This is a genomic window from Vagococcus fluvialis bH819 (assembly GCF_900163795.1).
Taxonomy (GTDB): domain Bacteria; phylum Bacillota; class Bacilli; order Lactobacillales; family Vagococcaceae; genus Vagococcus; species Vagococcus fluvialis_A.
This window is the reverse complement of the sequence record NZ_FWFD01000003.1, coordinates 288,358-346,028: the sequence shown is the minus strand read 5'-3', so window position 1 is coordinate 346,028 and position 57,671 is coordinate 288,358. Positions and strand designations below refer to the sequence as shown.

At 31.9% G+C, this 57,671-nt stretch carries 42 protein-coding genes, 1 CRISPR repeat array and 1 other annotated feature (1 of these 44 running past the window's edge); of the genes, 29 read left to right on the top strand and 13 right to left on the bottom strand.

The window, feature by feature from the left end; translation table 11 throughout:
• The 6 genes from cas9 to FM121_RS14560 all read left to right on the top strand — a co-directional run.
• A protein-coding gene (gene cas9, locus FM121_RS01940; protein WP_086950450.1) for a type II CRISPR RNA-guided endonuclease Cas9 crosses the window boundary here: on the top strand, window positions 1–1,842 show its final stretch. The gene continues 2,178 nt to the left of window position 1, outside the view; only the last 1,842 of its 4,020 coding nucleotides appear in the window; its start codon lies off the left edge, out of view; its stop codon occupies window positions 1,840–1,842.
• A gap of 2 nt (window positions 1,843–1,844) precedes the next feature.
• Window positions 1,845–2,714 (top strand): type II CRISPR-associated endonuclease Cas1, encoded by an 870-nt coding sequence (gene cas1, locus FM121_RS01935; protein ID WP_179203774.1) that lies wholly within the window; start codon window positions 1,845–1,847, stop codon window positions 2,712–2,714.
• The gene (cas2, locus tag FM121_RS01930; protein WP_086950448.1) at window positions 2,711–3,052 is read left to right on the top strand and encodes a CRISPR-associated endonuclease Cas2; all 342 of its coding nucleotides are present in this window, start codon (window positions 2,711–2,713) and stop codon (window positions 3,050–3,052) included. The genes cas1 and cas2 overlap by 4 nt, the downstream gene beginning before the upstream one ends.
• Window positions 3,042–3,698 carry a type II-A CRISPR-associated protein Csn2 gene (gene csn2, locus FM121_RS01925; protein WP_086950473.1) on the top strand — a complete coding sequence of 219 codons (657 nt, stop codon included), beginning with the start codon at window positions 3,042–3,044 and terminating at the stop codon, window positions 3,696–3,698. Before cas2 ends, csn2 begins: the two co-directional genes overlap by 11 nt.
• A gap of 118 nt (window positions 3,699–3,816) precedes the next feature.
• Window positions 3,817–6,952: direct repeats of the CRISPR family, unit length 36 nt; unit sequence GTTTTAGAGCTATGCTGTTTTGAATGCTTCCAAAAC.
• Window positions 6,953–7,009: 57 nt separating this feature from the next.
• Window positions 7,010–7,207 carry a hypothetical protein gene (locus tag FM121_RS14565; protein WP_218778610.1) on the top strand — a complete coding sequence of 66 codons (198 nt, stop codon included), beginning with the start codon at window positions 7,010–7,012 and terminating at the stop codon, window positions 7,205–7,207.
• 15 nt (window positions 7,208–7,222) lie between these two features.
• Window positions 7,223–7,603 (top strand): DUF2441 domain-containing protein, encoded by a 381-nt coding sequence (locus FM121_RS14560; RefSeq protein ID WP_218778609.1) that lies wholly within the window; start codon window positions 7,223–7,225, stop codon window positions 7,601–7,603.
• A gap of 226 nt (window positions 7,604–7,829) precedes the next feature.
• Here the strand turns inward: FM121_RS14560 and FM121_RS01915 are convergent, their stop codons facing one another.
• Both FM121_RS01915 and FM121_RS01910 read right to left on the bottom strand, forming a co-directional pair.
• Complete coding sequence (locus tag FM121_RS01915; protein WP_086950447.1) at window positions 7,830–8,252, bottom strand: Rrf2 family transcriptional regulator; 423 nt, start codon at window positions 8,250–8,252, stop codon at window positions 7,830–7,832.
• 31 nt (window positions 8,253–8,283) lie between these two features.
• Window positions 8,284–8,913 (bottom strand): NAD(P)-dependent oxidoreductase, encoded by a 630-nt coding sequence (locus tag FM121_RS01910; RefSeq protein ID WP_086950446.1) that lies wholly within the window; start codon window positions 8,911–8,913, stop codon window positions 8,284–8,286.
• Window positions 8,914–9,071: 158 nt separating this feature from the next.
• On the opposite strand from FM121_RS01910, the gene FM121_RS01905 reads away from it, so the two are divergent.
• The 5 genes from FM121_RS01905 (at window position 9,072) to FM121_RS01885 (ending at window position 12,907) form a co-directional block, all read left to right on the top strand.
• Window positions 9,072–9,755 carry a metal-dependent hydrolase gene (locus FM121_RS01905; RefSeq protein ID WP_086950445.1) on the top strand — a complete coding sequence of 228 codons (684 nt, stop codon included), beginning with the start codon at window positions 9,072–9,074 and terminating at the stop codon, window positions 9,753–9,755.
• Window positions 9,756–9,802: 47 nt separating this feature from the next.
• Complete coding sequence (locus tag FM121_RS01900; protein WP_256958392.1) at window positions 9,803–10,504, top strand: HAD family hydrolase; 702 nt, start codon at window positions 9,803–9,805, stop codon at window positions 10,502–10,504.
• A 102-nt stretch (window positions 10,505–10,606) separates the two neighbouring features.
• Complete coding sequence (locus tag FM121_RS01895; RefSeq protein WP_086950444.1) at window positions 10,607–11,233, top strand: hypothetical protein; 627 nt, start codon at window positions 10,607–10,609, stop codon at window positions 11,231–11,233.
• A 30-nt stretch (window positions 11,234–11,263) separates the two neighbouring features.
• A complete protein-coding gene (locus tag FM121_RS01890; RefSeq protein ID WP_086950443.1) occupies window positions 11,264–12,040 on the top strand; it encodes a sulfite exporter TauE/SafE family protein in 777 nt (258 codons plus the stop codon).
• A 24-nt stretch (window positions 12,041–12,064) separates the two neighbouring features.
• The gene (locus FM121_RS01885; RefSeq protein ID WP_086950442.1) at window positions 12,065–12,907 is read left to right on the top strand and encodes a Cof-type HAD-IIB family hydrolase; all 843 of its coding nucleotides are present in this window, start codon (window positions 12,065–12,067) and stop codon (window positions 12,905–12,907) included.
• An 80-nt stretch (window positions 12,908–12,987) separates the two neighbouring features.
• Here the strand turns inward: FM121_RS01885 and FM121_RS01880 are convergent, their stop codons facing one another.
• From FM121_RS01880 to FM121_RS01855, 6 genes are all read right to left on the bottom strand, one after another.
• Complete coding sequence (locus tag FM121_RS01880; protein ID WP_086950441.1) at window positions 12,988–13,260, bottom strand: hypothetical protein; 273 nt, start codon at window positions 13,258–13,260, stop codon at window positions 12,988–12,990.
• A 75-nt stretch (window positions 13,261–13,335) separates the two neighbouring features.
• The gene (locus tag FM121_RS01875; RefSeq protein ID WP_086950440.1) at window positions 13,336–14,187 is read right to left on the bottom strand and encodes an ABC transporter substrate-binding protein; all 852 of its coding nucleotides are present in this window, start codon (window positions 14,185–14,187) and stop codon (window positions 13,336–13,338) included.
• Entirely contained in the window at window positions 14,188–15,123 is a 936-nt protein-coding gene (locus tag FM121_RS01870) for a prenyltransferase (protein ID WP_086950439.1), read from the bottom strand.
• The gene (locus FM121_RS01865) at window positions 15,123–15,947 is read right to left on the bottom strand and encodes a carbohydrate ABC transporter permease (RefSeq protein ID WP_256958391.1); all 825 of its coding nucleotides are present in this window, start codon (window positions 15,945–15,947) and stop codon (window positions 15,123–15,125) included. Before FM121_RS01865 ends, FM121_RS01870 begins: the two co-directional genes overlap by 1 nt.
• Window positions 15,944–16,810 (bottom strand): carbohydrate ABC transporter permease, encoded by an 867-nt coding sequence (locus tag FM121_RS01860; protein WP_086950438.1) that lies wholly within the window; start codon window positions 16,808–16,810, stop codon window positions 15,944–15,946. The genes FM121_RS01865 and FM121_RS01860 overlap by 4 nt, the downstream gene beginning before the upstream one ends.
• Entirely contained in the window at window positions 16,803–18,077 is a 1,275-nt protein-coding gene (locus FM121_RS01855; RefSeq protein WP_086950437.1) for an ABC transporter substrate-binding protein, read from the bottom strand. Before FM121_RS01855 ends, FM121_RS01860 begins: the two co-directional genes overlap by 8 nt.
• A gap of 170 nt (window positions 18,078–18,247) precedes the next feature.
• Between FM121_RS01855 and FM121_RS01850 the strand changes: the two genes are divergently transcribed.
• Window positions 18,248–19,192, top strand: a complete 945-nt coding sequence (locus FM121_RS01850) for an RluA family pseudouridine synthase (RefSeq protein ID WP_086950436.1) — start codon at window positions 18,248–18,250, stop codon at window positions 19,190–19,192.
• A 193-nt stretch (window positions 19,193–19,385) separates the two neighbouring features.
• Here FM121_RS01850 and FM121_RS01845 read toward each other — a convergent pair whose 3' ends face one another.
• Window positions 19,386–20,783, bottom strand: a complete 1,398-nt coding sequence (locus FM121_RS01845; RefSeq protein WP_086950435.1) for a C69 family dipeptidase — start codon at window positions 20,781–20,783, stop codon at window positions 19,386–19,388.
• Between the two features lie 148 nt (window positions 20,784–20,931).
• Here FM121_RS01845 and FM121_RS01840 point away from each other — a divergent pair, with 148 nt between their 5' ends.
• From FM121_RS01840 to FM121_RS01735, 4 genes are all read left to right on the top strand, one after another.
• Complete coding sequence (locus FM121_RS01840; protein ID WP_086950434.1) at window positions 20,932–21,537, top strand: ECF transporter S component; 606 nt, start codon at window positions 20,932–20,934, stop codon at window positions 21,535–21,537.
• Between the two features lie 104 nt (window positions 21,538–21,641).
• Window positions 21,642–22,019, top strand: a complete 378-nt coding sequence (locus tag FM121_RS01835; protein WP_086950433.1) for a RidA family protein — start codon at window positions 21,642–21,644, stop codon at window positions 22,017–22,019.
• Between the two features lie 473 nt (window positions 22,020–22,492).
• Window positions 22,493–35,857, top strand: a complete 13,365-nt coding sequence (locus FM121_RS14335) for a Cna B-type domain-containing protein (protein WP_143597049.1) — start codon at window positions 22,493–22,495, stop codon at window positions 35,855–35,857.
• A gap of 220 nt (window positions 35,858–36,077) precedes the next feature.
• Window positions 36,078–36,527, top strand: coding sequence for an NUDIX hydrolase (locus FM121_RS01735; RefSeq protein ID WP_086950432.1), 450 nt, complete (start codon window positions 36,078–36,080; stop codon window positions 36,525–36,527).
• A 53-nt stretch (window positions 36,528–36,580) separates the two neighbouring features.
• Here the strand turns inward: FM121_RS01735 and FM121_RS01730 are convergent, their stop codons facing one another.
• Complete coding sequence (locus FM121_RS01730; RefSeq protein WP_086950431.1) at window positions 36,581–37,837, bottom strand: MFS transporter; 1,257 nt, start codon at window positions 37,835–37,837, stop codon at window positions 36,581–36,583.
• A 97-nt stretch (window positions 37,838–37,934) separates the two neighbouring features.
• On the opposite strand from FM121_RS01730, the gene FM121_RS01725 reads away from it, so the two are divergent.
• The 6 genes from FM121_RS01725 (at window position 37,935) to FM121_RS01700 (ending at window position 43,941) form a co-directional block, all read left to right on the top strand.
• Window positions 37,935–38,912: a helix-turn-helix domain-containing protein gene (locus FM121_RS01725; RefSeq protein WP_086950430.1), complete on the top strand. Its 978-nt coding sequence runs from the start codon at window positions 37,935–37,937 to the stop codon at window positions 38,910–38,912.
• A 123-nt stretch (window positions 38,913–39,035) separates the two neighbouring features.
• Window positions 39,036–40,514: a DEAD/DEAH box helicase gene (locus tag FM121_RS01720; protein WP_086950429.1), complete on the top strand. Its 1,479-nt coding sequence runs from the start codon at window positions 39,036–39,038 to the stop codon at window positions 40,512–40,514.
• Window positions 40,515–40,616: 102 nt separating this feature from the next.
• Entirely contained in the window at window positions 40,617–41,015 is a 399-nt protein-coding gene (gene ndk / locus FM121_RS01715; RefSeq protein WP_086950428.1) for a nucleoside-diphosphate kinase, read from the top strand.
• 187 nt (window positions 41,016–41,202) lie between these two features.
• Window positions 41,203–41,901: a response regulator transcription factor gene (locus FM121_RS01710; protein ID WP_086950427.1), complete on the top strand. Its 699-nt coding sequence runs from the start codon at window positions 41,203–41,205 to the stop codon at window positions 41,899–41,901.
• Complete coding sequence (locus FM121_RS01705; RefSeq protein WP_179203770.1) at window positions 41,894–43,225, top strand: sensor histidine kinase; 1,332 nt, start codon at window positions 41,894–41,896, stop codon at window positions 43,223–43,225. Before FM121_RS01710 ends, FM121_RS01705 begins: the two co-directional genes overlap by 8 nt.
• A gap of 113 nt (window positions 43,226–43,338) precedes the next feature.
• Window positions 43,339–43,941: a PepSY domain-containing protein gene (locus FM121_RS01700; RefSeq protein ID WP_086950425.1), complete on the top strand. Its 603-nt coding sequence runs from the start codon at window positions 43,339–43,341 to the stop codon at window positions 43,939–43,941.
• Between the two features lie 229 nt (window positions 43,942–44,170).
• Here FM121_RS01700 and FM121_RS01695 read toward each other — a convergent pair whose 3' ends face one another.
• Together FM121_RS01695 and trpS are read right to left on the bottom strand one after the other, a co-directional pair.
• On the bottom strand, window positions 44,171–46,084 hold the full coding sequence (locus tag FM121_RS01695) for a M13 family metallopeptidase (protein ID WP_086950424.1): 1,914 nt from the start codon (window positions 46,082–46,084) through the stop codon (window positions 44,171–44,173).
• Window positions 46,085–46,159: 75 nt separating this feature from the next.
• Window positions 46,160–47,170, bottom strand: coding sequence for a tryptophan--tRNA ligase (gene trpS / locus FM121_RS01690; protein WP_086950423.1), 1,011 nt, complete (start codon window positions 47,168–47,170; stop codon window positions 46,160–46,162).
• A gap of 52 nt (window positions 47,171–47,222) precedes the next feature.
• Window positions 47,223–47,437 (bottom strand) — a binding site (T-box leader).
• A 165-nt stretch (window positions 47,438–47,602) separates the two neighbouring features.
• On the opposite strand from trpS, the gene FM121_RS01685 reads away from it, so the two are divergent.
• The 4 genes from FM121_RS01685 to FM121_RS01670 are packed head-to-tail and all read left to right on the top strand — an operon-like array spanning window position 47,603 to window position 51,219.
• Window positions 47,603–48,469, top strand: a complete 867-nt coding sequence (locus FM121_RS01685; RefSeq protein ID WP_086950422.1) for a helix-turn-helix domain-containing protein — start codon at window positions 47,603–47,605, stop codon at window positions 48,467–48,469.
• Window position 48,470: 1 nt separating this feature from the next.
• A complete protein-coding gene (locus FM121_RS01680) occupies window positions 48,471–49,388 on the top strand; it encodes an FAD:protein FMN transferase (protein ID WP_256958390.1) in 918 nt (305 codons plus the stop codon).
• An 18-nt stretch (window positions 49,389–49,406) separates the two neighbouring features.
• Window positions 49,407–50,015 carry an NADPH-dependent FMN reductase gene (locus FM121_RS01675; RefSeq protein WP_086950421.1) on the top strand — a complete coding sequence of 203 codons (609 nt, stop codon included), beginning with the start codon at window positions 49,407–49,409 and terminating at the stop codon, window positions 50,013–50,015.
• 19 nt (window positions 50,016–50,034) lie between these two features.
• On the top strand, window positions 50,035–51,219 hold the full coding sequence (locus FM121_RS01670) for an NAD(P)H-dependent oxidoreductase (protein ID WP_086950420.1): 1,185 nt from the start codon (window positions 50,035–50,037) through the stop codon (window positions 51,217–51,219).
• A 91-nt stretch (window positions 51,220–51,310) separates the two neighbouring features.
• Here FM121_RS01670 and FM121_RS01665 read toward each other — a convergent pair whose 3' ends face one another.
• Window positions 51,311–53,374 carry a hypothetical protein gene (locus tag FM121_RS01665; RefSeq protein WP_086950419.1) on the bottom strand — a complete coding sequence of 688 codons (2,064 nt, stop codon included), beginning with the start codon at window positions 53,372–53,374 and terminating at the stop codon, window positions 51,311–51,313.
• Window positions 53,375–53,550: 176 nt separating this feature from the next.
• Here FM121_RS01665 and FM121_RS01660 point away from each other — a divergent pair, with 176 nt between their 5' ends.
• Genes FM121_RS01660 through FM121_RS01650 form a run of 3 tightly spaced genes read left to right on the top strand, consistent with a single transcriptional unit; the run spans window position 53,551 to window position 57,604 of the window.
• Window positions 53,551–54,489, top strand: a complete 939-nt coding sequence (locus FM121_RS01660) for an AAA family ATPase (RefSeq protein ID WP_086950418.1) — start codon at window positions 53,551–53,553, stop codon at window positions 54,487–54,489.
• 5 nt (window positions 54,490–54,494) lie between these two features.
• Entirely contained in the window at window positions 54,495–55,490 is a 996-nt protein-coding gene (locus FM121_RS01655; protein ID WP_086950417.1) for a DUF58 domain-containing protein, read from the top strand.
• The gene (locus FM121_RS01650) at window positions 55,487–57,604 is read left to right on the top strand and encodes a transglutaminase-like domain-containing protein (RefSeq protein ID WP_086950416.1); all 2,118 of its coding nucleotides are present in this window, start codon (window positions 55,487–55,489) and stop codon (window positions 57,602–57,604) included. Before FM121_RS01655 ends, FM121_RS01650 begins: the two co-directional genes overlap by 4 nt.
• Window positions 57,605–57,671: the final 67 nt, after the last annotated feature.

The following is a 57,671-nucleotide window of genomic DNA, read 5'->3' as shown; positions in this document are numbered from 1 at the left end:
GGGACAGAGGATATAGACAGCGTTGTAAAAAATTTAATAGGTAGCCCTGCCATAAAAAAAGGTATTTCTCAAAGTTTAAAAATTGTAGAAGAACTCGTTTCTATTATGGGATATCAACCAACTTCTATTGTAGTAGAAATGGCTAGAGAAAATCAAACAACCTCAAAAGGGAAACGCCAATCTATTCAAAGGTATAAGCGATTAGAAGCAGCAATTAATGAATTAGGTAGTGATTTGTTAAAAGTTTGTCCCACAGATAATCATGCGTTGAAGGATGATCGATTGTACTTATATTACCTTCAAAACGGTAGAGATATGTATACAGGATTAGAATTAGATATTCATAATTTATCCCAATATGATATAGATCATATTGTACCTAGAAGTTTTATTACAGATAATTCGATTGATAATCGTGTGTTAGTTAGTTCCAAAAAAAATAGAGGGAAGTTAGATAATGTACCAAGTAAGGAGATAGTCCAAAAAAACAAACTTTTATGGATGAATCTAAAAAAATCAAAATTAATGAGTGAAAAGAAATATGCAAATTTAATAAAAGGAGAAACAGGAGGATTAACTGAGGACGATAAAGCAAAATTTTTAAATCGACAGTTAGTTGAGACTAGACAGATTACCAAAAATGTCGCTCAGATACTAGACCAGCGATTTAATACGCAAAAAGATGAAAAAGGAAATATTATTAGAGAGGTCAAAGTGATTACCTTAAAATCAGCTTTAGTAAGTCAATTTCGTCAGAATTTTGAGTTTTATAAGGTTAGAGAGGTTAATGATTTTCATCATGCTCATGATGCGTATTTAAATGCAGTTGTAGCCAATACATTACTTAAAGTTTATCCTAAACTCACTCCAGATTTTGTTTATGGTGAGTATCGTAAAGGGAATCCGTTTAAAAATACAAAAGCGACTGCAAAAAAACATTATTATAGTAATATTATGGAAAATTTGTGCCATGAAACTACTATTATAGATGATGAAACTGGAGAAATTTTATGGGATAAGAAGTGTATTGGAACAATAAAACAAGTTCTAAATTATCATCAAGTTAATGTAGTAAAAAAAGTAGAAACTCAAACGGGAAGATTCTCTGAAGAAACATTAGTCCCAAGAGGAAGTACAAAAAATCCAATTGCGTTAAAATCTCATTTAGACCCACAAAAATATGGTGGTTTTAAAAGTCCGACTATTGCTTATACTATTGTTATAGAATATAAAAAAGGTAAAAAAGATATTTTGATCAAGGAATTATTAGGTATCTCTATTATGAATAGAGGAGCGTTTGAAAAAAACAATAAAGAATATCTAGAAAAATTAAATTATAAGGAACCTAGAGTGCTTATGGTATTGCCCAAATATTCTCTTTTTGAATTAGAAAATGGCAGAAGACGGTTACTAGCTAGTGATAAAGAATCACAAAAAGGAAACCAAATGGCTGTTCCTAGTTATTTAAATAATTTGCTATACCATACTAATAAAAGTCTTAGTAAGAATGCTAAAAGTTTGGAATATGTTAATGAGCATAGACAACAATTTGAAGAATTATTAGAAGAAATAATTGATTTTGCAAATCAATTTACTTTAGCGGAAAAAAATACGTTATTAATTGCTGATTTATATGAATCAAATAAGGAAGCTGATATTGAATTATTAGCGTCATCTTTTATTAACCTATTAAGATTTAATCAAATGGGAGCACCAGCAGAATTTAGTTTCTTTGAAAAACCAATACCACGTAAACGTTATTCAAGTACTTTTGAATTATTAAAGGGAAAAGTAATTCATCAGTCGATAACTGGACTTTATGAAACACATCAAAAGGTCTAGTTATTATGGGATGGAGAACGTTGGTTATTAATAAGCATTCCAAAATATCTTACAAAAATAATCATTTAATATTTAAATCTATAGATCAATCTGAAATGATACATCTTTCTGAAATTGATATGTTGATTTTAGAAACAACAGATATTTCAATCACAACTATGTTGATTAAACGGTTGATAGATGAAAATATTTTAATATTATTTTGTGATGATAAAAGACTACCAATCGGAAAACTTTTACCATTTTATGCAAGGCATGACAGCAGTCTTCAATTAACTAAGCAAGTCAATTGGTCGGTTGATAGAAAAGCAATTGTATGGACAGAAATAATTAATCAAAAAATTAAAAACCAAAGTATTTATTTGGCAGCTTGTGATTTTAATGAAAAATCACAAGCCATTGCTAAATTGAAAAGTGAGCTGCAATTATTTGACCCAACTAATCGAGAAGGTCATGCGGCACGTATCTATTTTAATACTTTATTTGGAAATGATTTTACAAGGGAAGCTAACAATGATATTAATGCTGGATTAAATTATGGCTATACTTTATTACTTAGTATTTTTTCTAGAGAATTAGTTTTAACAGGTTGTATGACACAATTTGGTTTAAAACATGCTAATCAGTTTAATGACTTTAATTTAGCGAGTGATATTATGGAACCTTTCAGACCTATTGTGGATAATATAATTTACACTTATCGAGATACACCCTTTAGAACAATGAAAAAAAGGTTATTTGATATATTTTCAGATACTTATTCTTACAATGAGAAAGAAATGTACTTAACTAATATTGCAAGTGACTATACAAAAAAAGTGATAAAGGTTCTTAATGAAGAAACGGAAGGAGTTCCTGAGTTTAGGATATGAGTTATCGATATATGAGAATGTTAGTAATGTTTGATTTACCAACTGAATTGGCTGATGAAAGAAAAGCTTATCGTAAATTCAGAAAATTTTTATTGAATGAAGGCTTTATAATGCATCAATATTCGGTATATAGTAAAATTTTATTAAATGGAACGGCGAGCAAGGCAATGTTAGCTAGATTACAAAAAAATAATCCTCAAAAAGGATTAGTAACGATCTTAAATGTAACTGAGAAACAATTTTCCAAAATGGTTTATTTACATGGTGAAAAAGACTTAGCTATTGCTAATACAGATAATAGAGTTATTTTTTTGGGAGATGATTATTCTGAAGATTAATTTTTCATTGTTGGAAGAGTCCCTAACTATTGATAAGGCAACATTTTTAGTATTGGAAGAACCTCAAGCGTTTTCTAATTGTGTCAAACAAGTCTATCAATATTCAGAGGAAGGGATGTTTAAAATATTCAGTTCTACTTGTCAATCATTAAAGGAATCAGAGATAATGATAGTAACTGATATAATGGGGTTTGATGTTAATATTGCCAGTGTACTGAAGTTAATTTATGCAGATCTTGAAGATCAGTTAAATGAAAAACCAGAAATTAAGTCTAAGATAAACCAATTAACTTCAGAAATAAATGATATAATGAATTATGAGTTATTAGATCATGAGATTGATTTAGAAGAAGACGAAGAAATAACTTTTCAAGAATTATTTAAAGTTTTAGGCATAAGAATAGAGACTAAAAGTGATTCAATATTTGAAAGAGTAATTGAAATTGTTCAAATGTTTAAATATTTATCGAAAAAAAAGTTATTAATTTTAGTTAATGCTTCCTCTTACTTTACAGATAGAGAATTAGAAGAACTAATTGAGTATATATCTTTATTGCAAATTGATGTTTTATTTATTGAACCTAGAAAGAGAAAAGTAGTTTCTCAGTATGTGATCGATGAGGATTTTTTTGTTCAATTTGAATAAAGCAAGGGCCCTTTGATAATTTAATAAGTAATAATTAAAAGAAGTATTCAAACAAGATTCTTGCTATGGATGAGTAGTGCGATTACGAAATTTCGAGAGGGAAAAATTTTTCTACGAGGTTTTAGAGCTATGCTGTTTTGAATGCTTCCAAAACTGATTCTCAAATGCTAAAAGGAATACTTTAGTTTTAGAGCTATGCTGTTTTGAATGCTTCCAAAACTATAGATAAAAAGATTAAAAAGAAACAATAGTTTTAGAGCTATGCTGTTTTGAATGCTTCCAAAACGAGTAAAACTGAATTAACTCGGCAAACATAGTTTTAGAGCTATGCTGTTTTGAATGCTTCCAAAACAACGTCATATAAAATTATAGCTAGTTGAGAGTTTTAGAGCTATGCTGTTTTGAATGCTTCCAAAACTATGGAAAAAGCAGAAGGAACGACTAGTTAGTTTTAGAGCTATGCTGTTTTGAATGCTTCCAAAACGGTGGACCTTTTGTTGACGCGTTACGAAGTGTTTTAGAGCTATGCTGTTTTGAATGCTTCCAAAACATTGACGTATCAACTAAACAAGCACGTGCTGTTTTAGAGCTATGCTGTTTTGAATGCTTCCAAAACCTTATCAAATTACTTTGTCAGTTCGCTGCAGTTTTAGAGCTATGCTGTTTTGAATGCTTCCAAAACATACAAAACTAGTAATGCTACTAGTCAAGAGTTTTAGAGCTATGCTGTTTTGAATGCTTCCAAAACTGCGAATATTTTGAATGTTCAGTTTATGAGGTTTTAGAGCTATGCTGTTTTGAATGCTTCCAAAACGACGTAGTAAAAGAGTTAGCTCGAGGTATTGTTTTAGAGCTATGCTGTTTTGAATGCTTCCAAAACTCGAACGCTACCAAAATCTAGCGAGCCAATGTTTTAGAGCTATGCTGTTTTGAATGCTTCCAAAACAATGGTTGCTTTTGATGAACTTACCTCTTTGTTTTAGAGCTATGCTGTTTTGAATGCTTCCAAAACGTTTACAGTGGTATGATGATCTTTGTTTCCGTTTTAGAGCTATGCTGTTTTGAATGCTTCCAAAACTACTCTGTTTCTTTCGCATCCAATTCTTGTGTTTTAGAGCTATGCTGTTTTGAATGCTTCCAAAACAGAAGTTTCCTTCGGACTTTGCGGAATATAGTTTTAGAGCTATGCTGTTTTGAATGCTTCCAAAACCGGTAGTCTTGGTCTTTCCACCAATCAAGCGTTTTAGAGCTATGCTGTTTTGAATGCTTCCAAAACAGCAGAACAGACGACACGCTTACCGCTTGAGTTTTAGAGCTATGCTGTTTTGAATGCTTCCAAAACAGTCCTTTTCTAATACGTGCGTAAATAAACGTTTTAGAGCTATGCTGTTTTGAATGCTTCCAAAACTCAGATGAACTAATATTGTAATGTCTACCTGTTTTAGAGCTATGCTGTTTTGAATGCTTCCAAAACTCGTTACGTTGTAAAACTGCGTTTAATATTGTTTTAGAGCTATGCTGTTTTGAATGCTTCCAAAACCGACGTAGACGAACCATTGAACACTTTTATGTTTTAGAGCTATGCTGTTTTGAATGCTTCCAAAACTCGCTTCGGGAACGGTAAAAACTCGGTTAAGTTTTAGAGCTATGCTGTTTTGAATGCTTCCAAAACTTTTTCGGCGATACAACCGTCAAGCGGTAAGTTTTAGAGCTATGCTGTTTTGAATGCTTCCAAAACCGTCATAGCTGCGGCGGAAACGATAGACATGTTTTAGAGCTATGCTGTTTTGAATGCTTCCAAAACTTGATTTAAAAGCTAATGTGGAAGATACTAGTTTTAGAGCTATGCTGTTTTGAATGCTTCCAAAACTCGTTACGTTGTAAAACTGCATTTAATATTGTTTTAGAGCTATGCTGTTTTGAATGCTTCCAAAACACGTCCCATTTTTAAGTCAAAGTTTTCTCTGTTTTAGAGCTATGCTGTTTTGAATGCTTCCAAAACACCCAAATTGTTGTAACATGTCCACAAGCCGTTTTAGAGCTATGCTGTTTTGAATGCTTCCAAAACTATGTCTGAACCAAGTAAGTTAGTTGAAGCGTTTTAGAGCTATGCTGTTTTGAATGCTTCCAAAACAAAATAAAAAACCAACCCACAAAATTAGGTGTTTTAGAGCTATGCTGTTTTGAATGCTTCCAAAACTTTTTAAGTTCTTTGTACTCTTGATCTGATGTTTTAGAGCTATGCTGTTTTGAATGCTTCCAAAACATTTTCCATATAAAGAATTTAGCATTATTTGTTTTAGAGCTATGCTGTTTTGAATGCTTCCAAAACGGCAGCTCAATCAAGAGCCATGACAACGTTGTTTTAGAGCTATGCTGTTTTGAATGCTTCCAAAACTGTTTGCCATTTGGTAATTGGTAGGCTTCTGTTTTAGAGCTATGCTGTTTTGAATGCTTCCAAAACTTTAGGAAGCAGCTCATAGCCTTTCTTAAAGTTTTAGAGCTATGCTGTTTTGAATGCTTCCAAAACACGTCCCATTTTTAAGTCAAAGTTTTCTTTGTTTTAGAGCTATGCTGTTTTGAATGCTTCCAAAACTCTTGATAAACCTTTAGATATATTTTGCATGTTTTAGAGCTATGCTGTTTTGAATGCTTCCAAAACATTTGATTTCATAATGGTGTGCTTTTCTTCGTTTTAGAGCTATGCTGTTTTGAATGCTTCCAAAACTTTTGCCTTTTGAGGATTGCGAAAGTCTTGGTTTTAGAGCTATGCTGTTTTGAATGCTTCCAAAACAGTCTCATCTCACTGTATTTTGAATTGAATGTTTTAGAGCTATGCTGTTTTGAATGCTTCCAAAACAATCAAAAGTACCTCGCAACCCCCTATTTTGTTTTAGAGCTATGCTGTTTTGAATGCTTCCAAAACAGAAATGATATCCAATATGGTAACAGTGGTGTTTTAGAGCTATGCTGTTTTGAATGCTTCCAAAACAAGTCGAATTTGGATTCAGAGAGCTTTGAAGTTTTAGAGCTATGCTGTTTTGAATGCTTCCAAAACCATTTCTTCTGTTTCATTTGGGACATCATCGTTTTAGAGCTATGCTGTTTTGAATGCTTCCAAAACAACGAAGAAAAAGTTAGTAAGAGTGATGAAGTTTTAGAGCTATGCTATTTTGAATATTTCTAAAAAAGTGATGTATTTTCGTATGGTTTCTTCAGTTTTAGGGTTATGTTGTTTTGAATGCTACCAAAATTTAACTAAATGTAAAATTGAAGTATCTTTTATTTTCAAATAAAGGAGCTCTTAAATAATGAAAGAAAAATTTACGGTTTATCATATTGTTACAAGGAAAAAGATGTATATTGGTCAAATTTTTAATTTTGATAAAAATCAAAAAAATCAATTGTATCGTTTCTTTTTTGAAAAAGAACAATCTAATTCTAAAGAACAAAATTATATTCAAATTATTAATAATAATTATGTAAACGATGAAATTAATTTGAATTAAAAAGATACTAAAATTGTGTTAGATTATGTGGATCAAACAACAAGGGCTGTTAGAGAAACGATTGTTGAGATGGTGAGATTAGAAGCGTATCCAAGCTACCCATCCCGCTTGTCTTGTTTATATGCAACGAAAAATTATGAAGAGGCACTGCAATGGAAAACTATATTTGATTCTTATAACCGACACGTGTTACAAATAGTTAAATTGAAAGTGCAAGGTTTGATTTTTGAAGGAGATGGAAATCTCTTACCAAAAGAGGATGGACGATCATTTTCTAAAAAGATAGCACAAGCCAGAATTTATTGGCAAGGAAATAAGAAAAGTGAATTACCAGAGCTATTAGTTAATGGAAGAATAGAGGTAGTTGAGATGCTAGAAGAGTATCGTTATGAATGATAATTATTTTTTAGATGACATAAAATGTTGTTTTAGTCTATGAGTGAGCGTATAATGAAATAAAAAGGACTGATTTGAATGACTAGCAAAACAAAATTACTTTTTAAAAAAATGTTACTGGGAGGCACTCTTTTAGTACTAGGATATATGACTGCTATTCTAATTTCAAAATTTATTTTTCCTAGATAAAAACAAAAAAATCCCTACGTAAGTAAGGATTTTTTTGTTATTCTCTCGCACTTTCAATATCCCAAATCACATCAGACAAAGGCATTGTTCTTAAGGAGTTTTCCATCTCAATCCGAGCTATCTCGAATTTACTATCTAAAACTCGTTGAATTTGACTTCCGACTAAACAATTAGGGTGGGTATTTTTATGGATATTAAAGACATCCTGATCCCCATCAACTGCCATGTAAATATCATATAGAGATATTTCACGGGCATCTTTTGCGAGTCGATTGGCTTTCTTTCCTGGCTGACTTTCAAGAAGTCCCGCTTGTTTTAACTGACTCATAATCCGTCTGATGACCACTGGATTAGTGTTCACACTTTTTGAGATGTCGGTTGAAGTTGGTGTTGAAGAAGCTTCAATTTCTAATAAGCTTAAAATATGAACCGCCACACTTAATTTAGTGGACATTGCCATCTTACTAACCTCCTTCAATAATAGTCATTTATTAGTTTCTGACACTAACTCTTTTTTGATTATACTCAGATTGACTCATTAAATCAACTACAGCAATCGCATAATCTACGTAACTAATATAGCTATCACCTTTTTCATTTGTACTAAATTTTTCTCCAGCTAAAACATATTGCCCTGTTTTTTGACCTTCTGCATCAAACATCGCAGCAGGGCTAATGTATAACCAGTTCACATCTTTAACTTGACGTAAGTTTTCTAAAGCTTTTCCCATCGCAACAGCAAGTGGTTTGTAAGCATCAGGAAACTCAGCACCATCCATCAATTGAATTTTTTTGTCCATGTCCACATATAAACTACCAGCACCACCAACTATGAACAAACGAGTAGTAGTATCTTTTAATATACCAGTTAAATGAGTCAAACTCGTACTGTGTTGAGCCACGTTATCTCCCCAAGCAGCAAACGCATCGACGACCACATCAAAAGAACTTAAATCCTCAGTGGTTAAACTAAACAAATCTTTCTCAATAAAATTAACTGTCTTGTCGCTTAATTTTTCTTTATTCCTAACAATCGCAGTCACATCAAGTCCACGTGACACACTTTCATTTAAAATAGCCATTCCTGATTTTCCTGTTGCACCAATAATTCCAATTTTCATAATAAAACCTCCACTTAATTTTTAATGTAACTTTATTTGTTACATGTAATTTAATCCTTTTTTTATGCTTTGTCAATTGTTTAGTTTTTATAATTTTTGAGATATTAATTAAAACAAGGTAAACTGAAAGTAGTAAATAAATTGGCGGAGGTATGAAAATGAAAGTAAGTTATCATGGTCATTCAGTGGTGATGATCGAAACAAATACAGGTGAAAAAATAATCATTGATCCATTTTTAACAGGGAATCCATTAACTGATTTAGTGGTTGATCAGGTTAAAGTTGATTATATTTTAGTGACTCATGGGCATAATGATCATGTGGGTGATATGGTCAAACTCGCTCAAAATAATTCAGCAACAGTTATTTCGATTCCTGAAATAGCACACTTTGGACGAAAACATGGTATAAAAAATATTCATGAAATGAACATAGGTGGCTCCCATGATTTTTCTTTTGGACGAGTGAAAATGGTATTTGCCCAACATAGTTCGGGATATGATACTGGTGCAGAGATGATCTATATGGGAGAACCAGCTGGATTTGTATTAGTGGTGGATGGTGTGACTATTTATCACGCGGGGGACACGGCCTATTTTAGTGATTTAGAACTACTGAATGAGGATTTTGATATTGATTTAGCTTTTCTACCAATTGGAGATAATTTTACAATGGGAATCAAAGACGCAGTGAAAGCTCAAAATAAAATTCAAGCAAAAAAAGTAGTTCCAATGCATTATGATACGTTTCCTGTCATTGAACAAAATCCAGAAGAATTGGTTAGTCAGCTTGCTAATGGGGTGGGATATGTGATGAAAGTTGGGGAAGTGTTGGTGTATTAAAGTGATATGTTATAATACTATTACTAAAAAGAAAAAGAGGGAAGCAATTGAAATTAGTAATTTTTGATATGGATGGGTTGATGTTTGATACAGGCCGCCTTGCTTATCGTAACTACAGCGAAACAGCAAAAAAATATAACTTTGAACTACATCCAAATGTTTATTATCATTTAACGGGACGTAATGAAGCAGGATTTCGTCAGGCTTTAAAAGAATTGTATGGAAGTGAGCAACCTACAGATACTTGGCGTGATTTTATGACAGCCAATAAACTAGAAATCATTAAGACAGATCGTAGAGTTTTTAAGAAAAAAGGATTACTTGAATTGTTACAATTTCTGAAAGAGAACGGTTATTTAATCGCGGTAGCATCTTCATCAAAACGAGAAATCATCTCATTTTATATGGAAATTGAAGAAATGCCAGATTGTTTTGATACAATCGTCGCAGGAGATGAAGTGACAAAAGGTAAACCAAATCCTGAAATCTTCCTAAAAGCATGTGAGAAATTAAATATCGCACCAGAAGATGCTTTAGTTTTAGAAGACTCTCTTGTAGGTGTTGAAGCGGCTAATAAAGCTAATATTCCATGTTTCTTAATTGAAGACGATATTACAGATTTACCACCAATTGAAGGCGAATTTCCACTTAAGATTAAACTACCTGTTAATGAAGAACGAGCATTTCATCCAACAGAACAATTTAATGATTTATTAGAAGTGAGAGATTTTATTAAGAAAAATAAATAGATGTATTAAACCACTTTCTAGTAAAAAAGATAAGTGGTTTTTTGTTTAAATTCGCCAATTTTTTATCATTAAGTTACAATTAAATAAAAGGAGGTAATTTAGATGAATAAGTTAAAAATAAACAAGGACAAAATGAGATTAATCTTAATCAGTTCAGGTTCAACACTGGTCTTAATTGCTCTTCTTATTTTTATTAACAACCAATTTTTAGATCAAAAATTATTTCAATTCAATACTTCAGCACCGAAAAATAGTATCATACGAGTTAACTCAGAATTCGATGGTATGTTATTTTCGATGGAAGAAAAATTAAATTTTAATACTTCAGGCGATAAATTAGTTATTTATATGGAACATTATAAGAAGGATAAGCTAGTTGAGAAGGATGGGATATCTGTTATTTCAAGTAATAAAAAAGAAATAAAAGGAAATCTCATTTGGGGCATAGATTATAGTGATGATGAGTCGGAGTTAAAACTAGCAGTAAAAAAAGAAGGCGTAACCACGAATTTCTCTTATCAGATGAAGAAAGACGGAGCAGGGACTTCAAGTGGCTTGACTCAGAATAAAGTACGGTTGACGAAAGATAATCCAGTTATATTAGCAGCTTTTGCTAATGGAAAAGATGCTGCTTATGGACCAAATTTGGAATCTGGAAAATTAGATAAAGAAGCACTGAAGAAAAATGAAGATAGTTATGTTCTGTGGATGAAGATCGAAAATGATTAAAAGTTATAGTGTTGATTGGAGGTTAAGTTAATGATTGGTTGGATTTATTTTTTAATTATTGTGTGTGCTAACACAATAGGAGCCATTTCAGGAATGGGTGGTGGTGTTTTGATTAAACCACTATTTGATTTGATTGATGTTCATTCGGTTGCTGCGATTTCTTTTTATTCTAGCGTAGCTGTTTTAACTATGTCGGTGGTATCAACTTATAAACAAACAAAAAATGGGATAAAAATTAATTGGTCATTTGCACTACAAATTTCAGTTGGAGCTATGGTTGGGGGATTACTAGGAAATAATGTTTTTGAAAAAATATTGGCTTTATTTCCTACTGGTAGAGAAGTTCAGTTAATTCAAATCAGTTTAACGGTCGTAACACTTTTATTTTCTTTTCTTTACAGTAAAAAAATATGGCAAAATTTTACATTTGATTCATATTTTTTGAAAATTATCTCAGGGCTGTTACTTGGTTTTTTAGCTAGTCTTTTAGGTATCGGTGGAGGACCAATTAATGTGGCTCTTTTAATGTTATTATTTAATATTCCGATTAAAGAAGCGACTGTTTATTCCATTATCAGTATCTTTTTTTCTCAGTTATCAAAAGTAACAACCATCTTTTTTACTGTTGATTTGAATCGCTATGATTTAACAATTCTTTATTATGTAATTCCTGCTGCAATTATAGGAGGTTTTTTAGGTTCATTTATAAGTGGAAAAGTGACAGATAAACGAGTTAATCAGATTTATCAAGTGGTGATCATACTGGTCTTAATCATTAACATGTACAATGGCTGGAGCGTATATTAATAATATAAGGAAGGAATTTTAAAAATGACAAAAATAGCTTTTTTTGATGTGGATGGAACCTTGTGTAATAGTAGTGGGGAAGTACTTGAATCGAGTGTAACCGCTATTCGTAAATTTAGAGAAGCTGGAAATTTAGCTTATATCTGTACGGGACGTTCTAAACCGGAAATAATAGATAGTATTCTAGAAGTGGGATTTGATGGGATTATTGGTGCTGGTGGAGGATATATTGTCATTGATGAGCAAGTTGTTAGTCATAAAAGGCTACCTAAAGAAGCAGTTTTAGAGATTATTAATTTCTTTGGAAAACATGATGTGGGGTATTACTTGGAATCTAATGATGGTTTGTTTGGTAGTGAAAATTGTGAACGCAAAATTAAAGAAGAAGTTAAAAAGATTTCCGATAAAGACGGTACATCCTTTGATGAAATGAGCGTAAAAATGCAATGGTTCTTTGATTTAACAAATAATTATGATAATGATCAAGTGGATCATGGCAATGTGAATAAGATTTCCTTTATTAACAATACGATTCCTTTTAAAGAAATTGATGCTAAATTCGGTGAGGAGTTCCATATGTATCATTCAACCGTTCATTTGTTTGGACCTGAAAGTGGTGAAATTGCGGTTAAGGGCATTGATAAACAAAACGCTGTTAACTTTGTTTTAAATTACTTGAATCTAACGAAAGACGATGCGATTGCTTTTGGAGATGGAGACAATGACTTAGCGATGTTTGAAGCAGTAGGGTATAAAATTGCTATGGCAAACGCGACAGACAATTTAAAGGCCGTAGCTGACGAAATAACAGCCGATGCAGATGAGGACGGCATTGCATTTAGTTTAGAACAAAAACGCTGGGAATAACATAGTATCAAAAACATCTCACCCAAAATTTTCGGGTGAGATGTTTTTGATGTCGACATTTTTCAAGAAAACTATCATTACTAAGAGATTATAAAATGATACAAAGATAAACCTAAAAATAAAATTGCCAATATTAAAGAGATTATAGCAGTTATTTTCCCCATATTTTTATCCCATTGACTTGGATTTTGACTATTCAAAACAAGATTGGCAAGTTCCAAATTTTTTTTAATTCCAATATCGTAAAAAGCAAACAAACAAGCAAGACCTATAATTAAGTTTATAAGATAATTTGGTAAAGGGCTGATAACAGCACCAATAATAATAAGACTGATAGGAATACTTTTTTTCATGCTAACATCTCCTGTCTAATATACTTACGCTAAGTATACTCTAATAGACAGGAGATAAAAAGATGTTTTTGATGTTCAACCAAACGTCTTAAATATTCCCTTAGTGGGAGATATTTTACCATTGATTTCTTGATTTTTAAATAACCATTCTTGTAGTAACATAAAATCTAGTTCAGAATAATTACGTTGTTCTTCGTAATTAAAGTCAGCGAAAGCTTGCGCTTTTTCTATCGGAAGATGGCAATAATTAGTCAATAGATTTATTTTTTCTTCAGAAGTTTGATGATTGAAATATGACTGTGCTTCTTCTAAAGCTAAATGGAAATTTTTAACATCTTCTGGGTTCTCTTTAACAAAATTAGCGTCAAAACACCACATCACATAACAGGCATCTAATTCATTAGAATGCCAGATAACCTCTGTATCAGGAATAGCTAAAACTTCTGAGATAAAAGGATCAATCGCAACAAGGCCATCAATTTGGTGAGCTTTCAATTTTTCCATTCTCTCGTAAGTGTTGTTGATATAAACATAACTGGTTTTAGGTAGTACGTCATACAGGTAAGTTTCTGCAAAAAATCGAAAAAGTCCTGTTCTGTTAATGCCAACTCTAAAATCAGTTAAGTATTTTGAGTTTTCATAACCTGCTAGTTGAATGGTGCGAGTTAAAGTAGAAGTAATCACAGCATCTTTTCCATCTTTTAGGTAGTAAAAGAAGAAAGTAGTATCTCCCATTTGAGCATCAACTTCTCCATTTAAAAAAGCGGCTTTACCTTGAAAAATAAAGTCATCTGCTAATTCTAATGTCACATCGACATCATGTTTTTCAAAAAATCCCAGTTCTTTTGCTAATATAACTGGTAGAACTAATGGATTAATCCGATTTTGTTGTAATCTAATGGTTGCGATAATAAACCATCCTTTCAATTAAGTTGCAATAAAAAATAAAAGAGCCATGGTAGTATGAAATGCTCGAATTAAAAGCAGCGGTCTAGGACCGAAATCTCGCCCCATCTCTGGATAAACAGTTTGAATTTTTAAGTAGTCTTTAAGCCATCTTAGATAACCTTCGATAAAGAAAATTAAAAAACCGATTAAGGCTTGCCACCAAGTTAAGTCCGTTAAACTTAAATAAAGCCATGCCGTTAATACTAAGATACTTTCAGGTATCATTATCAAAATAGAGTTTCTAAAACCAATAATATGGGGAAAAGTAACTCTGATTCCTTGATCTTTTTCATAGTCACCAGTATTATTGGTAGACATTAAAAAGACGGTTAACATCATGCAAATAAAAGCATAGATGAAAGCAGAAGTATTAAGCCAACCTGTTTGAAGCCAAAATGCGACAAGGGAGCTTAAACCACCTACTAAGAGTCCTGATACAAATTCTCCAATTGGTAAGACAATATACGGAGAGGGACCTAAAGAATAGCAGAGAGCAGCCAGTAACCCTAAACAGCCCATTAGTAAAAGTGCCACACTATTTGTTAAGTAGACAAGTAAAAGACCTGTTAGACCACCTAGCGCAATCCAAGCTAATAAGACAAGGCAAGCATCTAAAAAAGTAGCGTCTCCTCTGACAAGTCCTTCACTTCCTAAATGTCCAGTAAACGTATTTTCATCTTCTTCCTGCTTGAGATAAGCCCGAATTTCATTTGCCACATTAGCGACAATATTAAATGAAAACCCACAGATAAAGAAAAGGCCAAGATAAAGCCAGTTGAGTTTACCTGTTAAGTAAGCTGCAAAAAGACTAGAACTTAGAATAGGTAGCCCAGTAGCAAAACCTGTCCGAAGCTCCATTACGGTATAGGCTCTAAAAGGAAAGCCGAGTGCCCATTTAAATAATTTTTTAATCATTATTGTTTAATACTCCCTTGTGATAACCCTTTTTCGATTTGTTTTTGTAGAATGAGATAAATAATAAGCATGGGAATCATGCTTATCAAAATAAAAGCACAAATTAAAGGCCAGTTAGTTTGCGAAGGTCCAACGAAACGAAAGATACCTGTAGAAATCGTTGGTAAATCACTACTTGGCATGTATAAGTACGGAATATAAAAATCATTATAAATACTTAACATTTTTAACAAGGCGACAGTCGTTGTTGCAGGTGTCAATAAAGGTAAAATAACGTGCCAGTAGATTTTAAAAAATGAAGCACCATCCATCATAGCTGCCTGATCGAGTTCAAGTGGAAGTTGTTCCATGTTTTGTAAATAAATAAAGATCATCGTTACATCGGCTCCAATGTATAAAATAATAGGTGCCCAAATAGTATTGTAGAGATGTAGTGTTGTCATGATATTAAAGGTTCCGACTTGTGTGATGACCATGGGAACAGCTGAAACTAAAAAATAAGAAAGTAATAATAACTTCCGACCTTTAAAACGGAAACGGTGATAAACATAAGCAACCATTGAACCAATAAAAATACTCATCATCACACTCATAAGAATAATTAAAAAGGTAATGATAAAACTTTTAACGAGTTGACCTTCTTTTAAGGCGGTTACGTAGTTATCAAAATAAAGAAAACTATTAGGTAGTCGTAATCCTTGAGAACTTGAAAATTCTTCAAGGGACATAAAGGAGCCAAATAATAGAATGCCCAATGGAAATAAAATAATTATGGTCCAAAGAATAAGAGAGGTATATTTTAGAAAGGAAAAAGTTGTTTTCACTTTTTATGACCTCCTTTATTTTTACTGTAATGTAACAGGCTACTGAGTAGGACGATCATCAGCGTGATACAAACTGATAGTCCAGATGCTAAACCGTATTTTTTTTGTTCAAAAGCAAGTTTCATGGTTTGAACGACAATCGTTGTGGAACCGTTAGAGCCATTGGTTAAAATAAAAGGAATATCAAAAACAGAGATGACACCTATTATTAATAGTAATGAATTTAAATAAATGACTTTTATTGTTTGAGGAATAGTAATCCATCTTGTTTTTTGCCAAAGCGAGGCTCCTTCAAGTAAACAAACATCATTGTACTCACGAGGAATACTTTGAATAGCACCGTAATATAAAATAAAACTGATACCTAAATTACGCCATAGAGAAATACTAGCTAGCGTAATATTAACTTGATCAGGATTACCTAACCAAAAAGTAATCCATTGATCTAAGTGTAAAAAACTAAGCAGCTGATCAAAAGCGCCATTTGGACTAAAAAATAAACGAAAAATCATGGCAACAGCCATACTACTAATCAGTGAAGGCAAAAGAAAAAGACTTTTAAAAAAGTTCTTTCCTTTTGTTTTTTCTGATAGAATCACTGCAAAATAATATGCAATGATCATTTGTAAAATACCTGAAACAAGGTAATAGGTATTAACTCGTAAAGCTTGCCAGTACACAGGATTTTTAACAAGGGTAGTGTAGTTGTCTAGACCTACCCATTCAAAGGTTGTTCCCATACCGTTCCACGAAGTAAAACTAATGACGATAAAATTAATAATGGGAAGAATCCCGAAGATAACTAACAATAAAATAGGAAGGCTTAAAAAAATAATAATCTGTTTATTATGATTCTTAGTCATGATTTTTAGCAGCTGTGGTCCATTTTTCAGATAGTTCTTTAGTATAGTCATCATAACTTATATTTTTATCAGGATATAAACCAATATTAATCACTTGTTGTAAGACGTCAGTTAGGCGAGTGATACCAACTTCATCAGCAATTTTAGCATAAGTAGCATTAGTTTCAGGTGTTTCTTTGGCTACAGTTAAGACAACATGACTATTATCCATTAATTTTTGCTGCTCGTTCGAAACATCTGCTTTCGTATTAGAAATACCATTTAAATCTTTAGTGTAACCACTGTCATTTGAAACGAAGAAATCAACAAAAGCCTCCGCTGTTTTTTTGTTTTTTGAGTTTTTATTGACACCAATAACAGAAGGAGCACCAATAGGAAAACTCGTTTTACCTTTTGTTTCGACAGGAAAATTCATCATTTGAATGGGGTCTTTTGTCATTTTCTGAATACCAGTAACTTCTTGAGAACCATGCATCAGCATACCTATTTTTCCATCAGCTAGGTCTTTAAAAGCGGTTTGTCCATCTAAGGTCATTGGGTCTTTTTCGATTAAACCTTTTGAGGCCATTTCATAGAATAAATCCATGACTTCACGAATAGGCATTCCTTCTTGAAAGGCATCCCCTGATTTTAATGTATCAGATTTAAACTGTTCACCACCAAAGGAAGTTAGAGCACCTGCCCAAATAGCAACCGCTTGGTAGTTAGAGTAAAAAGGAGTCGCTCCGGTTTTTGCTTTAATTAATTCTAAATCTTTGATAAAAGCCTCTGTTGTAGTAGGGACTTCTGAAATACCAGCTTCTTTAAGAACTTTTTCATTATAGATAATGCCTAATGTATTAAGTGCTACAGGTAAACCGTAGACTTCTTCTTTATAGTCAGCTTCATAGACATCAAGATATTTTTTTTCTAATTCTTTTGTTGTTCCTAAAGATTCAAAATAATCAGGATAGTTACTGCGATTGCCAGCCATTGAGAAAGGAATAAATAGAGCATCTCCGTAATCTCCACCATTTAGACGTGTTGTTACTGTTTTATCGTAATCAGCAATATTTTCGAATTTAACTTTTGTTACATCAGGATATTTTTTTATAAATTCCTTTTCGACCTGTTTAAAAATGTCATCACCGTCAGTACGGTTGGTTAAAACAGTGATTTCGCCACTAACAGTGTCATTGTCTTTTTTTGCTTCATCGTTACTACTTGAACAACCAGCAAGTAAAAATGTAGCTGCGACTGTTCCGAAGATGATTTTTTTTAATTTCATTTGAACGTTCCCCTTTTTCCTATATAAATTATTCACGAAATCAATTATAACAAAAATAGCAACTTAATCAAAAAAAGCTTCAGGTAAAATTTATGGTTTCTCATGTTTTTTAGTCTAAAACATGGTAAAGTAAGGAAAAGAAAAATAAAGATGATTAGGAAGAATAAAAAATGCCTAAAAAACAAAAAACACCAAAAACACCAAGAACACCAAAAAAAGATAATCAACCTGTAAGAGCTAGTCACTATATAATTGAAGAATCGATTGAATTATTACCATTCTTAATTAAAACACTGAATAAAATGAGTCGTAATTCAGTTAAATCAATCATGACACGTGGACAAGTAACTGTAGATGGAAAAATTGTGACACAACATAATCAAGAATTAAAACCAGGTCAAAAAGTTGTGATTCAAGATAATAAAGCCGCTATAAAAGAAATTGCATTAATGGGTATCGAAATTATCCATGAAGACGATGATATCATTGTGATTGAAAAAGAAGAAGGCATGTTATCGGTAGCAACACAACAAGGATACGATGTAACAGCGTATAGCCAATTGAAACAGTATGTTAAGCAAGAAAATCCACAAAATCGGGTTTATATTGTTCACCGTTTAGACAGAGAAACATCAGGCTTAATGATTTTTGCTAAAAATGAAAAAACAAAACTAATTCTTCAAGAAAATTGGAAAGATTTAGTAAGTGAAAGATTGTATACTGCGTTAGTAGAAGGAAATGTAAAAAAAGAAAAAGAGACAATTACTTCTTGGCTAACAGAAAGTAAGGCTTTTAAAATTCATTCTTGTCCTTTTGATAATGGTGGTAAAAAAGCAGTTACTCATTATAAAAAAATAAGAGACAACCAAAATTATTCATTACTTGAAGTTCAACTTGATACAGGAAGAAAAAATCAAATTCGTGTTCATATGGCAGAAATTGGACATCCGGTTGTAGGAGATAAAAAATATGGTGCCAAAGGTAATCCAATGAAACGATTAGGACTACATGCAACAACTTTAGGCTTTACACACCCAACAACAGGCAAAAAAATGCGTTTTACAACAAAAGTTCCTAAGAAGTTTTCATTACAATTGAAAGAAAAGAAAAAATAAAAAAAATGGATGGTCAAAAGTCGTTTTACTCCAGTTACTTGGAGTCAAGCGCCCTTTTCACCACCTTTTTTTTAGTCGGGAATAAAAAATCTACTCCTACGATAACTTCAGAAATTTCAAACAATCCAAAGACAAGGATTGTTTGAGATTCCTTCCAGTTGCTTGGAGTTAAGCGCCTTTTTCACCACCTTATTTAGTCTGCTAAATTAAATTTTAGTGTCATTTTTTTTGAGCCTGTGTTAACCATATCGCCTAAAAGCTCTGTGGCTCTTTCTAAGTAGAGTTCAGCCATTTGAGCGTTAGCTGTTTCTAAGTTTTTTATAGTTATTTCGTTAGCCATTATTTTTTGATCTGTTTTAAGCTGGATAGATCGGCATTGTGCCATAATATCTTGTTCAAAATTTTCATGAAGACTACTATATAAATCAAAATTAGTATCACCTAAAAGCGCAATCGTACGGTTTAACCAATAAATAGATTGTGGTTGATAATGACTGGTTGTTTCTTTAAAAGAAGTAGGTGTATCTGTAATATTAGCGTAAAAAGGAACGATAGCATTAAAGGTATTAGGGCCAAATGCTAGCCAATGAATTCCCGCAATATTATCTGGTACGTGATTTCTAATTTGTAAAAGATGGACTTCGAGATTACGATTTAAACCAATAGAACGATATTTTTTTGAAACATCATTTTCAACATAAGGATCAAACTGAGTATTTTCATAATGAGAGCTGAGACACCATTTAATATCTTCAATTGATATTTTGCGACTTGGGCGAATAGTAAATGGTAAGTCGAATGATTCAATGTCTTGTATTATTTCTGGATTAAAATAGTTCTGAACAAACCATGCTCTCGGAGTGTTGTATTGAGTATCTTTAATGGTTCTACTGCCAAATATGTGACGCAAATTAGTTCCTTCATAGTCAGGATTAAGATGATGCGTTTTGATGAGTTCAGCTAATCCTTCTGAATAAAGTGTATCTTCTGAGTTAAAATCAAACTGGTCGATATTGAATTGATTAGGAGCAATCACGTAAGCATCGTCAGGTATTTTTATTGCTGCCCAGTGATGTCCACCAATTGTTTCCAAATACCAAATATCATTTTTATCAGAAAAGGCAATGCCATTAGATTCATAAGTCCCATAATTTTCAAGAAGCTTACCTAGTCTAAGAACGCCTTCTTTGGCTGATTGAATATAAGGTAAGACGATCGTTACGAAGTCAGCTTCGCCAAGTCCAGTTTCAACCAAAGGATCAATACCCAGAATTCTTGAATTAGTCGTACTTGTTTCAGTAGCTGTCATGGCAACATTCAAGCTATTGATACCTGCACCAGCAAAGGTTCCATAAGAGTCATCCACGTCAGGCGTACTAGTATAGGACAAACCTGTTTCAGGAAGAGGAACAGTTACTTGATTAACCTTTGAAATATAGGTTGTCGGCTGGTGTTCAGGCATTATCACAACAAATTTTTGTGGATTCGCTGAATCACTACCGTCTTCATTTCTAGCAATAATGGTTGAGCCGTCCATAGAAGCGTTTTTTCCTACTAAAATGGTTGTACAAAAGCGTGGTGTTTTTTTCATAAATAGCTGCTCCTTTACTTAATGGTTTAATTAAATTAAGTATACAGCTAAAGAAATAGCTTGTCATCTTGCGTCTCATAAATCAAACGATAGAAATTTTCAGAATAACATGCTATTATAATTAAAATTTGGAAAAGAGGTTGTTGTTTTGAAAAATAATAGTAAAGCCTATCGTTTAACAATTCGTGGTATTTTAATTGCCATTATTATGGTTCAGTCGATGGTACCATTTTTAGGATATATTCCACTCTTTGCAACGAGTTTAACCATTATTCACATTACAGTCATCGTGGCAGCTATCACATTAGGAACGAAAGATGGTATGTTGATTGGTTTGATTTGGGGACTTTTGACCATGTTTAGAGCGTGGACCATGCCAACAACTCCAATGGATACATTGATTTTTACAAATCCAGTTATCTCTGTTTTACCAAGAGTCTTAGTAGGTTTTGTAGCAGGTTTTTTATTTTCATTTCTATATAAAAAAACCAAAAAAATGTCTGTCTCTACTGTTATTTCCGCAGCTTTGGCTTCATTAACTAACACTGTTCTTGTACTGGGATTAATGGGATTTTTATACACTGGACCAGTTGCTGAGGCTTATAAAACAACTTCTTCTGGGCTTTGGACGGTTCTTTTAGTTGTTGTAGGAACAAATGGCGTTCCAGAGATGATTGCAGCAATGGTGATCACTCCCTTAATTGTGAAAGCGATATTTACAGCAACTAGTTTAATACCAGGTGAAAATAAGTAAAAGTAAGACTTTTTTAAATAAAATATAAGAGAACAGCTGTTGTTAGTTAAAAACTTCTATGTTACGATTTATTTGAGAATTAAAATGAAAGTAGGGAAAATAAAATGAAAGAACAAGTTGCAACTATTAAAGCGCCACAAGCAATTGGACCATACTCACAAGGAGTTAAAGCTTCAGGGGATATGTTGTTTGTTTCAGGTCAATTACCAATTAATGCTGTAAATGGAGAAATGCCAAATGACGTATTAGAACAAACGAAACAAAGTTTAACAAACCTTAAAGCAATTGTAGAAGAATCTGGTGCATCAATGGAGAATATTGTCAAAACAACAATTTTTCTAGCTGATATGAATGATTTTACCGTTGTTAATGAAGTCTATGGTTCATTTTTTGAAGAACCTTTTCCAAGTCGTAGTACAATTGAAGTTGCTAGATTACCTAAAGATGCAAAGGTTGAAATTGAAGCGATTGTTGTTAAATAAAAATAATGTAAATTAAACTAAAAAAGACAAAATCATCGGTTGATGGTTTTGTCTTTTTTTTATTTATTACCAATATAAAATGTTTATTTTATATTGGTAATAAATAGTTTGTTTTAATTTTATAGATATTGTCTTTTGTTAAGACAAGACTCTCTAAAAAGAATATTTATTTTTGGGTATAATATATTATATAAAGAAAAACAAATGTACAAATTGTTTTATTCTACCTTTTTATCGGTATGTGTTATACTTTAAATAACAAAAAAATCAATATAGTTTTATAATGGAGGGTTTTTTAGTAAGGGTTTAATTTTTTTAATTTTAACAAATATTAAGTTACAAATATTAAGTTTTTTTTAAGAACAGGAGTTTTAAAAAAAATAAAAATTGTTTCTTTTTTTAAAATGTGTTATTTTTTAAAATGACGTTTTTTGAACGGTGGTTATATAAATAAAAATGGGAGGAATAAAGAGATGAAATTAAAAAAATCGGTATTTATGCTTACGGTTATGTTAATGAGTATCTTGGCTCAATTTGTTTCAACAATTGGAACAATTCAGGCTTTTGCAGAAACAGTGGATAGTGAGGTTATTACTGAACAAGAACCTGGGAACTTACCAGATGTAAAAAATACGATTAATGAGGCAATTGCTAATGTGCCAATTGATGAGACTGTTTTAACATCAGATAATGAAGATGAAAAACAAACGGATGAGACGATAGAAGCAGAGACGCAATCAGAAGAAAAAAAATTAGAGGAGAGAGCAGTTGAAGGTGGTAGAGATATAACTAAAATGCCTAATGCTGATCAATTGCCAAAAGATAAATATGGTGAACCTATGATTTTAACTGATGCTGACATGACTTTAAACGGAAAACCAATCACAGCAGTTGATCCATTGAAGATTGGTGATAAATTTCAAATCAATTATCAGTTTAGAATCCCGGATGAGTTTGGAGCAACCATGGCTGATGGTGATTATTTTGAGTTTTCCTTACCAGAATCAGATATTATAACATTAACGGAAAGTCAGGATGGAGATTTAGTTGACCCTGATAACAATATAGTTTATGGAAAATATTATGCTGAAACTGATGGTAGTGTCAAGATGGTTTTCAATGCTGAAGTTTCTAAAAATAATGATGTAGATGGCAAACTGATGTTTTCCATGAAAATTGATGAGAAAACGATTATTATTCCCGGAGAGCATACCATTGAAATTCCCGGTGTGATAAATACGGATGGGCTAGTGATCTTTATTGTTGGACAATACCAATCATACATTGAAAAACAATATGTAGGTAGTGAAGGAGATACATTAAAGTGGCAAGTTTTAATTAACCCAAATTACTTAAAAATAGATGATTTAACATTATCGGATTTTACACGCATTGGAATAAAAGATGTTGCTAAAAGTATTAATATTGATGGGATGAGAAAAGTAGATGTTGATATTAAAGGAAATATTACAGAAGTAGAAAAGCTAGATGTTTCTCAAATGACTGTTAATAAGGAAGGAATTATCAATACAGGACTGAATTCGATAGATAGCCCTTATCAATTAGATATTAGTACACCTTTATTACTTGGAACAACGGGAACAGTAACTAATACAGCGTTATTATTCGGTAAGGTTGGAAATGAAGAGATTGGACAAAGTGCAACTGCAGAAGCTAATGCAGGACAAGAGTTAATTACTAAAGAAGCGGGGATTTATGATAAAAAAAATCAAACCGTAGACTGGACCATTACTTATAATCCTAAAGAACTTCATATAGATCAAAAAGATGCATTTTTTACAGATAATATAGAAAATGGAACATTGATTGAAGATAGCATGACGGTTTCACCCAATTTATCACATACAGTAAAACCGTCTGCTGATAAAAAATCTTTTGATTTTAATTTTAACCAAGATGTTAATGAGAAAGTTATTATCAAATACAAAACAAAAATTATTAATAGTAATTCAAAATTTGTTCGAAATAAGGTGATTGCTGGAGAACAAGAAATTACTGTTGAAAAAGATATCTCGGGACCTGGTGAAGGTGAGGGAGATGGAGACGGCGAAGATGGGGACGTCATTAGCACGATTAAAAAATCTACCCCTCAAATAATTGGAAACAATGGTGGTAGATGGACACTAGACATTAATCAGGAAAAAGCTAAATTAGATAGCTGGTGGGTTGAGGATCGTGTCGATACAGGCTCAATAAATAAAGGAACACTGCAAGTTTGGTATGCTGATAAAAGCATTGTACCTGCTAATGAATATACTATTGATTGGATTGAAGAAGGTAGTGTAACAAAAGGTTTTAAGTTAACTTATAAAAAACCAACTTCAGAACATTTTAGAATTTTTTATTCAACAACACTGGATAATCGAAAATCACAAACCAATCAGGCTAATTATCATTACGTTGTAAGTGGTAAGGAAAAAGAAGATGATGATTCTAAAACGTTATCTCCTCCCCCATTAGGAGAAATAGGATTAGCCAAATCGGGTCATTTTATTCCAGAAGATAACGAGATAGAATGGACAGTTGTGATTAATGATAATGGGAGAGTACCGATTCAATCAAATCATATGTTAATTGATCCAATCAAAGATGATCAAACTTATGTGAAAGATTCAGCTAAAGTATTTTATAAATATAGTTCTTACTGGGAAGAAAATCAATCATCTAATATTAGCTTTAATGAGTCTAAAAACGAATTAAAAGTAACTGGACTTATAGAAAATGACTACACACAAAAAGTTGTTTTTAGAACTAAGTTGAAAAATCCCAAAGATATTTTAAATAAAACAATCGAAAACACTGCTTATTATTCTGATGATAACACACCGGAAAAATCGGCAACCGGAACATTGGAAAAAATTAATAATAACGATTTATTTTTAAAGAAAAATGGGACAGTAAACTCGCTGGATCCAACGTTAATTGATTGGAAGATTGACGTCAACCCTTATAATCAACATTTAAAAGACCTAGAAATTTTTGATGATAGCTGGGAAAATCAGATTATTATTAGAGAGTCTATTGTCTTAAGAAATCCTTATACTAATTACACTATGTTAGAAGGAATTGATTATATTTTAGATTACACGGAGCGTGGTTTTCACATCAAGGTAAAAGATGATGTTACGACGAAGTTAATTCTAACGTATCAAGGGCGAATTATTTTTCCGAGTGGAACAGTACCTGGAACTTCTCAGCAAGTAACCAATAAAGTTAGAATGACAGCTAAAGGTGTCTATACGACTGAAAATCCGATTGAAGTTAAGGTACCTGTTAAAGTGCCAGATAGTTCTGGAATAATTCAAGGAAAAACTAGAAATTTAAACGTAAGAAAAATTTCAGAAGAAAATCCGAATGAACGCTTGAGTGGAGCAGAATTTGTATTGTATAGAGGGACGAATAAAGACCCTGGCAAAGTTGTTAATCGGATGGTTACAGATGGAAGCGGAAATGCATTGTTTGACAAGTTAACTAAGGGTGACTATTTACTCGTAGAAACTCAGGCTCCTTCTGGCTATAGTATTAGTAGTGAAATGGCATCTGGACGAGTGGTTACTATTTCTGATAGTGACACGACAACAGTTGAAGAAATAGTCAAAAATCCCAAAACAGGCGCTGAAAAAACAATAGAATTTCCAGTTGAAAAGAAATGGGAAAAAGTGCCTTCAGGAGTGGAAACACCAGAAGTAACAGTTAGATTATTCGCTAATGGTGATGAAAAAGAGTCGATGCTCTTAAATTCTGGCAATAAATACCAAGGCACATTTAAAAATCTACCAGAAAAAGAAAATGGAAAAACAGTTAACTATACTGTTAAAGAAGATAGTATTCCTAATTATGAGAGCAATATTAATGGTGGCGTGATTACAAACACATATCATAATACTGGAAAAACAAAATTTTCTGGTAAAAAAATCTGGGAAGATAATGATGATGAGGCAAGAAAACGTCCAGACAAGATAAAAATTATTCTTCAACAAGATGATGGGAAAAATACAGTAGAATATACTGATAAGTATGCTTACGCAAGTGATAGTTGGGCGTATGAATTCACTAATTTACCGGATATTAATGATGAGACGGGGAAACCATTCATATATTCTGTTAAAGAAGCAGATGTTCCTAATGGTTATGAATCCAGTGTTGTAGGAAATAATATTGTTAATACTTATCAGAAAACTGAAAAAACAAGTTTATCTGGAAAGAAGATCTGGAAAGATAATAATGATGAGGCCAAGAAACGTCCAAACAAAGTAACAGTTGAATTATATCAAGATGGAAATTACTATCAAAAACAAGAGGTTTCTTCTAATACAGATTGGTCATATAAATTTACTGACTTACCAATTTACATAGAAGGAACAAAAACTAAACATGAATATAAAGTTCAAGAAGTGGATGTACCAGAAGGTTACAGTTCTCAAGTAATCGAAAGAGATATTGTTAATACTTACACTAAAGAAGAAGTAGAAACAATTGATATTTCAGGTGAGAAGAAGTGGGATGATAATTATAATAGCTTGGAGACTCGTCCAAAGTCTATTACGATTTGGTTAATGAGGGACAATGAAGAAGAACCATATGATCAAAAAATATTAGCACCTGCAATGCCTAATCAAAAATGGAAATATGAGTTTACTGACTTACCTAAATATGCTGAGGACGGTCATGAGTATCGTTATTGGATCTATGAAACAGAAGTCCCAGGTTATGAAACTTATACTGATGGTCAGTATAATTTGGTAAATTATTTAAAAAATGATGAAAAAATAAATATTTCAGGTAAAAAGAAATGGGAAGATGAAAATAATATAGATAAAATCCGACCAGAAGAAATTACGGTTCGTCTATTTAGAGGAATTAAGGAAATTGATACTCAAAAAGTGTCAGAAAAAACAGATTGGAAATATGAATTTAAAGAATTACCTAAATTTGATGATTCACTAAAAGAAATTACTTATACAGTCAAAGAGGATCCGATTCCTGGATATACAACAGAATATATAAAAAATGGGAACAATATAGATATAAAAAATAAACATTCAATCAGTGAAAAATTAAATATTAAAGGTGAAAAATTTTGGCATGGTGATGAAATTTATCAAGATGAAGAATATTTAAAAGAAAATGACTTAAAAAATCCTCGACCTGTAAGCGTTGAAATTCAGTTATTTAGAAATGGTCAATATGAAAAAACAACGTATGCCTATGCAACAAGAGGGTGGAAATATGAATTTAATGATCTTCAAAGATATGATGAAAATGGTGGGATTTATACATATGAAGTTCGTGAAAAAAATGTTCCTCTAAATTATGAAACAGAGACAATTAACCATGATATTCATAACACTTATAATGACGCAGAGTTAGTTGATATACCATTTGAGAAAATTTGGAATGATGGTAATTATAAGCAGCTTCGACCTAACTCTATTGATATCCAACTTCAACAAATGTATGAGGGAAGTTGGTATGATAAAGGGAGAAGACAAACTGTAAAATCGGGTAGCAATGGAAAATGGGAGCATGTCTTCAAAGATTTATCTAAATATAATGAAGACGGTAGTTTGATTGAATACCGAGTCATTGAACATTCATGGAGTAATGATTTAATTGGCTATGAAAGTACTTCTGTTGGAATTAATCTAGTTAATACGTTAAAACCGAAAAAAATTGATATATCAGGAACTAAAAGATGGGATGAGCCTAAAGAGAACAATTTACCGATGAAAGAACTTCGTCCAGAAGAAATCACAGTCAATCTTTACCAAAATGGCGTATGGCTAGAAAGTCAAAAAGTAACTGAAAAAAATGGAAATGGCAATAATAAATGGGAATATCAATTTAAAAATTTGGATAAATTTGATCCCGTTACAATAAAAGATTACGTTTATACAGTAGATGAGGAACCGGTGGCTAATTATGCGCCTACTTATTCTGGAACTAATATTGTCAACACTTACAATCCAACAGAAACAATAGATATTTCAGGCGAGAAGAAGTGGGAAGATCAAAATAATGGTTTTGGCGGACCTCGTCCAATTTCAGTAGACGTTGAGTTGTATCAAGACGGCGTTTTATCCGACACAACAACAGCTTCGGAAAGAACAAAATGGCAATATAGTTTTGAGGATCTACTGAAATTTAATAAAGAGACAGGTAAAGAATTTAAATACACAGTGAAAGAAAAAAATGTCCCTGCAGGATATGAATCAAAGGTAAATAAATATGAAATTACTAATAAATATCTAAATACTGAGATAACAGAAGTCACTGGAGAAAAAGTTTGGGATGATTATGAAAATAAATTCGATACTCGCCCTGAAGAAGTGAAGGTGGTTCTTTATCAAAATAATCATAAATATAAAGAACAAATGGTTAGTGGTAAAAATAACTGGGAATATAAATTTACAGATTTAAAAGTATATGATGATAAAGGGCAACGATACACTTATCGTGTAGAGGAAAGTAATGTCCCACTTGGATATACATCAAAAGTCAGTGAAGGAAAAATTACCAACACCTACCGACCAACATCAAAAATCAACGTATCAGGTGAGAAATTTTGGGATGATTGGGATGATAATCATTCTAATGATGTTAAATCAAGACCATCTGAAATAACAGTTGAACTATATCAAAATATTGAAAAAAGCCAACCTCAAAAAATAAAAGAACAAAAAGTAAAACCTGATAAAAAAGGTAATTGGAGATACAGTTTTGATAATTTAGATGAATATGACGCTAAAGGCAATAAATACATCTACACAGTTAAAGAAACGCCAGTTCCAGGGTATACACAAGAAGTTAAAGGTTATGATATTTTTAATAAGTATATCAATGACGAAAAAACTAAAATTTCTGTTGAAAAAAAATGGACTGGAAATAGTAATGAACCAAATTTCAGACCGGAATCTATCGAAGTTTACTTATTAATAGATGGCAATAAGGATGAAAAAAATTCAGCCATTTTAAATGAAGCAAATGACTGGAAACATACCTTTAACGACTTAAAAAAATACGATGACAATGGTGATTTGTTTGAGTATACAGTGATTGAAGAAGGAATCCCGCAATATATTACGACCTATCAAACAAAAGATAATACAGTTATCATTACTAACACGTTTGATAATGCTACTAATGAAACAAGCATTAGCGGATTGAAAATCTGGGATGATTATAATAATACTCATGATACTAGACCTGATAGTGTAACAATTGGGCTTCTTCAAGATGGTAAACCAATGAAAGATGAAAATGGAAATAATGTTACAACAACAACTAATCCAGGTAAAGGTTGGCAATATGAATTTAGCAACCTACCATTAGAAAAATCACCAGGTGTTAATTATAATTATTCAGTGATGGAAGTTGAGCCACCAGAATTTTATGATGCACCAAAAGTAGATAAAACAAATATTATTAATAAATACCGTAACCGTGAAAAAATCCAAATTAATGGTAAAAAAACATGGAATGACTATGATAATAAATTTAATACTCAACCTGATTCAATCGAAATTACATTAATAAAAGATGGTTCACCAGTTGAGACAGTTGAAGCTAAAAAAGATGATAAATATAAGTTTAGCTTTAATGACTTAGATAAATATGATGAACAAGGCGTGGCCTATACTTATGAAGTAGTAGAAGAAGTAGCAGCACCTTATACTTCAGAGGTAATTTCAACGATAGATGAAGTCAATAATAAAATTGAAGTTGAAGTGGTTAACACCTACAAAAATACTGAAACAGTAGATATCAATGGTGAAAAAAAATGGGACGATTATGATGGTAAGTTAAGTACTAGACCAAATGTAACCATTCAATTGTATTCAAAAACAGAAAAAAATTCGGAACCAAAATTAGTAGCTAATAAATTGGTAACGTCTGCGGACGGTTGGAAATACGAATTCACTGAATTACCTAAATATGATAAACAAGGTGACCTCTTAGAGTATTTTGTGAAAGAATTTATGCTAGGTGGTACAGAGGGTTACACATCTGAAATTGATGGCTTTGACATCACTAACCATTATGTTAATAATGAAACAGTAAGATTCAAAGGAATTAAAAATTGGATAGAGCATAACGAGGATGCCAAACATCGTCCAAATGAAATCACAGTTGGACTTTATGTTGATGATACTAAAATTGACGAAACGAAAACAGATGAATCTAAAAATTGGGCTTGGGAGTTTGATAAGGATTACCCAGTATATGATAAATTAGGAAATGAAATTCCTTATCAAATTAAGGAAAATGTGGCAGATTATACAACGAGTATTGAGGAATCAAAAGATAGCGATAAGAGAGTTAGAGAGTATGTCATTACTAATAAATACATCAATACTGAAAAGACTGAGCTAAGTGTCAGTAAATCTTGGGATGATTTTAATAACGCTCTTACAACTAGACCTGGTATCGTAAAAGTAACATTATTCAAAAATGGTAATCCTACAACACAGCAAGTAGAATTATCAGAAACCAATAAGTGGCAACATACATTTACAGACTTATTAGTTTACGATGAAGATGGTCGTAAGAATATCTATACAGCTCAAGAAGAAGAGATTGAAGGGTATACTCAAATTAAAGACGGACCTAATTTTATCAATCAGTCTGAGAAAGTAACTGAATTAACACATCTATCTGGTGAAAAAATTTGGGATGATGAAAATAATACATTGCAACAACGACCAGGTTATATCACTGTTGTTCTTTATCAAAATGGTAATCCAATGATTGATGAAAACTATCAAGCTGTTTCTCAAAAAGTTGGCTTAGTAACGAATTGGAAATATGATTTTAAAGATCTACCTAAGTATGATGATGAAGGAAAAGAGTATGTTTATTCTATAGAAGAGCTTGCTGTGGATAAGTACAAAACAAATATAATTGTTAACAGCCCAACAGAAATTAATATTGTTAATAAATATCGTAATACTGATAAAATCAAAATTGACGGTAAAAAGACTTGGGATGATTTAGATAATAAGTTATTAATTCGTCCAGAAACGATTAAAATTGAACTTTACCAAAGTGGTCGTGAATTGCCTTATGATGTGAAAGAGGTCAAAGCAGATAACAACGGAAATTGGTCTTACATGTTTGAGGATTTACCTAAGTATGATGGTCAACTAAAAGAATATACGTATACAGTGAAAGAACAATCTATTTCTGGTTATGATTCAAAAGTTGATGGTTACGATATTAAAAATACCTATCGAAATGACGAATTAACTAAATTAGAAGGCGAAAAAATCTGGTTTGATGAAGATGACAAACTAGGTAGACGTCCAGAATCAATTACTGTTGAACTACATCAAAATGGTAATCTAATGCTCGATAAAGATGGAAAAGAAGTTACCCAAACCATTAACAGTGAGCAAGATGGATGGAAGTATTCGTTTAAGGATCTACCAGTCTATGATGATAAGTTAGATAAATATACTTATACGGTAAAAGAAAAACCAGTTGATAATTATACGAGTACTATCATTAATTCTAATCGACCAGCGATTGTTAATACGATAGTTGTAGATGATAAAACATCTGTCCTTGTTAACAAAAAATGGGAGGATGAGAATAATAAACTAAACAAAAGACCTAATAGTATTCAAGTCAATTTATATCGTAATAATGGTAAAATACCTTACAGGACCCAAAAAGTAATACCAAATGAAAATGGTTCTTGGAGTTATGAATTTACGAATTTACCTAAGTATGATAAAAAATTAGATCTTTATAAATACACGGTTAGAGAAATGAAAGTCCCAGGTTATAGTGGTGTAATCGTAGATGATCACGTAACTAATGTCTCGACAATTACCAACACTTATGATAATAAAGATGAAACAGAAATTAAAGGTTATAAAGCTTGGGATGATCAAGACAATAAATTAGAGTCTAGACCAACTTCGATTTATGTTGATCTATATCGTTCTGATTCTACAGATGTGTATCAGTCACAAAAAGTGATTGCAGATGACGATGGCTATTGGTACTATTCATTTAAAAATCTACCAAAATATGATGATGATTTAGAACTTTATGAGTATAAAGTGAAAGAGCAACCTGTCCATCATTATGATAGTGAAGTAGATGGCTTTAATATTCTTAATACTTATCGAAATGATGATAAAACAGAAGTTAAGGGTGAGAAAAAATGGGTCGATTTAGATGACAAATTAAATAAACGACCTGAATCTATTGAAGTCGAATTATATCAAAATAATAAAAAAATTGATAAGAAAACAGTTGTTGAGGGTGACGATGGTAAGTGGCTATATGAATTTACTAATCTACCTAAATATGACGCTAATTTAAAAGAGTATAAATACACGGTCAGAGAACCTAAAATTGCTGATTATAAAACAGAAGTTGATGGTACAATGATTACTAACTATTATCAAAATAAAGAGGTAACTAAAGTTTCTGGTAAAAAAGTATGGCAAGATCATGATGATAAAATTAATTCACGTCCAGCTACAATCCAAGTGGACCTTTATCAAAATGAAGGGAAAAAACCATATAAAACAGAATTAGTGAAATCAAATGGAACCAGTGAATGGTCTTATGAATTTACTGATTTACCAAAATATGATGATAAATTAGAAGAATACCGTTATACAGTGAAAGAGCAAAAAGTACCTCATTATAGTACGGAAATCAAGGATACAACGATCACTAATACGTATGACAATGACCGGGTGATTGGTATTAAGGGTGAGAAAAAATGGGTTGATTTTGATAACAAATTAGAATCAAGACCGACAACGATTTATGTTGATCTATATCAAGGTGAATCCAAAGCACCAATGGTAACAGAAGTTGTTACACCTGATACAAATGGTAAATGGGAATATGAGTTTGTTAATCTACCAGAGTATGATGAGAACTTAGAGAAATATGAGTATCAAATCAAAGAACGAGAAGTCCCTCATTACAATACTGAAATTAAGGATACGACTATTATTAATACGTATCGAAATAATGACAAAATTAATCTTTCTGGTGAGAAGAAATGGAACGATTTTGATAATAAATTGAATAAACGTCCAAAAGCTATCAAAGTTTATTTATATCAAAATGATGACCAAAAACCAATAAAATCTAAAAATGTCAAAGCAGATAGTGAAGGCAATTGGAACTATACCTTTATTGATTTACCAAAATATGATGATGAATTAAATGAGTACAAATACACAGTGAAAGAAAAAACGGTGAAAGATTATGATAGTGAAGTAGAAGGTACAACTATCACTAATACGTATCAAAATAAAGAAGTAACCTTGATTAAGGGTGAAAAAGTTTGGTCAGAGGATAAAGACGATAAGTTAAAACAAAGACCAAGTGAAATTACTGTTTATCTTCATCAAAATGGTAATAAGGAACCGATGAAAGAACAAACAGTGGCACCAGATAAAAATAATCATTGGTCGTATGAATTCAAAGACTTGCCAAAATATGACGAAGAATTAGAACCATTTACGTATACTGTGAGTGAGAAAAAAGTACCACATTACGATAGTGAAGTCAGTGGTACAACAATCACTAATACGTATCGAAATGATGATAAAACAGAGATTATGGGTCAAAAAATTTGGCAAGATGAAGACAATGAATTAAATACACGTCCAACCTCTATCCAAATTGACTTATATCAAAATGGTGATAAAAAACCGTTTAAAACACAAACAGTCACAGGAGATGCAAAAGGAAATTGGTCATATGCGTTCGAAGAGTTGCCAATGTATGATGCTAATCTAGATAAGTATGTTTACACAGTGAAAGAACAGGATGTTGCTAAATACAACGGTAAAGTAGAAGGAACGACGATTACTAATACCTACATTAATGATATTAAAACTGAATTATCTGGTGAAAAAACATGGTCAGATAAAGATGATAAACTAAATGTTCGACCAAGTTTGATTAAAGTAGATCTCTATCAAAATGGAGAAAAAATGCCAGGTAAAACTGAAATAGTGAAACCGAACAAATCTGGAGAGTGGCACTATACATTTAAAGACTTACCGAAGTATGATGAAAAATTAAAAGAATTTAAGTATACGGTTAAGGAACAAGAAGTGACACATTACGATAGTAAAGTAGAAGGTAACAATATTCTTAATACTTACCGTAATGATGATGAGACGGAAATTTCTGGTGAGAAAAAATGGCTTGATGAAAATAATAAAATTAAGTCTAGACCAGATTCAATTAAAGTTGATCTCTATCAAAATGAAGGCGAAAAACCATTTAAAACACAAGTGGTAGAACCTAATAAGTCAGGTGACTGGAAGTATACATTCGATAAGTTACCGAAGTATGATGCTAACTACGATGAGTATCGTTACACAGTGAAAGAACAACCTGTGGCTCACTATGAAACGCAAATCAATGGTACAACGATTACTAATACGTATCAAAATACAGATTTAACCAAAGTTGAGGGTCAAAAACAGTGGAATGATGAAGGCAATAAACTAAAAGTACGTCCTGAATCAATTACTGTAGATCTCTATCAAAATGGTGGTAAAAAAGCTTACCAAACACAAGAAGTTAAAGCTAATACTAAAGGTGAGTGGTCTTACGAATTTAAAGACTTACCAAAATATGATAAAGACTTAAATCTATACGAGTATACAGTAAAAGAAAAAGCAGTTGATGATTATACAACGGTTATTGAAGGTACGACAATTATTAATACTTATAAAAATGTCGAAGTCACTGAGCTTTCTGGAGAGAAAAGATGGCAAGATTTTGATAATAAAGTTAATTCAAGACCTGGCTCAATCATGGTCGATTTATATCAAAATGATGAAAAGCAACCATTCAGATCTCAAAAAGTAACACCAGATAAAAATGGTAATTGGAAATATACATTTAAGGCTTTACCAAAATATGATGAGCAGTTAAATGACTATCAATATACCGTTAAAGAACAAACAGTTCCACATTATGACAGTCAAGTCAGTGGAACAACTATAACGAATACTTACCGAAATGATGATAAAATAAAATTTGAAGGTAAGAAAATTTGGGATGATGCAGATAATAAATTAAATGTTCGACCAAATGCTATTACCGTTGATTTGTATCAAAATGGCAAAAAAATGTCAGGTAAAACTCAAGAAGTAACACCAGATAAAAAAGGTGATTGGACTTATGAGTTTACTGATTTACCAAAATACGATGATCAGTTAGAGGCGTATAGTTATACAGTGAAAGAGCAACCAGTAGCTAATTATGATAGTAAAGTAATAGGGAAAAATATTACCAATACTTACCAAAATAATCAAAAGACTGAAATCACTGGTCAAAAATTTTGGAATGATAATGGTAATAAAGGGAATACACGTCCAGATTCAATCATAGTTGAACTGTATCAAAACAATGGTAATCTTCCTGTTAGAAAGCAAACCGTCGTACCAGATAAAAATGGTAATTGGCACTATGCTTTCAATGATTTACCCAAACATGATGCAGCTTTAAATGACTATCAGTATACTGTAAAAGAGTTGCCAGTGGCGGGCTATACATCGAGTGTAAATGGAACAACCATTACGAACACGTTAGATTCTAGCATTACACCACCAAAACCAAAGGATCCTAAACCAAAAATTCCATTAGTACCGGTTGATCCAGTTAGTCCAACACGTAGATTGCCGTGGACTGGTCGAGAAACACCGACTAGCCATTTACCAAAAACAGGTGAAAATGAAAAAAATCTATTCTTACTTTCGTTAGTAGGATTATCACTAATCTCTATGAGTGGTATGGCGCTTTATTTCAGAAAAAGATATTAAGAACATGAAAGGGTGGGGCAAAAGTCGTTTTGCTCTGAGCAACTGGAGGCAAAAACGAACAATCAGTCATTTTGATTGATCGTTTTTGGTGAAGTTGTCGTGAGAGCAGACTTTTTATCCCCTGACTATTAAAAATTATTCGTATAAATAAAAGCGAGGCTGACATTTGGAGCAGCCTCGTTTTTGGTATAATAAAGTAAATATTGGAGGAGGGATTATATTGGACGCTAGAACAATGATAGGCGACACCAAGTTTGATGTGAGAGTGAGTGGCATACTAGAAATTGATGGGAAAGTGTTAGTAACGAATGAATCAGATGGAGTTAAAACTTTACCAGGTGGAGCAATCAAAACGAAGGAAACGACTGGAGACGCAATCATTAGAGAATTTTATGAAGAAACACACTTGAAAATTACAGTTAATCGACTAGTTGCTTGTATTGAAAATCTTTTTTATTATGGAGATCTGCCTTACCAACAACTTAATTTTATTTATGAGGTATCATTAGCAGATGAAAATCAAAGTGAGATTGAATGGCATGATACAGTAACGACTGAATGGCTAATTAAAGATAGTATTAATAATCAATTGACACCCATTGTTTTAAATGAATTGATTGTTAGTGAAAGACAAGTATTTCAACAGATAGTTAATCAAGAAGAAAAATAAAATGAAATAAGAATGGTTTGGATTCAAAAGAAAGCTCCTTGCGATAATAAGTCCTAACCTTCTTTTTTCCTATTTTTATTTTTTGATGTCAGCGAAATAATTAGAAAAACAATAGATACTCCACCATAAAGAATCCAACTTAAAGTATCATTCACCACATTAGCAGTTCCTAAGAAAATAAGTTGTCCAACAGGAGCTCCTGCCAAAACTAAGGTACTAAAAACACCACTTGTAATACCCAATTTTTCTTGAGGTACTTCACTAATCATGTAAGCTGATACACGAGGATTTAGTTTCCCAATAAGGTAACCTAGGGTAAAAAGAGACAAGAGAACCAAAATGATAGAGTGAACTAAAATTAAAAAAATTGGAATAAGAGTTGTATTGGCCAATATTAAGGTAATAACGATTGAACTGTTTACATTTTTAAAGAAATCTTTAGTGAATAAAGAACCAGTTAAAACACCGACTGAAATAAAAATACCTATCAGCGCAATTGTATTGGGCAAATTGCCAATCCAAAGATATTCCTTTGTGAGAAGTGAAATATTTAAAAGTGATTCAGAGGTACTTGTTAGTAAGTTGATTAAAATAGCGAAGAAAATAATCATTTTTAAATAAGGATTTTTCATTAATAAAGCAATAACTTCTTTAAAATCTTTAGTAAATGAATTCGTTTTAGTTTGCATTGTTTTCTCTACTTTTAAAGCATCATTCCATGGTTTCAAAAGTGAATAATGCGTTAAAATTATAAGAGCTGCAATTAAAAAGGTGAGAGCGTTGATTCCGGCAAAGATAGAAAAATTATAATTTAATTGAACAATTAATATGGCTCCTATCCCTTGAAAAATTAACTGGATCAATGTTTGAAGAGCAGTTTGAAAACCCATGACATCTCTTAAATTCTTTTCATCTACTAATTCTTTAATGAACGGTAATTGAATGGCACTGCTGAAAAAACCTAGACAATCTGCGATAACATTGATTAAAAGTAAAATGATAAATAGTAAAAGTGAGGGCTTCAATAAAATTAGAAAAGCAAGCAAACTAAAGAGTAAAAATTGAGTTAACCTAGAGTAAATATTCCATTTTAATTTTTCTTTTGTGTGATCTGCTAAGTGCCCAACAAGAGGTTGAAAGAGGCTTGGAATAAAAATTGTAATAGAAGCAAGTGAAACTGCTAAGGTATTAAATGGAAGTGTACTAGCATAGACAATGAAAACAATGTTAAAAAGACTATTTCCGATGGCATTAAGCAAAGTTGCGTTAGTTAAAATACGGTATTCTTTATTAGTTAAATATGTATTCATATTAGCTCACCTCGTTGATTTATTTGTTAAGTTAAGTATAAGTGAGGTAAACTAGTGATATCAGATAATTCTACTATAGTGGAAAAAAGGTGAAGAGATGGATGAAGGGAAATTATTTAGAAAGCTTAGAAAAGATCGGGGACTTAGCTTAGAGCAAGTCTCAGACGAGTTAAACAGTGTTTCTTTTATTAGTAAATTTGAAAAGGGTAACTCAAATATTAGTCTTCATAGGATGGAACGTTTGCTTAATAATATTAATGTCTCGGTGGAGGAGTTTTTTTATTTAAGAGAACTAGAAGAGAATCCAAAACTTAATGAAGATATTAAGATTTTGAGAGGTTATTTGACGAGTGAATTTTATTATTATATCGCTAAGTTACTATCTGTTAATGATCAAGCGGTAAAAAAGAGTTTTGAAATTGGGATTATTGAGATGAAAAAAATCAAAACAGAGATGAATTCTAAAAAAAGTTGGCAAAGATTTATTTCCATTTATTGTGATATCTGTATTTACACATATGAAGGCAATATGAATAATAGAAAAGAAAGAACAACTGAAATAGAAACGGCAGAGATTAATTTAATGTCTAAACCAGTGATTACCTATTTATATAAAGTAGAGGATTGGGGTGTTTTTGAATTAGTTTTATTCAAGATGTTTTTATTCACTTTTAAAGCAGAACAAATTTATCAACTGTTACCATTAGCAATTAATAGAACAGAAAAAGAAAGTCAGTTCCATGTCATAATGAAATTTAAATCAGAAATTATTTTCTCAAGTTTTTCTTATTTTGCTAATTTTAGACACCAAGTATGGGCGAAAGAAACTCTGATTTTGGCTCGAAATATGTTGAAAAATCAAATGGATTTAACCAATAGTACTTGTCTTTTATTTTATGAGGGATGGTATCAGTTAATTTTTGAGGATGAGGAAAAAGGATTAGAAACATGTCATCAAGCTACCTCTATTTTTAGAATTTTGGAGCAGCCTAAGATGGAAAATACTTTCAAATATATTCTAATAAATATTCGGAAAAACAAAGAAGAACCAGATGAATATTTTATGTTTGTCTAAACCTATTGCTCATTTCTCGTGTGTTATTCACAAAAACGTGGTACACTGTGGAAGCTAAAAAATAAATTTAGGCAAGTGAAGGACTCACAATTTTTACTTGTTTAATTGAAGGATGTAGATTAAATGAGTACCAATTATTTTGTGAATTACCCTTTAGATGAATCAATCATCAAAGCCTTAGATGTTTTGAAATATACAAAACCAACCCAAGTTCAACAAGAAGTCATACCATTATTATTAAATAAAAAAGATGTGATTGTAAAATCTCAAACAGGTAGTGGGAAAACGGCTGCTTTTGGTATCCCTATTTGTGAGTTAGTGGAGTGGGAAGAAAGAGCACCGCAAGCCTTAGTCCTAACACCGACAAGAGAGCTAGCGACACAAATTAAAGAAGAAATTTTTAATATTGGTCGTTACAAACGAATCAAAGTAGAAGCGTTGTTTGGTAAAAGTTCTTACCAATCACAAGTTAAAAATTTAAATCAAAGAACCCATGTAGTGGTTGCGACACCAGGGCGATTGTTTGACCATATCGAAAGAGGATCGATTGATTTAACTAAAATTAAAACAGTGATTATCGATGAAGCCGATGAAATGTTTGCGATGGGATTCATAGAACAAGTAGAACAAATTTTAAAAGAATTACCTAATAATAGAACAACTGCTCTATTTTCAGCGACTATGCCAAAAGGTGTTGCATCATTAGCTGACCGCTATTTAAAAAAAGCGCAAACAGTTGCAATCGAAGTGAGTGAAGAATCTAAAAAACGTATTTTTCAACAATTCGTCCGTGTCGAAGAAGATACTAAATTATCAACAATGAAAGATATTTTAGTTGTTGAAAATCCAGAGAGCAGTATTATTTTCTGTAATACTAAAATCATGGTTGATAAATTAACTTATGAGCTTCAAAAAGCAGGTGTTAAAATAGAAATGCTACATGGTGGTATGGAACAAAGCGATCGTAGTTCTGTGATTCAAGACTTCAAACGTGGTTACTTCAGACATTTAGTCGCAACAGATGTAGCCGCGCGTGGGATTGATGTGGCTGATATTGGCTTGGTTGTAAACTATGATTTACCCGAAAAAGCAGAAACTTATGTCCACAGAATCGGGCGTACTGCCAGATTTGAAAACAGTGGTAAAGCCTTGTCATTAGTAAATTACCGTGATAAAGCTCAATTTAATGAAATTTTAGAATCACAAGATCGGTTGATTGAAGAAGCTTACCGACCGTCAAAAGCGATTGTTGATAAATATCGTATGGAATTTGATATGAAACAAACGCAAAAACCTACACTAAAAAAAGAAAAAGGTCATGATTTCAAAGATGATATCATGAAAATCCACATTAATGCTGGTAAGAAAACAAAAATGAGACCTGGAGATGTCGTGGGTGCTTTATGCAATATTGATGGCATGACAGGGGATGACATTGGGGTAATCAACTTAATGGATATCTCAACATTCGTAGAAATTTTAAATGGTAAAGGTGAAATGGTCTTAAAAACACTACAAACAATGCCGATTAAAGGACGTATTCGCCGAGTGAGTCGTTCGAATGAAAGTAACTACGAAAAAGATTTAAGAAGAAATAGATAAAATGTACAAAAGGAATTATTAAGTTAATTCCTTTTCCTATTGCTTTAAATCATGAAAACGCATACAATTGAAATGTTATTTAAATTTTAGGAGGATGTATGAATGGAAGAAACGTTAGTTATTATTAAGCCGGATGGTGTAAGGCAAAAAGCAGTTGGAGAGATTATTACACGTTTTGAACGTCGAGGTTTCGAGATCAAGGCGATGAAACATACTGTTTTAAAGGAAGAAGTCGTTATGGAGCATTATGCTCATTTAAAAACGAAACCTTTTTTTAGAGAAGTTGTAGACTTTATGATTTCTGGTCCGGTTGTTTGTCTGATTTTAGAAGCAGAACATGGTATTGCTTCGGTCAGACAAATGGTTGGGGCAACTAATCCTCAAGAAGCATTACCAGGTACAATTCGAGCTGATTATGGTTTTATTTCAGGATCAAATATCATCCATGCCTCTGATTGTCAAGAAGCAGCAGAAATCGAGATTAAGCGTTTCTTTGGTTAAAAATAATAGTAAGTATAGAGGCTGACTTTATTTTGTCAGTCTTTTTTTATTTCTTGAAGTAGAGCACCTTTTTATTCACCTCTTTCAATTATGAAGAAATTTTCACTTTTTTAAACTTCAAATAGATAGAAGAAGCAAGCTTAATCTAGTACACTAAAGAAAATAAGGTTTGAATGGAGTGAAAGATATGAGTAACTCATTTATTTTATTAGTGGAAGATGAAGAAAGTTTAGCAAGTTTTATAAAAACTGAACTAAAATTCGAAGGATATCAAGTGTTATGGGCTAAGGATGGTCAGGAAGCTTTGGAGATGTACCAAGCAGAAAAAGAAAATATACAAATGTTACTTTTAGATTGGATGTTGCCCATATATGATGGCATTACTGTAGCAAGACGTATTAGAAAACAAAGTGATGTGCCCATTATCATGATGACCGCAAGAAATCAAACGACAGATATTGTGATTGGTTTAGATACTGGATTGGATGATTATTTAACAAAACCTTTTGAGATTGAAGAATTATTTGCTAGGATGCGAGTGATTGAACGTCGATTAAAAAAACAAGACAGTCAAATCCAATCCTTAACTTATCACGGAATCACAATGGATATTGCTAAGCATTTAATTCATTTAGAAAATGACAGTGTGGAACTAACACCTAAAGAATTTGGAATTTTATTTGAATTAATGAAAGAGCCAGAAGTTGTTAAAACAAGAGATGAATTACTCAATGAAATCTGGGGTTATGATTATGATGGACAAACAAACGTGGTAGATGTTTATATCAGAACTCTACGAAATAAATTAGGGGCTAACACTTTTGGCCAGATGATTCAAACAGTGAGAGGTGTAGGATATGTGTTAAGGAATGATTCTAATGAATAGAAAAACAGCACAGTATCAGTTAACTAAACGATTTATCAGTATTTTCTTAGGTGTGTTATTTGTTATGAATCTCTTTTTTTTAATGGCGGCTTCGACTTTTGTTTATGAATTTTTAGAAAATAAAGCAACTGAAGTGATGAGTAGCTTAAAAAAAGAGTCTGGACAGCAAACAGATTGGGAGTATAGTGTGGATAAATTTATCTCTGAAAAAGATGATGATGCTTTAATCGTTCAAACAAGAGTAGGAGAAACTTTTTATTCAAAAGATAGCCAAAAAATATTTAAAAAACTCTATCATGGAAAATCTATTCCTTTTTTAAAGCCCATTATCTTTAGTGAGGAAGGCATTTATTTTGTTAAGAATCAAGAATTTGAAAATTTTAATGTTCAACTTGCAATTAGTGCAGAAACAGCGATTGAATTAGCTTTTGGGATGTTGATAATTGGTTTAGTCCTTAATGTATTAGCTGTTATTTTAGGTGGTTTCTTAATTTATTGGAGTGTGCAGAAATGGAGCATGAAGTTAAGTCAGATGGCAACAGAGATTAATCAGATAAATAGCTTAGGTGAAGAATTTTTAACAGTACCCAATGATCCGATTGAAATGACGGAAGTAGCTACGTCATTTAATCAATTATTAATTGAGCAGAGAGAAGCTATGGAAAGAGAAAAACAGTTTATTACTAACGCTTCTCATGATTTACGAACACCTGTAGCTGCTATTCGTGGTCATGTACAGTTAATCAGAAGACGTGGAGAAGCCCATCCGGAGATAATACCAGAATCGGTTGAATTTATTGATAAGGAATCGAAACGCTTAGAAAAATTAAGCAATCAATTATTAATCCTAGAAAAACAAGAAATGAATGCACCTAAAGAAACCATTAATCTATCAAGTATTTTGCTACATGAAGTAGAAAAGTTAGCGGTTTTATATGAAAGGGAAATAATAAACAATATAGAATCAGAAATAATGTTTGAGGGTTACTCTGGTGATATGGAGCAGTTGTTTCAAAATATAATTGAAAATGGAATCAAGTATTCTCCTAAAGAATCAGTGATTCATGTTTCCCTAAAAGAAAAACAAAGGCAGATAATTTTTAGCGTTACTGATGAAGGAATCGGAATTTCCGAGGATAATAAAAAACAAGTTTTTGATCGTTTTTACCGAGTAGACAACGCAAGGGCAAGCCATATTGAGGGATCTGGAATTGGTCTTTCAATTGTAAAAAAAATAGTTCAACGTTACAAAGGTGAGATTATCATTGAAGATAACCATCCAAAAGGAACGGTTTTTGAGTTTTATTTACCTAAGATGAAATAAAAATGAAGAAAACTTCATCTAGCGTTTATCCAAACTTGATTTATTAGAAGCTTTCTCTTGGTAAGATAGGTGTATCAAAGAGAGATAAATAAAATTTGAATGGAGAGATAAAAATGAAAAAAATATTATTAGTAGGTATCAGCACAGTGTTATTAGGCGTTATGGCAGGATGTTCCCAAACAGAAGTCAAAAAGCCTGTGACAGAAACAACGCAAACTTCAATAAATGGAGAGTCTCAAACAAAAAGTTCAGCTAATCAAAAATCTATAAGTGAAGTAAAAATTATTACTCTAGAAGAGGCTCGTGATATTTATGAGAAAGCACATCCCAAAACGGATATTACCTCGATTCAACTGGATTCAACTAGAGGAGATTTCTTTTATAAAATCGATGGAATGGATGATTCTAACGATTATGAGATGAAATTTAACGCAGTGACTAAAGATATTAAAAAAGATAAAACAGAGAAGTTGGACAAAGAAGATATCGGACAAAATAAAGATAAAAAAATAGATTTAAGCGGACTTAAAACAATCGATGAGGTAACAGAAATTGCTGAAAAAGAAGCGACTGTGGGTAAAGCTGAAGAATGGACACTAGAAAAAGAGTTAGGTGTGACTTTTTGGGAGGTCGAAGTGAGAGATGGACATAAAGAAACGCAAGTAAAAATAGATGCGAAAATAGGTAAAGTACTAGAAACAAGGCAAGATGATTAGAAAAATAAAAAATGAGTTGCTCCTTAATATTTAAGATTTAAGGAGCAACTCATTTTTGCGTAGATAAGCTTGGTTGCTGGAGCTAAACAACTTTTTAACCACCTAGTTACTAAACGGGGCTAAAAAGTCAACTCCTACGACAACTTCACCCTAAAAAATCAAGCCAAAGAGCAGCTTGTTTTTTTAGCGCTCCAGTTGCTTGGAGCTAAACAACTTTTTGACCACCTAGTTACCAAATACTAATTCTTTTTTCTGGTGCTAGATACATTTCGTCTTCTTTTGTTACGTTATAGAGTTCATGGAAGGTTTCTAAATTTTTGACTTGGATGTTAGCTCGTAATTTATTTGGTCCATGGACATCTACTGCTAGTAATAGATCTGTGTATTGATCTTGTGCTTTATGTCGCCAAATACGTGCCCAATTTTCAAATAACTCATGGCCGTTATAATCATCTTCTAATTGTGCCGCTTCTAGAGCACAGCTCAATCCACCAGCATCAGCAATATTTTCTGAGACAGTCAGTGTGCCATTTACTTTTCCATTACCAAAAGGAATCTGATCAAATTGAGCAATCATTTTTTGAGTTAATTCTTCAAAATGGGCTAAATCTTTTTCAGTCCACCAATCATTCAGATTACCAAATTCATCAAATTTAGCTCCGTTATTATCAAAGGCATGAGAAATTTCGTGAGCGATAACGGCACCAATTCCACCGTAATTTTGACTTCTTGTTTGTTTGAAGTCGTAGAAAGGGGATTGAAGAATAGCAGCTGGAAAAACAATAACATTTTTTTGTGGATGATAATAAGCGTTAACAGTATCAGCACTCATTTCCCATTCATTGCGGTCTACTTTAGTATTGTATCGTTTAAAGTAATCCTCGAGAGTAATCCGACTAAAAGCCACCACGTTATCAATTAAAGTACCACCATTTTCTTTTGCTTGCGTTTTAAATAACGAGTAAATAGCAGGGGTTTTTTCTGGAAAACCAACTTGAATTCCTAACTCGTTTAGTTTTAAAATAGCTTTATTTTTTGTGGCTTGTTCTAGCCAGTTATTTTTAGTCAGACGTTCTTGGTAGATATGAATCATTTTTTTGATCATATCTTCTACATCTTTTTTAGCTTGAATGCCAAAATAACTTTCCGCGTAGTACTGACCAATTACTTGATCAAATTGTCCAGTAGCAGTGTAAAAATAAAGTTTTTCTGCTGAAATTATTTCTTTAGCACCAGATAAGGCAAGTTGATAACGGCTTGAAATTTCTCTGAATTCCTCGGTTAATAAAGAACCAAGAGAAATCGTTTCACGAACTATCATCCAGTTTTTTAGTTGTGTAAACGTTTCTGTTGTGATTATCTTTTTGATATTTTCAAAATACTCAGGTTCTGTCACAATCACTTCTTTAGGTACTTGGCCTAATAAAGAGGTGATGAATGTATCGAGATGAATATCTGAATGATACTGCGCTATTTCTTGAAGGTTCTTTGGGTTATATTCTTTTGTATAATCAGCGCTCTCTTCAGAACTTCGGATAAAGGGAACTAAACTCTCATCAAAAGCTATAGCATCAGAAACAATAAGGTTAGCTTCTTCTTTTGGTTTACCTAGTAAAGATAACAGATCGAGCATCATTTCTTTGAAAGTAGAAAGGAGTTCTTTTTTATTAGGATGTTCATCTGAATAGTAGGTTGTATCTGGTAATATGAGAGAAGTAGGAGCCAAAGAAATAGCATAAGTGTCAGATTGTTTCATATCAGGGCTAACATAAATACTAAATGGTATTGGGTAACTTGATAGTGTCCATTCTGATAGCTGTGCATCAAAATCAGTTAAATTTTTTAAACTTTCAATAGTCTCTAGGCGTTTATTTAAAGGTGCAACACCTAATTTTTCACGTGTTTCATTATCAGAAACTAAACGATAAAAATCTGCAAAGGATTGAAGTTCTTTAGTTATTGCTGAAATCTCACCTAAGGCAATTTTTTTTACATCTACCATTAGTAATTTTTCAATTTCATCATTTAGAACAGAAAAACTATTAATAACAGGTTTATCATTGGGAATTTCTGCGGTTGTTAACCACTCTTTATTGACGTATTCGTAAAAATCTTTTTTTGCTAAATTGATATTTTTATCCATTTAATCACTCCTTTAGCTATAGCTAGTATTATAAACTAGTTACTAATATTTTAAAAATAAAACTCGTTATTTTGTTTAATAGTAATTAATTCCCATTGCTTTTTTAACTTCATCCAGGGTAATGGCAGCTTGTGCTTCAGCTTTTAGACTTCCTTTTTTTAAAATAGTAAGAAGGTAATCCTCTTGATTTTCTAATTCTGCTCTTCTTTCTCTGATGGGACGTAAAGTATCTTGAAGGATGTCATTTAGATAAAGTTTAAGTTTAACATCACCCAAACCACCTTGTTGATACTGTTCTTTTAGTTGGTTTATTTTTTCATGATCAGTCCCAAATACATCAAGATATTCAAACACCATGTTACCTTTGATTTGCCCAGGATCATTAACATGAATATGATGTGGATCAGTGTACATTCCCATAATTTTTTGTTTAATAACTCCTTCATCATCTGAAAGGTAGATTCCGTTATTTAGAGATTTACTCATTTTTCCTAAGCCATCAAGACCTTTTAGACGTTCGTGGTTTTTCTTTGGTAGAATAATTTCTGGTTCGACTAGTGTATCTGTATGATAGATACGATTAAAGCTTCTGACGATTTCTTTTGTTTGTTCTAACATAGGTAGCTGATCTCCACCAACAGGTACATGAGTAGCTTTAAATGCTGTGATATCAGCAGCTTGGCTAACAGGATAAGTTAAAAATCCGGCTGGTAAACTTGTTTCAAAATTTTTTTCTTTCATTTCAGTTTTTACTGTAGGGTTCCGATGTAATCTAGAAACGGTGACGAGATTTAAGTAATACATCATTAATTCTGAAAGTTGTGGAATTTTTGACTGGATAAAAATGGTTGATTGCTCTGGATTAATTCCGACAGCTAAGTAATCTAATAAAACTTCTTTTAAATTGTCTTGAATTTTTTTAGGATTGTTAGCATTATCGGTTAAAGCTTGTTGATCAGCAATCATAATGAATTGTTCAGTATTAGGTAGTTCTTGGATTGAAAGGCGATTCTTTAAAGAACCCACGTAATGTCCTAAATGTAGTTTTCCTGTAGGTCGATCGCCTGTTAAATAAGTATGTGTCATTTTTCTTCCTCCTTAAAATAAAAAACTCACCCTCCAAACGGTATAAAACCGATTGGAGGGTGAGTGAAATCACGGTGCCACCTCAAAATTAACTCAAGTAGTTAAACAACTACGACTGGTAACGCAAAGACTGCGAATCTATCTACTAAATAATTGTTTCGATAGATCATTCAAAAGGCCATTCTCATGTTATTAGTACTAATTTCCACCTGTCATTAGCTCTCTAAAAAAAATAAACATGATACTATTCTTTTTCAAAAATTTAAGTTTATAAAATTAAATACAGTATATGCCAATCAAAACTAAAAGGCAAATAGATTTTTTATATAATTTTTTATATAAATCGATTGACTAAAAATATATAAGGCGTTAAAATGAATTTAAATAAATATGTGATATAAAACACAATGTGAAGGTGGAAAGGAGAATTATATGAATGTCGAGTGTTTCATTGAAGCAAGAAAAGCTAAAGGATTATCTCAAAGTGAACTGGCAGAAAATATTTGCACGCAGACAACATTAAGTCGTTTTGAGAATAATGGTCAAGTTCCTAATTTAAAAACATTGATTAAACTTTGTACGAGATTAGATGTTCCAATTGGTGATTTATTTCCTAAAGTGGGACTTAAAAATTCAGAATTAGTAAAAAAAATGGATCAAATAGAATTTTATTTTATCACAAGTGAATATGAAAAAGCTCAAATTTTACTAGATTCATTAAGCATAAATTCACAAGATGAAACTGCTGAATTATTTTTGAGATATCTTTATTTAAAAGGCTTTTTAATGATTTTTAGAAAAGAAGTTATTACGGATATTTTATTTACCTTTGATCAAATTTTACTAAATGAGATTGGGAAGGAGAAACAAATTTTTCAGCTATTAGCTTATACAGGAATAGGCATGACGTATTCTAAAGAGAAGGATAATGACAAGGCAGAATACTACTTTAATAAAGTAGTGGAGCAGATTTATACATGTTCAACTAATAGCGTTGAAGATATGTGGCGCGTACTGAATGTGGTTTTTCATTCTGGTGTCTTTTATGCAGAAATTAACGAATTAGAAGCCAGTAATGCGTTACTTTCGTATGTTATCACTATATGTTCTGAAAATCATGTTACTTATTACCTAGCTAGGGCGGCTTTTCAATTGGCAATAAATAGTGTCTCAGAAAAAAAAGAAACGACTGAAATTTTAGAGTTGCTATATGATGCGAGAGCCTATGCCAAGATTAATCGTAATGAAGTTCTACTAAAAAAGATTACTGAATTAGAAATTGAACTTAAGGAGAACTAAAATGAGTGTTGCTAAAAATCAAATTCGTTTAATGGGAACAATCATTGATTTACAAATTAGTCATACTGATTCTGAACAATTATTGCAAGAAACTATTGAGGATTTAAAAAAGTATGAAAAAAGATATAGTGCAAATGATCCAAGCTCTGAATTAATGAAAGTGAATTTACAAGCTGGTAGAAAAAAAGTAAGTATTCACAAGGAATTATATCAACTCATCAAATTAGGAAAAGAGCATAGTGTTAATAAGGGCAGTCTACTTAATATAGCGATTGGCCCTTTAGTACAAGCATGGCGTATTGGCTTTGAAGATGCTAGAGTTCCTAGTGAGAGTGAAATCAAAAAATTATGTCAAATAATCAATCCAGAAAAAATAGTGTTAGATGATACCACGCAAAGTGTTTATTTAGAAAAGGGTATGATGATTGATCTTGGCGCTTTAGCTAAAGGATTTATTGGCGATTTAGTGCTTGAAAAATTAAAAAATAAAGGAGTAACATCCGCCTTAATTAATTTAGGAGGAAATATCTTAACACTAGGAGAACCTCCCAATAATAACTATTGGAAAATAGGGATAAGAAAACCGCGCGAATCACGAAATACATATGATTATATTTTGAAAATTAAAGATAAATCAGTAGTGACTTCAGGCATTTACGAACGAGTTTTAAAAAGTGGTACGAAAGAATATCATCATATTTTAAGCCCTGTAACTGGCTATCCTATGAAAACAGAAACGTTAAGCTTAACGATTATTTCGGATAAGTCAGTGGATGGTGAAATATGGACTACCCGACTTTTTGGAAAAGAACCAAAGGAAATAATGTCAGAGATTAATCAAACACCTCATATTGAAGGAATTTTAATAACAGAAAAACAAACTTATTTGAGTCAATATATAAAAAATTATATAGCATAAAGAAAAGAGGACATAATAATGAAAAAAATGATCGGCTTAGTCGGAACTAACTCTGACAATTCAACTAACAGACAGTTATTGCAATTTATGAAAGACCACTTTAAAGATGTGGCGGAGATTGAGATTGTGGAAATAAAAGATATCCCACTTTTTAATAAGCCAACAGATAAGCAAGTCCCAGAAATCGTTACTGAAATAGCAAAAAAAATTGAAGCAGCAGACGGTGTCATAATTAGTACACCAGAATATGATCATGCGGTTCCAGCTTCATTAATGAGTGCTTTAAATTGGTTGTCTTATCATATTTATCCATTTTTAGATAAACCAGTCATGATTACAGGGGCTTCATATGGCACTTTAGGTTCATCACGTGCCCAACAACATTTGCGTCAAATGTTAGATTCACCAGAATTAAAAGCACGTATTATGCCAAGTTCAGAATTTTTATTGAGCCATTCTTTACAAGCTTTTGATGGAGATAATCAGTTGAAAGATCCAATTCAAATTGAAAAATTAAATGGACTTTTTAAAGATTTTATCGTTTTTGTAGATATTATGAAACAACTAGGCAATGCACATCAAATGAATAAAGAAACAGCAGAAAATTTTTCATGGGAAAATATTTAATAAATAGGAGGAAATCAAAATGAAATTAGTCGGAATTGTAGGGTCTAACGCAGATCTTTCTTATAACAGAATTTTATTAAACTATATGGCAAAAGAATTCAAAAATCTTGTGGAAATTGAAGTGTTAGAGATAAAAGATATTCCATTATTTAATCAAAGTGACGATCAAACAAATAGTGCACCCATTCAAAACTTAAATAAAAAAATATTAGAAGCAGATGGCGTGATCATTGCCACACCTGAACATAATAGAAGTATTCCAGCTAGTCTAAAAAGTATTTTGGAGTGGTTATCATTTAAAATTCATCCTTTAGAGGATAAGCCAGTGATGATTGTTGGGGCTTCTTATTATGATCAAGGATCGTCACGTGCGCAGCTAGATTTACGTCAGATTTTAGATGCACCTGGTGTAAATGCAATGGTCTTACCAGGTAATGAATTTTTACTTGGAAAAGTCAAACAAGCTTTTGATGAAGCTGGAAATTTAAAAGATCAAAAAACAAAATCATTTCTAGAAAGCTCATTAACTAAGTTTATTCAATTTGTTTCTCTTGTGACCAAATTAGAAGAAAAAGAACCTGTCATTTTAGCGGCAGAAGATTTAAATGCTACAGGAAAAGTTGAAACAACCATTGAAGGGATTGAAATGGCAGCCGAAGATTGGGTTGAACAAGCAGCTGAAAAAGTCGGGGCAGCTGAAGGAAGTGATTACGTTAAATTGAATCGTGGATTATTAACTGTAGATCAACTAAATTATTTTCTATCATCAATGCCAATGGAGATCACTTATGCCGATGATAACAACCAATTTTTATACTATAATCATGTGTCGCCTGCTGAAGAAATGTTGGCATCTAGACAGCCAGGACAAGTGGGTAATCCTTTAGCTAATTGTCATCCAGAAGCTGCTCTTAAAGGAGTTGAATGGGTTATTCAACAACTGAGATCAGGAGCGACAGATTGTGTCCGAGTGAATGTCCCCACTCATGGTCCTGATAAATTTGTGGTCCATAATTATCAAGCGATTCATGATGGAGATGGAAATTATAAAGGAATCAATGAGTATATTTTAGATTTTAAACCAATTGTGGAATGGTACTTGAAACAAACAGGTCAAACATTAGTTGGTGATGTGGATGCTGTGTCTAGTGCTTCAAAAAAAGATGAAGAAGTAGACGCAGTATCAAGCGCATCAGTGAAATAATCTAGAGAAAAAAATAGGTACATAGAAATACTTAAAACTAAAGAAGCGTAATTGGCAACAACCAATTACGCTTTTTTAGCTTCTGTTATTTTTAATTTCCCAATGAAATAGCCCAGGGATTGGAATCTTCTTTATTAATTTTTAGTTTCTTAACAGCTTCTAAATACTCATTTGGTGTTTCCTCAAAGTAATCAGCATAAAGATGACTTATTTTAAAATTATCATCTAAATCCATAAAAATAAGTTGGTCACTATAACCAGCAAAAACAATAATAGTTTGCTCTTTTATTGTTAATAAATAAGGTTTTGTGTAGCTGAAAGAGCCTAAGTAATTAAAGGCTTCATCATCCATACTTAATAATAGGTCATAGCAGTCTTCTGTTAAGTAAAGTGAATAGAGTTGCTCTAAATCTGATTTATAATCATCAAGTCTATTGTGTTTCATTGCGATATCTTCAAAAAGGAATAAAGAGGCATCTAATGTACCAAACGATTTATTTTTAGGCATTTCAGTTGAGTTGATTACTTGGACTTGATTAATAATATTTTTGGCATCGACTGTCACCTTTAAATTAAAATCTTCATTGTTTCTAAATGAAACATAGCTAATTACCGTATTATTTTCAGTTAAAAAATGAGCTTCCGAAGCTTCTGAATAGATATCAATCTGGTCCATGTTTTCTAAATCATTTCTATAATTTTCTTTTATTTTGCTAACTTGATTAAATGATTCAGAGGTAAAACCATTCGGGGGTTCTGATGAGTCGCTGTTTTCCCAAAAAAGATTATCATATAATTCATAATTCAGTCGAATATTATTAGGTCGAGCTTTTAAAAAATAGTCTATTTCATTATTTTCTTGATTATTAACTTCAAGACTGTTCTCAAAATCTACTTCTTCGTTATTGGGTGAAATAATTGAAATTACAAACAAAGAACTTATTAAAATAACAATAAAAATAGCGATACCTTTCCAAATATTAAAAGGTACATGAGATTTAGATTCAATATTAGGTTGATAAGGGAGGCTTCTTTTAGCTGATTTTATGATTTTTTTATTTTGCTTTGTTTGCCTTATTCCTGCTATTAATTGCTCTTTTGTTCCATCAGAAACCCAAGTTAAACCGATGATTTCAGCGTTAGAAATAATGATTTGTGTATCGTTATCTAAAAAAGAAGCATATTTTTTTAAGATTTTAATATCATGGATATATTTATCTGAATGAATCTTCGACAAGTAATTGTTAATTTCTGGATTATTTAACTTTGTTTGGTTTAGTAAACTGCTAACACTTAATAAAAAAAGCAAATCGTCATCTTTATATGGGTAACCAACTAATTGGTTCATTTTTATTTCTGAAAGTAAGACAGGAATATCTGCTACTTGAATAGACTGGTGAAGTTGGTACCTTAATTTAAAATAATCTTCACGAATCCCACTAGGCATAAAAGCATAGCAATCATAGTCTAGGAAATTTTCTTGATTGATGCGCTCTCTAAAAGTTACAATATCTTCGGTAGAATTAAAGGAGCTTTCAGAAAATTGACAAAGATTAATAATCTCATGTCTGGTACGATCATCAAGCAACATATAATTTTCTAATAAAAAAACTTTAATGGTTGTTAAGGCAGACTCTTTTTCATTTGTAGATAGAACAGGGCTGATGAGAGAGTGCCAATCAGAAGAGCTACTAAAGTAAGTATTTTCTGCAAGAAAAAGAGATAAATCATGAGTGAATGACTCTTTTTTGGTTGTTATTGGCTGCTCTTTTTTTATAGAATTGTCTACTTTTTTTCTTTCATTACGTCTGAGATTAGTGGTTATTTCTTTTTCAGGATTAGTAGGCTGATTGATAGTTCTAACAGATTTTCTGTCCTTCTCTTCTTCTGCATTAGAAAGTAACGTTGATATATCAGTACTATTTATTTTTTCAACTTTAGTTTCGGTATTATTTAGTTCAGAAGTCACTTTATTTATTGGATTGTAGTATTGATTATTAACAATTTTTAATGCTTCATTATAAGCGAGCCTTAAATTCTGATATTCTTCAATATTTTTTGACATATCAATTGTTTTTAATTTTGTCGAATAGGCTAAACGAATGTCATCAATTGAAGCATCTTTAGTTACGCCTAAAACGCTATAAATATCCATATTAACGCCTCCAATACAGGGGATTTTGTAGTTAACTTATTATATCATAGTCATAATTTATTTAAGTGCTATATTTTACATATTTTTCTTTTTTGAATATTTTTAGTTCAGATGTTTTTTAAGAGAAGGAATGGTATGATTTAATTAAAATAAAACAACATAAAGGGTGAAAAATGATGAATGACTCTAATTTAGGAAAGCTAGAAGAATTAATAGATGAAGTTTCTAAGGTATTACTTGGAAAACGTGAGGTCATTAAATTAACTTTAACAGCTATTTTATCAGGTGGACATGTTTTATTTGAAGATGTTCCTGGAGTAGGAAAGACGTTATTAGTTAAAACAATTTCTAAAACAATTCAGTGTGATTATAATCGAATTCAATTTACTCCAGATTTATTACCTAATGATATTATTGGTGTTTCTATTTATGATACAAAAGATCAGTCGTTCAAATTTCATAAAGGCCCAATCTTTACTTCAATTTTATTAGTCGACGAAATTAATCGGGCAACACCTAAAACACAGTCAGCATTGTTAGAAGCAATGGCTGAAAAAGAAATTACGATTGATAATGCTACTTATGAATTATCGCCACATTTTACAGTTTTAGCTACTCAAAATCCAGTAGAGCATGAAGGAACTTACTCTTTACCTGAAGCTCAATTGGATCGGTTTTTATTAAAATTAAAAATTGGTTATCCAAGTTTTGAGGATGAACTGCAACTTATTTTAGGCGAAGAAAGAACTCTAATTGAAGTGAATCCAGTGATGACTGTGACAGAATTAATAGAGTTAAAAAAACAAGTGAAAGCTGTTTTTGTGCATGAAAAAGTTGCGCGTTATGCGTTACGTTTGGTTCAAAAAACTCGAGAACATGAAGGTATCCTTTTAGGTGTCAGCCCTCGTGGAAGTGAAGATTTTATGAGAGCTGCTAAAGCGTATGCTTTAATTGAAGGTCGTCAATATGTTGTTCCCAAAGATTTACAACAGATATTGCCTTACTGTTTTAGTCATCGGATTAAATTAAAAAATAATCATCAACCAGATGATAAATTAATAGCAACTATGATGACAGAAATTATTGAAAATGTCCCGATTCCTATTGAGAGGTAAATGAAATGAAAAAAACAGATAATCTATTATTAACAGGTTTCATTTTTGTTAGCTTGATGTATGCCTTGACGTTTAATTCTCAAATGAGCTGGCGAATTTTTTTGTTTATATTTTTTTTCTTAGCTATTAGTTATTTTTCTGTTTTATCTCCTTTAAAATATTTTATCATGACACCTTTAACACCAGTCATGGTCGAGGTCGGAGAAAAACGTGAGATTGAATTTAAGTTACTCAATACAAGCAAAAGAAACTGTTTTTTTCCGTTACTTACTATAACTTGTCCAGATTTAGATTATAAAGAAACGTATTATCTTTTTTCTAAAAAAGATAAAAGACTGATTTTTGTTTGGGAAGCGAAAAAACGAATGTCATTAGAAAAAGTGACAGTCGAAATAAAATCTAGTGATTTATTTGGATTGATTAACAAAAGACAACAATTGGATGTTGAATTTGAGTTGGCTATTTTGCCTAGTAGCCACGGAGAGGTTAACTATCAACAAGTTACTCAATTATTTGAAAAGACGTTATTTGGTGAGAGAAGTTTTGATGTAGAAAATATTAGAGAATATCAAGCAGGAGATTCAATTAAGGGAATTGATTGGAAATTATCCAGTAAAAAACAAATACTAATGTTGCGAGAATATAAACAACAACAACTTGCAAAAACCGTTTTTATTTTTTACGGAGTTAAAAGTTTTTATTTTGAAAAAAGCTTACAAGTCTTTTTTTCTTTATTTCAATCAAGTAAAAATTATGATTGGGATTTTTATCTAATGGGAGACAATGTTTCTCAAAAAAAAATTGACTCTCCAATTGATTTTGCGCGAATCAAAAAAGCGTCAGATCCTGGTAGCTTTACATCTATTAAAGAGCAAAATATCATTGTCATAACTCCTGAAGTAACATCTAAGTTGACTAAAGAACTCTGTAAATTTAATCAAACACAAAAGGTTACAGTAATAGATTACCAGATGATTGAAAGTGAGTTGATTAGAAAATGAAAAATTTAAATGAGAAAATGTCATTTTTTATTGTATCAATTCTAATTTTTTATTTATCTTTTCAAACAATACTGATGGCGTTTTCAATGCCACATCCTAAACAAATTCTTTTTCCAATTATCATATTTAGTGTGGTAGCGCTAGGAATAAAAAAATATGTGCTAAAGATTCCTATTTATCTAATGATAATGATTAGTAGTCTTTATTTCTCACAAGTAGTGAACGAAAAGCCGTCTATGTTGTTATTTGTCAAACATAGCAGAACGTTTTTTGAAGAACTTCATTCTAGTGAAACCTTTATTTATCCTCTAGCATTAACTTATTTTTTTCTTTTAATATTTTTGGTTATCCTAATTGAGGCATTGTGTGTGGGTCAAAATATTATGTCAGTAGGATTAATTATTGTTAGTTATTTAATGTTTTTAAGCATATTCAACGATATCATGATAACCAAACAAATTTTATTAATTTTATGCTTGTCTTTATTATTAAAAGGACTTCAATTGAGCGAATTTAAATCCTATAAATTTATTTTATCGGCAAGTATCTTATTAGGGTTAGTCTTAACTTTAAGCCTGGTCTTACCAACTTCTTTCATGGAAAATAAGGTCGTAAAGATAGCGACACCATATAGAAATTATTTAACAGGTAAGGATTTTTATAGCTATATCGCCAATTATAAATATGGAGTAGCCTCAAGTACTGGTTTCAGTGAGGACGATAGTGAGTTGGGTGGTGCTTTACAAGATGATAAAACACTCCAGTTCAAAGTAATTCAAAAAAACCCACATTATTGGCGTATAGCGAGTAAAGATATCTATACAGGTAAAGGATGGGAATTATCCGAAGAACTAATGCTAAAAGAAATTGATCCAAAGACAGACTTTATTCTTGAAAATGGGAGTATAAATAGTCAAGAAAAAGAAGAAATTGATTTTATTTTTTCCTACTCAGATAAGTATGTCCCAGTGACTTATGGAAAATCAATAGTAGACGGTGTTAAGGAAAGCAATAAATTTAAATTTGATGAACGAACAGGTCGAGTAGAATTAAAAAGTAATGCTAATCTTAATCAGATCAAGATGACGGTTCAAAATATGGATATCCCAGAAGATAAATTAAAACAAGCTGTTACTAATTATCCAAATGCGAACCATCCTTACACCTCTTTGCCAGGGGATTTTCCGAAAAAGATTAAAAATTTGGCAGAAGAGTTAACAAAAGAAAAAAGGACGAGCTATGATAAAGTTTTAGCGCTACAAACATATTTAAAAGATCCTTCTAATTTCAGGTATTCTAAAGCAGAGGTCCCTTACCCTAGAGAAAATCAAGATTATGTAGAACAATTTTTATTTGAAACCAAAGTGGGTTACTGTGATAATTTTTCAACAGCGATGACTGTTATGTTACGCTCAATCGATATCCCAGCAAGATGGGTTAAAGGTTTTAGCACAGGAAGTATGAAACAAAAAGATGGGAATCGTAACATTTATGAGATTCGAAATTTAGATGCTCATTCGTGGGTAGAAGTTTATTTTGAAGAAATTGGCTGGATTCCTTTTGAGCCAACGCCAACATTCTATCAGGTTCGACAAGTTGAACAAGAAAAAGAAACAACTAATAAAGGAATTAAAGAAGCAGCACTAAAAGATGATTCAGCGCCTAAAAAAGAACAAGATACAAACAAATCAAAAGAAACAACTGAGGTTACTAAAGATGTTAATAAGAAACGAATGACTAGTTTTTCATTTGAAAAGTATTCTAAAATTATTGTTTCAGCATCAGTAATTATAGCTGTGACGATGATGCTATATCTATTCAAGTATCGACTATATCTTTATGCTTTAGTAATTTTTAAATATAACAAAAATGCTTATCACAACGTTTATGAGCTGATTATCAAAAAAGCGAGCACTAAGGATCATCGGAAGCAAGACCAGTCACTTATGGATTATGCGTTAGATTTTGAAATGAAATATCCTCAAGTAGAACCAGAATTAAGTGAAGTTACAAAAGCATATGAAAGAGAAATTTATAATAATGAAACAGTTTTTAATGCCAGCTATCAAGCAATGTTTTTTATACTTATTAAAGAATTGAGTCGTTATAAGTAAGTAGGGAAAATTTAGATGTTTTACTGTTAAATTAGCCGAAATAGGGTAAAATAAGAAGGATAATGAT

Excerpts from the sequence above, each read along its gene's own strand:
- cas2 (WP_086950448.1), top strand. The coding sequence starts at position 2,711 with ATGAGTTATCGATATATGAGAATGTTAGTAATGTTTGATTTACCAACT.
- FM121_RS14565 (WP_218778610.1), top strand. The coding sequence starts at position 7,010 with ATGAAAGAAAAATTTACGGTTTATCATATTGTTACAAGGAAAAAGATG.
- FM121_RS01915 (WP_086950447.1), bottom strand. The coding sequence starts at position 8,252 with ATGGCAATGTCCACTAAATTAAGTGTGGCGGTTCATATTTTAAGCTTA.
- FM121_RS01910 (WP_086950446.1), bottom strand. The coding sequence starts at position 8,913 with ATGAAAATTGGAATTATTGGTGCAACAGGAAAATCAGGAATGGCTATT.
- FM121_RS01905 (WP_086950445.1), top strand. The coding sequence starts at position 9,072 with ATGAAAGTAAGTTATCATGGTCATTCAGTGGTGATGATCGAAACAAAT.
- FM121_RS01895 (WP_086950444.1), top strand. The coding sequence starts at position 10,607 with ATGAATAAGTTAAAAATAAACAAGGACAAAATGAGATTAATCTTAATC.
- FM121_RS01890 (WP_086950443.1), top strand. The coding sequence starts at position 11,264 with ATGATTGGTTGGATTTATTTTTTAATTATTGTGTGTGCTAACACAATA.
- FM121_RS01885 (WP_086950442.1), top strand. The coding sequence starts at position 12,065 with ATGACAAAAATAGCTTTTTTTGATGTGGATGGAACCTTGTGTAATAGT.
- FM121_RS01880 (WP_086950441.1), bottom strand. The coding sequence starts at position 13,260 with ATGAAAAAAAGTATTCCTATCAGTCTTATTATTATTGGTGCTGTTATC.
- FM121_RS01870 (WP_086950439.1), bottom strand. The coding sequence starts at position 15,123 with ATGATTAAAAAATTATTTAAATGGGCACTCGGCTTTCCTTTTAGAGCC.
- FM121_RS01860 (WP_086950438.1), bottom strand. The coding sequence starts at position 16,810 with ATGACTAAGAATCATAATAAACAGATTATTATTTTTTTAAGCCTTCCT.
- FM121_RS01855 (WP_086950437.1), bottom strand. The coding sequence starts at position 18,077 with ATGAAATTAAAAAAAATCATCTTCGGAACAGTCGCAGCTACATTTTTA.
- FM121_RS01850 (WP_086950436.1), top strand. The coding sequence starts at position 18,248 with ATGCCTAAAAAACAAAAAACACCAAAAACACCAAGAACACCAAAAAAA.
- FM121_RS01845 (WP_086950435.1), bottom strand. The coding sequence starts at position 20,783 with ATGAAAAAAACACCACGCTTTTGTACAACCATTTTAGTAGGAAAAAAC.
- FM121_RS01835 (WP_086950433.1), top strand. The coding sequence starts at position 21,642 with ATGAAAGAACAAGTTGCAACTATTAAAGCGCCACAAGCAATTGGACCA.
- FM121_RS14335 (WP_143597049.1), top strand. The coding sequence starts at position 22,493 with ATGAAATTAAAAAAATCGGTATTTATGCTTACGGTTATGTTAATGAGT.
- FM121_RS01730 (WP_086950431.1), bottom strand. The coding sequence starts at position 37,837 with ATGAATACATATTTAACTAATAAAGAATACCGTATTTTAACTAACGCA.
- FM121_RS01725 (WP_086950430.1), top strand. The coding sequence starts at position 37,935 with ATGGATGAAGGGAAATTATTTAGAAAGCTTAGAAAAGATCGGGGACTT.
- FM121_RS01720 (WP_086950429.1), top strand. The coding sequence starts at position 39,036 with ATGAGTACCAATTATTTTGTGAATTACCCTTTAGATGAATCAATCATC.
- ndk (WP_086950428.1), top strand. The coding sequence starts at position 40,617 with ATGGAAGAAACGTTAGTTATTATTAAGCCGGATGGTGTAAGGCAAAAA.
- FM121_RS01710 (WP_086950427.1), top strand. The coding sequence starts at position 41,203 with ATGAGTAACTCATTTATTTTATTAGTGGAAGATGAAGAAAGTTTAGCA.
- FM121_RS01705 (WP_179203770.1), top strand. The coding sequence starts at position 41,894 with ATGAATAGAAAAACAGCACAGTATCAGTTAACTAAACGATTTATCAGT.
- FM121_RS01700 (WP_086950425.1), top strand. The coding sequence starts at position 43,339 with ATGAAAAAAATATTATTAGTAGGTATCAGCACAGTGTTATTAGGCGTT.
- FM121_RS01695 (WP_086950424.1), bottom strand. The coding sequence starts at position 46,084 with ATGGATAAAAATATCAATTTAGCAAAAAAAGATTTTTACGAATACGTC.
- trpS (WP_086950423.1), bottom strand. The coding sequence starts at position 47,170 with ATGACACATACTTATTTAACAGGCGATCGACCTACAGGAAAACTACAT.
- FM121_RS01685 (WP_086950422.1), top strand. The coding sequence starts at position 47,603 with ATGAATGTCGAGTGTTTCATTGAAGCAAGAAAAGCTAAAGGATTATCT.
- FM121_RS01680 (WP_256958390.1), top strand. The coding sequence starts at position 48,471 with ATGAGTGTTGCTAAAAATCAAATTCGTTTAATGGGAACAATCATTGAT.
- FM121_RS01675 (WP_086950421.1), top strand. The coding sequence starts at position 49,407 with ATGAAAAAAATGATCGGCTTAGTCGGAACTAACTCTGACAATTCAACT.
- FM121_RS01670 (WP_086950420.1), top strand. The coding sequence starts at position 50,035 with ATGAAATTAGTCGGAATTGTAGGGTCTAACGCAGATCTTTCTTATAAC.
- FM121_RS01665 (WP_086950419.1), bottom strand. The coding sequence starts at position 53,374 with ATGGATATTTATAGCGTTTTAGGCGTAACTAAAGATGCTTCAATTGAT.
- FM121_RS01660 (WP_086950418.1), top strand. The coding sequence starts at position 53,551 with ATGAATGACTCTAATTTAGGAAAGCTAGAAGAATTAATAGATGAAGTT.
- FM121_RS01655 (WP_086950417.1), top strand. The coding sequence starts at position 54,495 with ATGAAAAAAACAGATAATCTATTATTAACAGGTTTCATTTTTGTTAGC.
- FM121_RS01650 (WP_086950416.1), top strand. The coding sequence starts at position 55,487 with ATGAAAAATTTAAATGAGAAAATGTCATTTTTTATTGTATCAATTCTA.